Source organism: Pseudomonas sp. MF6396 (assembly GCF_002018915.1).
Classification (GTDB): domain Bacteria; phylum Pseudomonadota; class Gammaproteobacteria; order Pseudomonadales; family Pseudomonadaceae; genus Aquipseudomonas; species Aquipseudomonas palmensis.
Genome location: NZ_MVOK01000019.1, coordinates 55,304 through 110,768, shown reverse-complemented (window position 1 = coordinate 110,768; position 55,465 = coordinate 55,304). Strand labels below are relative to the sequence as shown.

General features: G+C 63.2%; 58 protein-coding genes (2 of these 58 cut by a window edge). 21 read left to right on the top strand and 37 right to left on the bottom strand.

All coding sequences use genetic code 11. The features are described from left to right. The 17 genes from atpD to rpmH form a co-directional block, all read right to left on the bottom strand. Positions 1-314: the 5' portion of a F0F1 ATP synthase subunit beta gene (atpD, locus tag MF6396_RS19230; RefSeq protein WP_043860663.1), read on the bottom strand. It extends 1,063 nt beyond the left edge of the window; only the first 314 of its 1,377 coding nucleotides appear in the window; it begins with the start codon at positions 312-314; its stop codon lies off the left edge, out of view. A gap of 27 nt (positions 315-341) precedes the next feature. Continuing rightward, complete coding sequence (gene atpG, locus MF6396_RS19225; protein WP_054916061.1) at positions 342-1,202, bottom strand: F0F1 ATP synthase subunit gamma; 861 nt, start codon at positions 1,200-1,202, stop codon at positions 342-344. A 50-nt stretch (positions 1,203-1,252) separates the two neighbouring features. Beyond that, a complete protein-coding gene (atpA, locus tag MF6396_RS19220) occupies positions 1,253-2,797 on the bottom strand; it encodes a F0F1 ATP synthase subunit alpha (RefSeq protein WP_043860665.1) in 1,545 nt (514 codons plus the stop codon). Between the two features lie 21 nt (positions 2,798-2,818). After that, positions 2,819-3,355, bottom strand: a complete 537-nt coding sequence (locus tag MF6396_RS19215; RefSeq protein WP_043860666.1) for a F0F1 ATP synthase subunit delta — start codon at positions 3,353-3,355, stop codon at positions 2,819-2,821. 12 nt (positions 3,356-3,367) lie between these two features. Further along, complete coding sequence (locus tag MF6396_RS19210) at positions 3,368-3,838, bottom strand: F0F1 ATP synthase subunit B (RefSeq protein ID WP_043860667.1); 471 nt, start codon at positions 3,836-3,838, stop codon at positions 3,368-3,370. 57 nt (positions 3,839-3,895) lie between these two features. Beyond that, the gene (atpE, locus tag MF6396_RS19205) at positions 3,896-4,153 is read right to left on the bottom strand and encodes a F0F1 ATP synthase subunit C (protein WP_003097235.1); all 258 of its coding nucleotides are present in this window, start codon (positions 4,151-4,153) and stop codon (positions 3,896-3,898) included. 145 nt (positions 4,154-4,298) lie between these two features. Then, complete coding sequence (gene atpB, locus MF6396_RS19200) at positions 4,299-5,168, bottom strand: F0F1 ATP synthase subunit A (RefSeq protein WP_043860668.1); 870 nt, start codon at positions 5,166-5,168, stop codon at positions 4,299-4,301. A gap of 16 nt (positions 5,169-5,184) precedes the next feature. Then, entirely contained in the window at positions 5,185-5,592 is a 408-nt protein-coding gene (locus tag MF6396_RS19195) for a F0F1 ATP synthase subunit I (RefSeq protein ID WP_043860669.1), read from the bottom strand. Between the two features lie 149 nt (positions 5,593-5,741). After that, positions 5,742-6,614, bottom strand: coding sequence for a ParB/RepB/Spo0J family partition protein (locus MF6396_RS19190; protein WP_043860670.1), 873 nt, complete (start codon positions 6,612-6,614; stop codon positions 5,742-5,744). A gap of 9 nt (positions 6,615-6,623) precedes the next feature. Beyond that, entirely contained in the window at positions 6,624-7,418 is a 795-nt protein-coding gene (locus MF6396_RS19185) for a ParA family protein (protein WP_043860671.1), read from the bottom strand. Between the two features lie 18 nt (positions 7,419-7,436). Beyond that, positions 7,437-8,087, bottom strand: coding sequence for a 16S rRNA (guanine(527)-N(7))-methyltransferase RsmG (gene rsmG, locus MF6396_RS19180; RefSeq protein ID WP_058541972.1), 651 nt, complete (start codon positions 8,085-8,087; stop codon positions 7,437-7,439). After that, positions 8,084-9,976: a tRNA uridine-5-carboxymethylaminomethyl(34) synthesis enzyme MnmG gene (mnmG, locus tag MF6396_RS19175; RefSeq protein ID WP_054916064.1), complete on the bottom strand. Its 1,893-nt coding sequence runs from the start codon at positions 9,974-9,976 to the stop codon at positions 8,084-8,086. Before mnmG ends, rsmG begins: the two co-directional genes overlap by 4 nt. Before the next feature lie 514 nt (positions 9,977-10,490). Next, complete coding sequence (gene mnmE / locus MF6396_RS19165) at positions 10,491-11,861, bottom strand: tRNA uridine-5-carboxymethylaminomethyl(34) synthesis GTPase MnmE (protein WP_078481307.1); 1,371 nt, start codon at positions 11,859-11,861, stop codon at positions 10,491-10,493. A gap of 83 nt (positions 11,862-11,944) precedes the next feature. Beyond that, positions 11,945-13,627: a membrane protein insertase YidC gene (gene yidC / locus MF6396_RS19160; RefSeq protein ID WP_043860674.1), complete on the bottom strand. Its 1,683-nt coding sequence runs from the start codon at positions 13,625-13,627 to the stop codon at positions 11,945-11,947. A gap of 2 nt (positions 13,628-13,629) precedes the next feature. Continuing rightward, a complete protein-coding gene (gene yidD / locus MF6396_RS19155) occupies positions 13,630-13,878 on the bottom strand; it encodes a membrane protein insertion efficiency factor YidD (RefSeq protein WP_078481305.1) in 249 nt (82 codons plus the stop codon). Next, entirely contained in the window at positions 13,871-14,275 is a 405-nt protein-coding gene (rnpA, locus tag MF6396_RS19150) for a ribonuclease P protein component (protein WP_196933215.1), read from the bottom strand. The genes yidD and rnpA overlap by 8 nt, the downstream gene beginning before the upstream one ends. A gap of 13 nt (positions 14,276-14,288) precedes the next feature. Further along, positions 14,289-14,423, bottom strand: coding sequence for a 50S ribosomal protein L34 (gene rpmH, locus MF6396_RS19145; RefSeq protein WP_002551315.1), 135 nt, complete (start codon positions 14,421-14,423; stop codon positions 14,289-14,291). Positions 14,424-15,026: 603 nt separating this feature from the next. Here rpmH and dnaA point away from each other — a divergent pair. Genes dnaA through gyrB form a run of 4 tightly spaced genes read left to right on the top strand, consistent with a single transcriptional unit; the run spans position 15,027 to position 21,235 of the window. Beyond that, positions 15,027-16,544, top strand: coding sequence for a chromosomal replication initiator protein DnaA (gene dnaA / locus MF6396_RS19140; protein ID WP_078481302.1), 1,518 nt, complete (start codon positions 15,027-15,029; stop codon positions 16,542-16,544). Positions 16,545-16,586: 42 nt separating this feature from the next. After that, positions 16,587-17,690 carry a DNA polymerase III subunit beta gene (gene dnaN / locus MF6396_RS19135; RefSeq protein ID WP_043860677.1) on the top strand — a complete coding sequence of 368 codons (1,104 nt, stop codon included), beginning with the start codon at positions 16,587-16,589 and terminating at the stop codon, positions 17,688-17,690. Between the two features lie 19 nt (positions 17,691-17,709). Beyond that, the gene (recF, locus tag MF6396_RS19130; RefSeq protein WP_078481301.1) at positions 17,710-18,813 is read left to right on the top strand and encodes a DNA replication/repair protein RecF; all 1,104 of its coding nucleotides are present in this window, start codon (positions 17,710-17,712) and stop codon (positions 18,811-18,813) included. 4 nt (positions 18,814-18,817) lie between these two features. Further along, positions 18,818-21,235 (top strand): DNA topoisomerase (ATP-hydrolyzing) subunit B, encoded by a 2,418-nt coding sequence (gene gyrB, locus MF6396_RS19125; RefSeq protein WP_054916057.1) that lies wholly within the window; start codon positions 18,818-18,820, stop codon positions 21,233-21,235. Positions 21,236-21,359: 124 nt separating this feature from the next. On the opposite strand, the gene MF6396_RS19120 is transcribed toward gyrB, so the two are convergent. Continuing rightward, complete coding sequence (locus MF6396_RS19120) at positions 21,360-22,670, bottom strand: sigma-54 interaction domain-containing protein (protein WP_078481299.1); 1,311 nt, start codon at positions 22,668-22,670, stop codon at positions 21,360-21,362. A 252-nt stretch (positions 22,671-22,922) separates the two neighbouring features. On the opposite strand from MF6396_RS19120, the gene MF6396_RS19115 reads away from it, so the two are divergent. The 3 genes from MF6396_RS19115 to MF6396_RS19105 are packed head-to-tail and all read left to right on the top strand — an operon-like array spanning position 22,923 to position 25,939. After that, complete coding sequence (locus MF6396_RS19115) at positions 22,923-23,807, top strand: MBL fold metallo-hydrolase (RefSeq protein ID WP_043862233.1); 885 nt, start codon at positions 22,923-22,925, stop codon at positions 23,805-23,807. Between the two features lie 39 nt (positions 23,808-23,846). Next, positions 23,847-25,124 (top strand): NAD(P)/FAD-dependent oxidoreductase, encoded by a 1,278-nt coding sequence (locus MF6396_RS19110; protein ID WP_078481297.1) that lies wholly within the window; start codon positions 23,847-23,849, stop codon positions 25,122-25,124. After that, positions 25,121-25,939 carry a sulfite exporter TauE/SafE family protein gene (locus tag MF6396_RS19105; RefSeq protein WP_043862235.1) on the top strand — a complete coding sequence of 273 codons (819 nt, stop codon included), beginning with the start codon at positions 25,121-25,123 and terminating at the stop codon, positions 25,937-25,939. The genes MF6396_RS19110 and MF6396_RS19105 overlap by 4 nt, the downstream gene beginning before the upstream one ends. Before the next feature lie 7 nt (positions 25,940-25,946). On the opposite strand, the gene MF6396_RS19100 is transcribed toward MF6396_RS19105, so the two are convergent. Continuing rightward, entirely contained in the window at positions 25,947-26,834 is an 888-nt protein-coding gene (locus tag MF6396_RS19100; RefSeq protein ID WP_054916053.1) for a LysR family transcriptional regulator, read from the bottom strand. Positions 26,835-26,970: 136 nt separating this feature from the next. Between MF6396_RS19100 and MF6396_RS19095 the strand changes: the two genes are divergently transcribed. Together MF6396_RS19095 and MF6396_RS19090 are read left to right on the top strand one after the other, a co-directional pair. Beyond that, a complete protein-coding gene (locus MF6396_RS19095) occupies positions 26,971-28,620 on the top strand; it encodes a GMC family oxidoreductase (RefSeq protein WP_078481296.1) in 1,650 nt (549 codons plus the stop codon). A 94-nt stretch (positions 28,621-28,714) separates the two neighbouring features. Beyond that, positions 28,715-30,337, top strand: coding sequence for an MFS transporter (locus tag MF6396_RS19090; protein ID WP_043862238.1), 1,623 nt, complete (start codon positions 28,715-28,717; stop codon positions 30,335-30,337). A gap of 179 nt (positions 30,338-30,516) precedes the next feature. On the opposite strand, the gene MF6396_RS19085 is transcribed toward MF6396_RS19090, so the two are convergent. From MF6396_RS19085 to glyQ, 4 genes are read right to left on the bottom strand one after another with little or no spacing between them, the layout of a single operon-like run. Then, positions 30,517-31,287 carry a lysophospholipid acyltransferase family protein gene (locus MF6396_RS19085; protein WP_043862239.1) on the bottom strand — a complete coding sequence of 257 codons (771 nt, stop codon included), beginning with the start codon at positions 31,285-31,287 and terminating at the stop codon, positions 30,517-30,519. Positions 31,288-31,308: 21 nt separating this feature from the next. Beyond that, positions 31,309-31,851, bottom strand: a complete 543-nt coding sequence (gene gmhB / locus MF6396_RS19080; RefSeq protein ID WP_043862240.1) for a D-glycero-beta-D-manno-heptose 1,7-bisphosphate 7-phosphatase — start codon at positions 31,849-31,851, stop codon at positions 31,309-31,311. A gap of 3 nt (positions 31,852-31,854) precedes the next feature. Beyond that, on the bottom strand, positions 31,855-33,909 hold the full coding sequence (gene glyS, locus MF6396_RS19075) for a glycine--tRNA ligase subunit beta (protein ID WP_043862241.1): 2,055 nt from the start codon (positions 33,907-33,909) through the stop codon (positions 31,855-31,857). After that, on the bottom strand, positions 33,906-34,859 hold the full coding sequence (glyQ, locus tag MF6396_RS19070; RefSeq protein ID WP_043862242.1) for a glycine--tRNA ligase subunit alpha: 954 nt from the start codon (positions 34,857-34,859) through the stop codon (positions 33,906-33,908). Before glyQ ends, glyS begins: the two co-directional genes overlap by 4 nt. Positions 34,860-34,940: 81 nt before the next feature. Between glyQ and MF6396_RS19065 the strand changes: the two genes are divergently transcribed. Together MF6396_RS19065 and MF6396_RS19060 are read left to right on the top strand one after the other, a co-directional pair. After that, on the top strand, positions 34,941-35,492 hold the full coding sequence (locus tag MF6396_RS19065) for a DNA-3-methyladenine glycosylase I (RefSeq protein WP_078481294.1): 552 nt from the start codon (positions 34,941-34,943) through the stop codon (positions 35,490-35,492). Between the two features lie 39 nt (positions 35,493-35,531). Beyond that, a complete protein-coding gene (locus MF6396_RS19060) occupies positions 35,532-36,419 on the top strand; it encodes a lysophospholipid acyltransferase (protein WP_054916050.1) in 888 nt (295 codons plus the stop codon). 107 nt (positions 36,420-36,526) lie between these two features. Here MF6396_RS19060 and MF6396_RS19055 read toward each other — a convergent pair whose 3' ends face one another. The 5 genes from MF6396_RS19055 to def are packed head-to-tail and all read right to left on the bottom strand — an operon-like array spanning position 36,527 to position 41,050. Continuing rightward, on the bottom strand, positions 36,527-36,838 hold the full coding sequence (locus MF6396_RS19055; protein WP_043862245.1) for a tetratricopeptide repeat protein: 312 nt from the start codon (positions 36,836-36,838) through the stop codon (positions 36,527-36,529). A gap of 12 nt (positions 36,839-36,850) precedes the next feature. Further along, positions 36,851-38,224 carry a Trk system potassium transporter TrkA gene (gene trkA, locus MF6396_RS19050; protein ID WP_043862246.1) on the bottom strand — a complete coding sequence of 458 codons (1,374 nt, stop codon included), beginning with the start codon at positions 38,222-38,224 and terminating at the stop codon, positions 36,851-36,853. 19 nt (positions 38,225-38,243) lie between these two features. Then, positions 38,244-39,557 carry a 16S rRNA (cytosine(967)-C(5))-methyltransferase RsmB gene (rsmB, locus tag MF6396_RS19045; protein WP_078481293.1) on the bottom strand — a complete coding sequence of 438 codons (1,314 nt, stop codon included), beginning with the start codon at positions 39,555-39,557 and terminating at the stop codon, positions 38,244-38,246. Then, complete coding sequence (fmt, locus tag MF6396_RS19040; protein ID WP_078481292.1) at positions 39,554-40,486, bottom strand: methionyl-tRNA formyltransferase; 933 nt, start codon at positions 40,484-40,486, stop codon at positions 39,554-39,556. The genes rsmB and fmt overlap by 4 nt, the downstream gene beginning before the upstream one ends. Positions 40,487-40,543: 57 nt before the next feature. Then, positions 40,544-41,050: a peptide deformylase gene (gene def / locus MF6396_RS19035; protein ID WP_043862249.1), complete on the bottom strand. Its 507-nt coding sequence runs from the start codon at positions 41,048-41,050 to the stop codon at positions 40,544-40,546. Between the two features lie 209 nt (positions 41,051-41,259). Between def and dprA the strand changes: the two genes are divergently transcribed. After that, positions 41,260-42,357 (top strand): DNA-processing protein DprA, encoded by a 1,098-nt coding sequence (gene dprA / locus MF6396_RS19030; protein ID WP_078481291.1) that lies wholly within the window; start codon positions 41,260-41,262, stop codon positions 42,355-42,357. 39 nt (positions 42,358-42,396) lie between these two features. Further along, positions 42,397-42,954 carry an L-threonylcarbamoyladenylate synthase gene (locus tag MF6396_RS19025; RefSeq protein WP_043862251.1) on the top strand — a complete coding sequence of 186 codons (558 nt, stop codon included), beginning with the start codon at positions 42,397-42,399 and terminating at the stop codon, positions 42,952-42,954. 99 nt (positions 42,955-43,053) lie between these two features. On the opposite strand, the gene MF6396_RS19020 is transcribed toward MF6396_RS19025, so the two are convergent. Next, positions 43,054-44,031 carry an NADPH:quinone reductase gene (locus tag MF6396_RS19020; protein ID WP_054916045.1) on the bottom strand — a complete coding sequence of 326 codons (978 nt, stop codon included), beginning with the start codon at positions 44,029-44,031 and terminating at the stop codon, positions 43,054-43,056. 155 nt (positions 44,032-44,186) lie between these two features. On the opposite strand from MF6396_RS19020, the gene hemF reads away from it, so the two are divergent. Together hemF and aroE are read left to right on the top strand one after the other, a co-directional pair. Further along, positions 44,187-45,113 carry an oxygen-dependent coproporphyrinogen oxidase gene (gene hemF / locus MF6396_RS19015; RefSeq protein ID WP_078481289.1) on the top strand — a complete coding sequence of 309 codons (927 nt, stop codon included), beginning with the start codon at positions 44,187-44,189 and terminating at the stop codon, positions 45,111-45,113. Positions 45,114-45,165: 52 nt separating this feature from the next. Continuing rightward, positions 45,166-45,993 carry a shikimate dehydrogenase gene (gene aroE / locus MF6396_RS19010; RefSeq protein WP_043862253.1) on the top strand — a complete coding sequence of 276 codons (828 nt, stop codon included), beginning with the start codon at positions 45,166-45,168 and terminating at the stop codon, positions 45,991-45,993. Positions 45,994-46,061: 68 nt separating this feature from the next. Here aroE and MF6396_RS19005 read toward each other — a convergent pair whose 3' ends face one another. Together MF6396_RS19005 and MF6396_RS19000 are read right to left on the bottom strand one after the other, a co-directional pair. Next, the gene (locus tag MF6396_RS19005) at positions 46,062-47,633 is read right to left on the bottom strand and encodes a SulP family inorganic anion transporter (RefSeq protein WP_078481288.1); all 1,572 of its coding nucleotides are present in this window, start codon (positions 47,631-47,633) and stop codon (positions 46,062-46,064) included. A gap of 60 nt (positions 47,634-47,693) precedes the next feature. Beyond that, positions 47,694-48,215 (bottom strand): NAD(P)H-binding protein, encoded by a 522-nt coding sequence (locus MF6396_RS19000; protein WP_058541986.1) that lies wholly within the window; start codon positions 48,213-48,215, stop codon positions 47,694-47,696. Positions 48,216-48,293: 78 nt separating this feature from the next. Between MF6396_RS19000 and MF6396_RS18995 the strand changes: the two genes are divergently transcribed. Next, positions 48,294-48,629: a DOPA 4,5-dioxygenase family protein gene (locus MF6396_RS18995; protein ID WP_043862256.1), complete on the top strand. Its 336-nt coding sequence runs from the start codon at positions 48,294-48,296 to the stop codon at positions 48,627-48,629. A 93-nt stretch (positions 48,630-48,722) separates the two neighbouring features. On the opposite strand, the gene trpA is transcribed toward MF6396_RS18995, so the two are convergent. Together trpA and trpB are read right to left on the bottom strand one after the other, a co-directional pair. Continuing rightward, positions 48,723-49,535, bottom strand: a complete 813-nt coding sequence (gene trpA / locus MF6396_RS18990) for a tryptophan synthase subunit alpha (RefSeq protein ID WP_078481287.1) — start codon at positions 49,533-49,535, stop codon at positions 48,723-48,725. Further along, positions 49,532-50,749: a tryptophan synthase subunit beta gene (gene trpB, locus MF6396_RS18985; protein WP_043862258.1), complete on the bottom strand. Its 1,218-nt coding sequence runs from the start codon at positions 50,747-50,749 to the stop codon at positions 49,532-49,534. Before trpB ends, trpA begins: the two co-directional genes overlap by 4 nt. Before the next feature lie 111 nt (positions 50,750-50,860). Here trpB and MF6396_RS18980 point away from each other — a divergent pair, with 111 nt between their 5' ends. Next, positions 50,861-51,757, top strand: coding sequence for a LysR family transcriptional regulator (locus MF6396_RS18980; RefSeq protein WP_078481285.1), 897 nt, complete (start codon positions 50,861-50,863; stop codon positions 51,755-51,757). On the opposite strand, the gene MF6396_RS18975 is transcribed toward MF6396_RS18980, so the two are convergent. Next, complete coding sequence (locus tag MF6396_RS18975) at positions 51,754-52,080, bottom strand: DUF883 family protein (RefSeq protein ID WP_078481284.1); 327 nt, start codon at positions 52,078-52,080, stop codon at positions 51,754-51,756. The genes MF6396_RS18980 and MF6396_RS18975 overlap by 4 nt on opposite strands. A 157-nt stretch (positions 52,081-52,237) precedes the next feature. Between MF6396_RS18975 and MF6396_RS18970 the strand changes: the two genes are divergently transcribed. Continuing rightward, the gene (locus MF6396_RS18970) at positions 52,238-52,453 is read left to right on the top strand and encodes a dodecin (RefSeq protein WP_043862261.1); all 216 of its coding nucleotides are present in this window, start codon (positions 52,238-52,240) and stop codon (positions 52,451-52,453) included. 52 nt (positions 52,454-52,505) lie between these two features. Next, complete coding sequence (locus tag MF6396_RS18965; protein ID WP_054916042.1) at positions 52,506-52,730, top strand: DUF1161 domain-containing protein; 225 nt, start codon at positions 52,506-52,508, stop codon at positions 52,728-52,730. Between the two features lie 66 nt (positions 52,731-52,796). Here MF6396_RS18965 and MF6396_RS18960 read toward each other — a convergent pair whose 3' ends face one another. Beyond that, entirely contained in the window at positions 52,797-53,801 is a 1,005-nt protein-coding gene (locus tag MF6396_RS18960; RefSeq protein WP_043862263.1) for an LLM class flavin-dependent oxidoreductase, read from the bottom strand. Positions 53,802-53,982: 181 nt separating this feature from the next. On the opposite strand from MF6396_RS18960, the gene MF6396_RS18955 reads away from it, so the two are divergent. Further along, the gene (locus tag MF6396_RS18955; RefSeq protein ID WP_088514205.1) at positions 53,983-54,417 is read left to right on the top strand and encodes an OsmC family protein; all 435 of its coding nucleotides are present in this window, start codon (positions 53,983-53,985) and stop codon (positions 54,415-54,417) included. An 85-nt stretch (positions 54,418-54,502) separates the two neighbouring features. Next, positions 54,503-54,736: a DUF1161 domain-containing protein gene (locus MF6396_RS18950; protein ID WP_043862264.1), complete on the top strand. Its 234-nt coding sequence runs from the start codon at positions 54,503-54,505 to the stop codon at positions 54,734-54,736. Between the two features lie 3 nt (positions 54,737-54,739). Here MF6396_RS18950 and MF6396_RS18945 read toward each other — a convergent pair whose 3' ends face one another. Together MF6396_RS18945 and MF6396_RS18940 are read right to left on the bottom strand one after the other, a co-directional pair. After that, positions 54,740-55,153 (bottom strand): PA0061/PA0062 family lipoprotein, encoded by a 414-nt coding sequence (locus MF6396_RS18945; RefSeq protein ID WP_043862265.1) that lies wholly within the window; start codon positions 55,151-55,153, stop codon positions 54,740-54,742. Between the two features lie 52 nt (positions 55,154-55,205). Continuing rightward, positions 55,206-55,465 carry the 3' portion of a PA0061/PA0062 family lipoprotein gene (locus MF6396_RS18940; RefSeq protein WP_054916040.1) on the bottom strand. 154 nt of this gene lie beyond the right edge of the window, so the window shows 260 of its 414 coding nt (coding positions 155-414); its start codon lies off the right edge, out of view; the stop codon is at positions 55,206-55,208.

Here is a 55,465-nt window from a genome sequence, read left to right as displayed (position 1 = left end):
CGCTCTTCTTCACCGATCGGACCAGCTTCGTCGATCGGGTTGCCCAGCACGTCCATGATCCGGCCCAGGGTCGCTTTACCGACCGGTACGGAGATGGCTGCGCCGCTGTCGACGACGTCCAGACCGCGCTTCAAGCCTTCGGTCGAGCCCATCGCAATGGTACGGACCACGCCGTCGCCCAGCTGCTGCTGAACTTCCAGGGTGGTTTCCGCGCCTTGTACTTTCAGTGCGTTGTACACGCTCGGCACGCTGTCACGTGGGAATTCCACGTCGATGACGGCGCCGATGATTTGAACGATACGTCCGCTACTCATAGCTGGATCCTCTGAATATTTGAACCGTTAAACCGCGGCAGCGCCGCCGACGATTTCCGAGATCTCTTGGGTGATCGCAGCCTGACGCGCCTTGTTGTAGATCAGCTGCAATTCGCTGATCAGGTCGCCGGCGTTGTCGGTGGCGTTCTTCATTGCGATCATCCGCGCAGCTTGTTCGGCCGCGTTGTTCTCGACCACCGCCTGGTAGACCTGCGACTCCACGTAACGCACCATCAGGCCGTCCAGCAGCTCCTTGGCGTCAGGTTCGTAGAGGTAGTCCCAGTGGTGCTTGAGTTCTTGATCCGGGGTTGCAACCAACGGAATCAACTGCTCGACCGTTGGGGCTTGCGTCATGGTATTGATGAACTTGTTCGATACCACGGACAGACGATCGATACGACCATCCAGGTAAGCGTCCAGCATGACCTTGACGCTGCCGATCAGATCATTGATCGACGGCTCTTCGCCCAGGTGGCTGATCGCTGCAACGACGTTACCGCCGTAGCTGCGGAAAAACGCCGCACCTTTGCTGCCCACCACGCACAGGTCGATTTCGACCCCTTGCTCGCGGTTGGCTGCCATGTCCTTGACCAGGGCCTTGAACAGGTTGGTGTTCAAGCCACCGCACAGACCACGGTCACTGCTCACAACCACATAACCGGCGCGCTTGACAGGGCGTTCGATCATGAAGGGGTGGCGGTATTCCGGGTTGGCGTTGGCCAGATGACCAATCACCTGGCGGATACGCTCCGCATAGGGACGGCTAGCAGCCATGCGCATTTGAGCCTTGCGCATCTTGCTGACCGCCACTTTTTCCATGGCGCTGGTAATTTTTTGCGTGCTTTTGATGCTCGCAATCTTACTGCGAATCTCTTTTGCGCCTGCCATGTAACACCTATCAGGTTAGCAAGCGGGGGCTGCAAAGCCCCCGCTGCGGCTTACCAGGTTTGGGTGGCCTTGAACTTCTCGATACCGGCTTTGATGCCAGCGTCGATTTCGTCGTTGAAGTCACCCTTCACGTTGATCTTCGCCATCAGTTCGGCGTGATCACGGTTGAAGAAAGCGATCAGCGCTTGTTCGAAGCTGCCGATCTTGGTGATTTCGACGTCGGTCAGGAACCCACGCTCAGCGGCATACAGCGACAGCGCCATGTCCGCGATGGACATTGGAGCGTATTGCTTCTGCTTCATCAGCTCGGTAACACGTTGACCGTGCTCGAGTTGCTTGCGGGTGGCTTCGTCCAGGTCAGAAGCGAACTGGGCGAATGCCGCCAGTTCACGGTACTGAGCCAGAGCGGTACGGATACCACCGGAGAGCTTCTTGATGATCTTGGTCTGAGCGGCACCACCTACACGGGATACCGAAACACCGGCGTTCACTGCAGGGCGGATGCCCGAGTTGAACATGGCCGATTCCAGGAAGATCTGACCGTCGGTGATCGAGATCACGTTGGTCGGAACGAACGCGGAAACGTCGCCAGCCTGGGTTTCGATGATCGGCAGTGCGGTCAGCGAACCGGTCTTGCCAGTTACGGCACCGTTGGTGAACTTCTCTACGTACTCTTCGGAAACGCGCGATGCACGCTCCAGCAGACGGGAGTGGAGATAGAACACGTCACCTGGGTATGCTTCGCGTCCTGGTGGACGGCGCAGCAGCAGGGAGATCTGACGGTAGGCAACAGCCTGCTTGGACAGGTCATCGTAGACGATCAGTGCGTCTTCGCCGCGGTCACGGAAGAACTCGCCCATGGTGCAACCGGCGTATGGCGCCAGGAATTGCAGTGCGGCGGATTCCGAAGCACTGGCAACCACCACGATGGTGTTGGCCAGGGCGCCGTTTTCTTCCAGCTTGCGAACGATGTTGGCAACGGTCGAACGCTTCTGGCCGACAGCAACATACACACAGAAAATACCGGAGTCTTTCTGGTTGATGATGGCGTCGATGGCCATGGCGGTCTTGCCGATCTGACGGTCACCGATGATCAGCTCACGCTGGCCACGGCCGACAGGGATCATGGCGTCAACCGATTTGTAGCCAGTCTGTACAGGCTGGTCTACCGATTTACGCCAGATAACGCCCGGTGCAACCTTTTCAACAGCGTCGGTCTCGGTGTTGTTCAGCGGACCTTTGCCATCGATTGGGTTACCCAGTGCGTCGACGACGCGACCCAGCAGTTCCTTACCAACCGGAACTTCGAGGATGCGGCCGGTGCACTTGGCGCTCATGCCTTCAGCGAGGGTGTCGTACGCGCCCAGTACTACCGCACCAACGGAGTCTTGCTCCAGGTTGAGGGCCATACCGAACACGCCGCCCGGAAACTCGATCATTTCGCCGTACATAGCGTCGGCCAGACCGTGAATCCGCACGATACCGTCAGAAACGCTGACGACAGTACCTTCGTTGCGGGCTTGGGAGGCTACATCGAGTTTCTCGATGCGGCCCTTGATGATTTCACTAATTTCGGAAGGATTGAGTTGCTGCATTGCTCTGCTGCCCCTTCAAACTCAAGATTTCAATGCTTCGGCCAGTTTCGCGATTTTGCCGCGTACTGAACCATCGATAACCAGGTCGCCGGCGCGGATTACGACACCACCGATCAGGCTGGCATCCTCCGTCGCGTGCAGGCGCACTTCCCGGCTGAGTCGTGCACTGAGAACCTTGGCGAGTTTGTCTTGCTGTTCTTGGTTCAACGCAAAAGCACTGGTGACTTCCACGTCCACGGATTTCTCTTGTTCGGCCTTGTACAGATCGAACAGAGCCGAAATCTCCGGCAACAGCAGGAGACGTTCGTTTTCCGCGGCAACATGAATGAAATTCTGTGCCTGTGCATCGAACTTGTCACCGCACACGTCAATAAACGCGGCGGCCTTTTCTGCGCTCGTCAGTCGCGGGGCCTTGAGCAGGCGCTGCATTGTGTCGTCTTGAGACACTGCAGCAGCCAGGCCGAGCATGGCTGACCAATTGGCCAGTTGCTGATGGGCCTGGGCGTGCTCAAAGGCCGCCTTAGCGTAAGGTCGGGCCAACGTGGTCAGTTCTGCCATGATCGCCCTCGCTTAAATTTCAGCGGCCAGTTTATTAACCAGCTCCGCATGCGCGTTTTGATCGATTGTGGCGCCAAGGATCTTTTCAGCACCGTTGACGGCCAGGCTACCCACTTGGGCGCGCAGCGCGTCTTTGACACCGTTCAGTTCCTGTTCGATCTCGGCTTGAGCCTGGGCCTTCACACGGTCAGCTTCGACGCGAGCCTGGTCACGGGCTTCCTCGACGATCTGGTTACCGCGTTTCTTGGCTTGCTCAATGATTTCGGCTGCCTGAGCTTTAGCTTCGCGCAGTTGCTGACCCGCTTTATCTTGGGCCAGCTCCAGGTCGCGAGCTGCTCGGTTGGCAGCGTCCAGTCCTTCCGCGATCTTCTTCTGACGTTCTTGCAAAGCCGCGATGACCGGAGGCCACACGAACTTCATGCAAAACAGTACAAAAATGAAGAACGCAACGGACTGGCCAATCAGGGTTGCATTAATGTTCACGCCAACACCTCGCTCGTTCTAAGTCCATCACACCAATCCACTCGAAAATTCGAGTGATTAGCCAGCGATTTGACCAACGAAGGGATTAGCGAAGGTGAAGAACAGAGCGATACCAACACCGATCATGGTCACGGCGTCGAGCAGACCGGCGACGATGAACATTTTGACTTGCAGCATCGGAACCATTTCTGGCTGGCGAGCAGCGCCTTCCAGGAACTTGCCGCCCAGCAGGCCGAAACCAATGGCGGTACCCAGGGCACCCAGGCCGATCAGCAGAGCAACAGCGATAGCGGTAAGACCAACTACAGTTTCCATCTTTCCTCCCGACTTTTACGTCGTATTGGTTAGGTTTTTTAGTTTGAAGCGGTAAAACAAAATCGTTTGGTACAGCTGCCCTTGCGGACTTTTTCGGCCTCCCCCCACCCCGGCGGAGAGGCCTCAGACACGCCAGGCGGTCTTATTAATGGTTATCTTCGTGAGCCATCGACAGGTAGACGATGGTAAGCATCATGAAGATGAACGCTTGCAGGGTGATGATCAGGATGTGGAACACAGCCCACGCCCATTGCAGCACCACGCCCAGGCCGCTCAGCCACAGCAGACCGGCACCGAACATCACGGCGATCAGGATGAACACCAGCTCGCCGGCATACATGTTGCCGAACAGACGCAGGGCCAGCGAGATCGGCTTGGCGATCAGGGTCACGAATTCCAGCAGGAAGTTGACCGGGATCAGCAGGATCTGGACGAAGATGTTCTTGCTGCCGAACGGGTGCAGGGTCAGCTCGCCGATGAAGCCGCCGATGCCCTTGACCTTGATGCTGTAGAAGATGATCAGCGCGAACACGCAGAAGGCCATCGCGATGGTGGCGTTCGGGTCGGTGGTGGATACGGCACGGAACGGGATGTGCGGATCACCGGAGATCAGCATCGCCAGTTGCGGGATCCAGTCGACCGGGATCAGGTCGACGGCGTTCATCAGGAACACCCACACGAAGATGGTCAGTGCCAGCGGTGCGATGACCGGGCTGCGGCCGTGGAACGAGTCCTTGACGCTGCCGTTGACGAATTCGACCATCACCTCGACGAAGTTCTGCAGGCCGCCGGGTTGACCGGAAGTCGCTTTTTTCGCCGCCATGCGGAACAGGAGGATGAAGATCAGACCCAGCGCAACGGACCAACCCAGGGTGTCCACGTGGAACGCCCAGAAGCCCATTGCCTTGGCTTCTGCTGCGGAATGGGCAAAGCCCCAACCGCCGTCTGGTAATTGCCCGAAGGTCAAGTTCTGCAAGTGGTGCTGGATATAGCCCGAAGCGGTTTCTGCTGCCATGTTTGCCTCAAACGCCCTAAGGTCTCGAAAGTCTCGTTTTTATCAGCAGGGGCGCGAACCAGCTGACCAACTGGGTCAGCAAGAAGACGCCGAATACTGCTAATGGCGCCAATGGCTTCACTCCTGCGAACGTCAATGCGAACAGCACTGCCGTCAAAATCAATTTGCCTGCCTCGCCAGCGTAGAACGACTTGACGATGGCCTGCGCTGCCCTGGCGCCGGTGTAACGGAACGCCTTGTAGGCAAAGTACAGATTCGGCAGCCAGGCGATCAGTCCTCCGCAGAGTGCCGAATAGCCGCTGACCACCCCATGCCACTGCCACACCCCCAACGATGCCAGCAGCAACACGACAAATTGAGCGAACAGTACCGGAAAAACCGCCCAGCGATGGAAAGGCAAGCGGTTTGGCGTGCGGGTCTCCATCACAACTGCTCCTCGAAAGTCGACCAACCAGTCAGTAATGACTTGGCATAATTTGTGCCGACAAAATGCGCGCAGAGTATAGGGGCGCTTGGACCCCTATTCAACTGCTGGGTAGTGATTTCCGACTGCGCGCTACAAAGCGAATTGTTTCAGCGGATGTGAGCAAGCACGCCCTGCAACTCGTCCAGGGAGTTGTAACGGATCACCAACTGGCCTTTGCCCTTGTTGCCGTGACGGATCTGTACCGCCGAGCCCAGCCGCTCTGCCAGACGCTGTTCAAGGCGGGTGATGTCCGGATCGGGCTTGGCCGGTTCCACCGGCTCGGGCTTGCCGCTGAGCCACTGGCGAACCAGGGCTTCGGTCTGGCGTACGGTCAGGCCTCGTGCGACAACGTGTCGCGCCCCGTCGACCTGCTGTTCTTCAGGCAAACCGAGCAGCGCTCGGGCATGCCCCATCTCCAGGTCGCCGTGGGACAGCATGGTCTTGATGACTTCCGGCAGCGAGATCAGGCGCAGCAGGTTGGCCACGGTCACCCGCGACTTGCCCACAGCATCCGCGACCTGTTGCTGGGTCAGCTGGAACTCCTGCTGCAGGCGCTGCAGCGCGATGGCCTCTTCCACCGGGTTGAGGTCTTCGCGCTGGATGTTCTCGATCAGCGCCATGGCGATGGCGGTTTCATCCGGCACATCGCGCACCATCGCCGGGATGGTCTCCATGCCGGCCTGCTGGCTGGCGCGCCAGCGGCGTTCGCCGGCGATGATCTCGAAGCGGTCGTCACCGATCGGGCGGACCACGATCGGCTGCATCACGCCCTGGCTCTTGATCGAATGCGCCAGTTCTTCAAGGGCCTGCGGGTCCATGTCCCGACGGGGCTGGTATTTACCGCGCTGGATCAGGTCCAGCGGCAGGTGTTGCAGTTCTTTCTGGTCGACCTTGACAGCCTGCTCTTCGAGCGCGCTGACGGTAGGACCACTGAGCAGTGCATCCAACCCACGTCCGAGACCTCGTTTCTTAACGGCCATGCGGATTCCTTAAGTTGCCTGTGCGGCAGTGCGGGTTTGACGGCGTTGACGGCGTACCAGTTCACCGGCCAGGGCCAGATAGGCCAGGGCGCCACGGGACTGCTTGTCGTAGGCCAGGGCCGGCATACCGAAGCTCGGGGCCTCGGCCAGGCGGATGTTGCGCGGGATCACCGTATCGTAGAGCTGCTCGCCGAAGTGTTCCTTGAGCTGCGCGGACACGTCGTTGATCAGGCTCAGGCGCGGGTCGTACATGGTGCGCAACAGGCCTTCGATCTTGAGCTGCGGATTGAGCTTGGCAGCGATGCGCTTGATGTTATCCACAAGGTCGCTCAAGCCTTCCAGGGCAAAGTATTCACATTGCATCGGAATGATCACGCCATCGGCGGCCACCAGGGCATTGAGCGTCAGCATCGACAGCGACGGCGGGCAGTCGATCAGGATGTAGTCGTAACTCTCGCGGATCGGCGCCAGCGCTGTGCGCAGCCGGCTCTCCTTCATCTGCATTTCGAGCAGAACCACTTCGGCCGCAGTGAGGTCGCGGTTGGCCGGCAGCAGTTGATAACCACCGTGTTCGGACACGTGCATGGCTTGAGCCAGGTCGCACTCGCCGATCAGCAGGTCATAGACCGAATGTTCAAGGACGTGTTTATCCACACCGCTACCCATGGTGGCGTTGCCCTGTGGATCGAGGTCAATCAGCAGCACGCGGCGCTTGGTAGCCACCAGCGATGCAGCGAGATTGATGCAGGTGGTGGTCTTGCCCACACCACCTTTCTGGTTCGCGATCGCGAATACCTTAGCCATTCTTGCTTGTGTTCCCAGTCATGCCGTGCGGCGCAGTATCAGCAGATGGCGCTGGCCTTGGCAACCCGGAACGGTCAAGGCCTGCTCGCTATCCACTTTGAAATCTGCCGGCAATGCTACCAGCTCATCAGCCGGATGCAGCCCTTTCATTGCCAGCCACTGCGTCTGGGCGTCGCCAAGGTGGCGCGTCCAATTGGTGAAGTTCTCCATGCTGCTGAAAGCACGAGAAACAATTCCGGAGAAAGGCTGTTCCGGCTGGAACGCCTCGACCCGGCTGTGGATAACTTGCAGGTTATCCAGCTTCAGCTCCAGTTTCACCTGGGTGAGGAAGCGGGTTTTCTTGCCGTTGCTGTCCAGCACCGTGACCTGCTTGTGCGGATGCAGGATAGCCAGGGGAATGCCCGGCATGCCGCCGCCGCTACCGACGTCGAGCCAGCGCTCGGTGTCGCTGTGGATAAACGGCATGACGCTCAGGCTGTCCAGCAGGTGGCGGGATACCATTTCGTCGGGATTGCGCACTGCAGTCAGATTGTAAGCCTTGTTCCACTTGATCAGCAGCGCCAGATAAGCCAGCAGTTGCGCGTGCTGGGCCTCGCTCAGCTCGACACCAAGCTGGCGGGCACCTGTGGACAACTCCTGGGCGTGTTGAGGGGTGACCATAGAACTCAAGCGCTTTGCTCCAACTCGCGGCCTGCGCCGCGTTTTTTCAGGTGAATCAGCAACAGGGAAATAGCCGCCGGGGTCACGCCGGGAACGCGCGAGGCCTGGCCGAGTGTCTCTGGGCGGGCCTGGCTGAGCTTACCCTGAATCTCCTTGGACAACCCGGAAATACCAGCGTAGTCGATATCCTCGGGCAGGCGGGTGTCTTCGCTTGCCCGCAGGCGAGCGATTTCTTCCTGTTGCCGGTCGATGTAACCGGCGTATTTGGTCTTGATCTCGACCTGCTCGGCCACCTGAGGGTCGATTTCTCCACCGCCGGTCACTTCCACCAACCCGGCATAGTCGATTTCCGGGCGGGTCAGCAGGTTGAGCAGGTTGTATTCATGGCTGAGCGGCGTGCCGAACTTATCCACAATCGCCTGGCCCATCGCGGTATTGGGCTGAACCCAGGTGGACTTCAGGCGTTGCTCCTCGCGCTCGATGCTTTCGCGCTTGGCGCTGAACGCGGCCCAGCGTGCATCGTCGACCAGGCCCAGTTCACGGCCTTTTTCGGTCAGACGCAGGTCGGCGTTGTCTTCACGCAGAATCAGGCGGTACTCGGCCCGCGAGGTGAACATGCGGTACGGCTCCTGGGTACCCAGGGTGATCAGGTCGTCGACCAGCACCCCGATGTACGCCTCGTCGCGGCGCGGGCACCAGCTTTCGCGGCCCTGTGCACGCAGCGCGGCGTTGGCACCGGCCAGCAGCCCCTGCGCACCGGCCTCTTCGTAACCGGTGGTGCCGTTGATCTGGCCGGCAAAGAACAACCCGCCGATGGCCTTGGTTTCCAGGCTGTACTTCAGGTCACGCGGGTCGAAGTAGTCGTATTCGATGGCATAGCCCGGGCGCACGATGTGCGCGTTTTCCATGCCGCGGATCGAACGCACCAACTGCAGCTGCACGTCGAACGGCAGGGATGTGGATATCCCGTTCGGGTAAAGCTCGTGGGTATTGAGCCCTTCTGGCTCGATGAATACCTGGTGGCTCTGCTTGTCGGCAAACCGGTGGATCTTGTCTTCGATCGACGGGCAGTAACGCGGGCCGATGCCCTCGATCACGCCGGAGTACATCGGCGAACGATCGAGGTTGGAAGCAATGATCTCGTGAGTGCGTTCGTTGGTGTGGGTAATCCAGCAACTGACCTGACGCGGGTGCATGGCCTTGTCGCCCATGAACGACATCACCGGTATCGGGGTGTCACCGGCCTGTTCGGTCATCACCGAGAAATCCACCGAACGCCCGTCGATACGCGGCGGCGTGCCGGTTTTCAGGCGACCCATGCGCAGCGACAGCTCACGCATGCGGTGCGCCAGAGCGATGGCCGGCGGATCGCCGGCACGCCCACCGGAATAATTCTGCAGACCGATGTGGATAAGTCCGCTGAGGAAGGTACCCGTGGTCAGCACCACAGAATCGGCATGGAAACGCAGACCCATCTGCGTGACGACGCCGCGTACCTGGTCCTGCTCGACGATCAGGTCGTCACAGGCCTGCTGGAATATCCACAGGTTGGGCTGGTTTTCGAGAATCTCGCGTACCACGGCCTTGTAGATGGCGCGGTCGGCCTGGGCGCGGGTTGCACGCACCGCCGGGCCTTTGCGGTTGTTCAAAACGCGGAATTGGATACCGCTCTTGTCGGTAGCCAGGGCCATGACACCGCCCAGCGCATCGATCTCCTTGACCAGATGGCTCTTGCCAATACCGCCAATGGCCGGGTTGCAGCTCATGTGCCCGAGGGTTTCCACGTTGTGGGTCAGCAGCAGGGTTTTCACACCCATGCGTGCAGACGCAAGCGCAGCCTCGGTTCCGGCATGGCCGCCGCCGATGACGATCACTTCAAAACGGGAAGGGAAATCCACCACGCACCTCGTGCCTGTTTCGGGAATAGATAGGAATAACGCACAAGTATAGGGACTTACCCCCCTTCTAGGAACCGCTTGAACAAAATTTAACCAGCCTGTGGATGAGTGGCTGACAATAGAAATAAAGAGAGAGAAATTTATTAAAGCTTTGTTTTTATGTTTATTCTTAGTGAGGCACCTTTCTGTGGATAAACCTCTACAGCCCTTATTCCACCTTATGTACAGAGGTTCAAAAGTCTGTGGTCTAGTGGCCATGAGGGGTCTGGATAAGCGCCTTAAGCCTGTGGATGAAACACCCACTTATCAACAGGGGGAGTTATCTCCAGCCTTGAGGCCGGGTTATCAACCGAGCTGAGGCGGGGTTTTCCACAGGGCTTATTCTGCGGTTTGTGAGTAAGACAGGCACGCGAAAGCCCCGGAGCGTTCCGGAATTCTCGACAGGGGATAAGAAATTGAGGGGGATGACAGCCGACAACGAGGCCCTGGATCGGCCCCGTTGTGGATAAACGGACTACTTGCCGATGCAGAAGCTGGAGAAGATACGCCCTAGCAGGTCATCGGAGCTGAAGGCGCCGGTAATTTCGCCCAGGGACTGCTGGGCCTGGCGCAGATCTTCGGCCAGCAGCTCTCCAGCGCCCGCCAGGGTCAATTGCGCATGACCGTGGTCCAGGTGCGAACTGGCCTGGCGCAGGGCGTCCAGGTGGCGCCGGCGGGCACTGAAGCCGCTTTCGGCGGTCTGTTCGTAGCCCATGCAGGCCTTGAGGTGATCGCGCAGCAGTTCCAGGCCCTGGTCGGCGCCCTTGGCACTGAGGGTGATGGTGACGTGGCCATCGTCGGACAACTGCAGGCCCACGGGGTCGCCACTGAGGTCGGCCTTGTTGCGAATCAGCGTGACCTTGGCCGGGTCGGGGCGCTGTTCAAGGAATTCAGGCCACAATGCGAACGGATCATCGGCTTCAGGTGCCGTGGCATCCACCACCAATAGCACCCGATCGGCCTCGCCAATGGCTTTGAGGGCACGTTCCACCCCAATCTTTTCCACATGGTCTTCGGTATCGCGCAGGCCGGCGGTGTCCACCACGTGCAACGGCATGCCGTCGATGTGGATATGTTCGCGCAGCACATCCCGGGTAGTACCGGCGATGTCCGTCACGATGGCCGCCTCGCGCCCGGCCAGTGCGTTGAGCAGGCTGGACTTGCCGGCATTCGGCCGCCCGGCGATCACCACCGTCATGCCGTCGCGCAACAGCGCACCCTGCCCCGCCTCGCGCTGCACTGTGGATAAACTTTCGCGCACCTCCTCGAGCATGCGCAGGACGTGGCCATCGGCAAGAAAATCGATTTCCTCTTCGGGAAAGTCGATTGCCGCCTCGACGTAGATACGCAGGCTGATCAGTTTTTCGGTGAGGTTATCCACACGGCGGGAGAATTCGCCCTGCAACGAGCGCAGCGCATTACGCGCCGCCTGTGCAGAACTGGCCTCGATCAGGTCGGCGATGGCTTCGGCCTGCGCCAGGTCGAGCTTGTCGTTGAGAAAGGCGCGCTCGCTGAATTCGCCCGGGCGCGCCAGGCGACAACCCAGTTCCACGCAGCGCTGCAGCAGCATGTCGAGCACAACCGGGCCGCCGTGGCCCTGCAGTTCCAGCACATCTTCACCGGTAAAGGAGTTGGGCCCGGGAAAATACAGGGCAATGCCTTCATCCAGCACCAGGCCATCGTCGCCCTTGAACGGACCGTAATGGGCATACCGCGGGGTGAGCGCACGGCCGGTGATGGCCAACCCGGCCTTGCTGGCCAGCGGCCCGGAAATACGCACGATTCCTACACCGCCACGACCCTGGGCAGTGGCAATTGCAGTGATGGTTTCACGACGAGCATTCATCAGCGAAGGCCTCAGACAAAAACGACAGATAGCAAAACGCCCCACGAGGGGGCGTTTTATCCACAGGTTAGCTGGCTAACCCGTCAAGCGGTGGCTTTGTTGCTCGCCGCTTCGATCTTGCGGGTGATGTACCACTGCTGTGCGATCGACAGGCAGTTGTTCACAACCCAGTACAGCACCAGACCTGCCGGGAACCACAGGAAGAAGAAGGTGAAGATGATCGGCATCAGCTTCATCACCTTGGCCTGCATCGGATCCGGCGGCGTCGGGTTCAGGCGCTGCTGGATGAACATGGTCGCGCCCATGATGATCGGCAGGATGAAGAACGGATCCTTGATCGACAGGTCGGTAATCCAGAACATCCACGGGGCCTGGCGCATTTCAACGCTTTCCAGCAATACCCAGTAGAGCGAAAGGAAGACTGGCATCTGCACCAGGATCGGCAGGCAGCCGCCCAGCGGGTTGATCTTCTCTTTCTTGTACAGCTCCATCATGGCCTGCGACATCTTCTGCCGGTCATCGCCATGTTGCTCTTTCAGCGCGGCCAGTTTAGGTGCCACGGCACGCATGCGCGCCATCGACTTGTAGCTGGCAGCGGACAGCGGGAAGAACAGCAGCTTGATCAGCATGGTCAGGACGATGATCGACCAGCCCCAGTTGCCGAGCAGCTCATGGATATGTTGCAGCAGCCAGAAGATCGGCTGGGCAATGAACCACAGGATGCCGTAGTCGACGGTCAGCTCCAGGCCCGGGGACAGCGCCTTGAGTTTTTCCTGGCTCTTGGGACCGGCGTACAGCAGCGTGCTGGTTTCGCCCTGGGCGCCGGCAGCCACGTTCAGCTCCGGACCGGTGAACCCGATGATGTAGTTGCCCTGGCTGTCCTTGCGTGTCTGAACAACGTTGTTGTCCGACTTGTTGGGAATCCAGGCGGTCACGAAGTAGTGCTGCAACCAGGCAACCCAGCCGCCGGTAACATTTTCTTTCAAACTACCTTTGTCGATGTCCTTCATCGACACTTTCTTGTACGGCTCGGCACTTGTCCACAGGGCGGCGCCCAGATAGGTGGCGGTACCGGTGGCGGTGCTCGACGACGGATCGGAGCTGGCATCGCGCTTGAGCTGTGCAAACAGGTTGCCTGTCCACGGCTTGCCGCTCTGGTTGTCGATCAGGTGAGTGACTTTCAGGTCATATTCACCACGGTTCAGGGTGAAACGCTTGATGTAGTTCACACCCGCGTCGCTGAACTTGAGGTCGACGACCAGTTGGTTCTGGCCATCGGCCAGTTGATAACTTTTCTGCTCGGCGGAATACAGCGGGCGACCAGCGGCACGTGCATCGGGGCCGTTGGCACCGGTCAGGCCGCTCTGAGCCAGGTAAACGCGCTCGCCGCCGTTATCGAACAGCTGGAACGGAATTTCCGGATGGTCCTGGCGACGTGGATATTTCGGCAGGGTCAGCTGCGCGATATCACCGCCGTTGGGGTTGATAGCCAGGTCGAGGACATCGGTCTTGACCCTAATCAGGTCTGTGCTGACGGCAACCGGTGCAATTTCTGCAGGGGTGGTTTCAGCAGTGGCGCTCGGAACATCGGCGCTGGCGCCGGATGTGCCAACGGTCGGGGTATCGGGCAAGCCCGGCGCGACGGTGCTGGCAGCAGTATTCTGAGTCGGCAGGGCAGCCTGGCCGTAGTCCTGGTTCCACTTGAGGACCATGACATAGGACACGATTGCCAGGGCGGCGATCAGGATCGTGCGTTTAATATCCATGATTACTCGGCTATCGAAGAAGAAGTACGGGAAGTGGGAGCAGGCGGAACCGGGTCATAACCGCCGGCATTCCACGGATGACAACGCCCGAGACGACGAGCGGTCAACCATCCACCGCGCAATGCGCCATGTGTTTCGATGGCTTCAATCGCATAGGTGGAACAGGTCGGATAGAAACGACAGTGGCTGGCCATCAGAGGGCTAATGGCGTAACGGTAAAACTGGATCGGAACGAGTACCAGTTTACGCATCTGGACGGTCTACCCCTGCAGATTCGCTGTTAACCACTGGAGCGGGCCGACTGCGTGCAAGGCGCTTCCAGAGCTTGCCAAAATGTTGGTGCAATTCTGGGTTTTCTACGTCGCCCAGGCCTTTGCGCGCGACGATCACGATGTCCCAACCGGCCAGCAAATGCTGGTGGAGACGAAACGAATCGCGCATCAAACGCTTCAAGCGGTTGCGTTGAACGGAGAGCTTGACGCTCTTTTTCCCGATCACGAGCCCCAGGCGGGGATGATCCAGGCCGTTCTCGCGGGCAAGGAGCAAGAGACTCTTGCCTGGCACCTTGCCGGATGGAGAGTCAAAGACCGCTTTGAAGTGTCGGGGTGTCAGAAGACGTTTTTCCCGACTGAAGTCCTGACTCACCACCTGTGCCGAAAAATCAAACTGCCAGACGCTTACGGCCTTTGGCACGACGGCGGGACAGTACGGCACGGCCGTTCTTGGTAGCCATACGGGCACGGAAACCGTGAGTGCGGGCGCGCTTGATGGTGCTTGGTTGGAAAGTACGTTTCATGGCGTGTTACCTGGTTCGTCGACAACGGGCCGGAATGGCCCCCGTTTTAAGAGACCGGCGATTCTAGAGAAAGCAGCGCCATAGGTCAATTTCCAACCAGCTTTTCCTTATGGATAAAAAACCGGGCGCCTTCGCGTGCTCGTCCACAGGCCTGTGCCCCGGATGACAGGGACACAGCCTTGCCGGACGCTTAAACATAGAAAAAAGAAGAGAAGGTATTTAAAGCTTTTTTGTAAATCTTATAGAACTTAGGCAGCTGTTTTCTGTGGATAGAACGCTACAGGCCTTGTTCTACGTACTGTACAGAGAAAAGAAACCCTGTCGGGAAGCGGTGCTCTGGCTGTGCTGTGCAGGCGCAAAAGCTGTGGATTAAAAGGCCTGTTATCCACAGTGCAGTTATCCACCGATTTCGACCCCCACTTGTGCAAAGTGCTCAGGCATGGTTATCCACAGGGCTTATTCACAGCGGTAAAGTGACGTTTTTGCCACTAACCTGCTGATTTATCGCCACCCTCGACACACCTGCATGTGGATAACTGCGCTGGTGGTCGGTACAATGGCCGCTTGTTTTTGCCTCACCGGCGTTCAACTCAGGGGATATCCGTGTCAGTGGAACTTTGGCAGCAGTGCGTGGACCTTCTGCGCGACGAACTGCCTGCCCAGCAATTCAACACCTGGATCCGTCCGCTACAGGTCGAAGCCGAAGGCGACGAGTTGCGCGTCTATGCGCCTAACCGGTTCGTACTCGATTGGGTCAATGAAAAGTACCTGGGTCGCTTGCTCGAACTGCTGGGCGAACACGGCAACGGCATCGCCCCTGCGCTTTCCTTATTAATAGGCAGCCGACGCAGTTCGGCACCCCGTGCTGCGCCCAACGCACCGCTCGCCGCCTCGGTCGCCGCTTCCCAGGCCCAGCAGGCTGCCCAGGTCGCTGCCGTGGCAGCCCCGGCAGCGCCAGCACCTGTGCCGGCAGCGGCCCAGGTCGAAGATGCACCTTCGCGCGACAGCTTCGACTCGATGGGCGAGAACACTGCCGTGGTGGCTCCACCCAGCAGCCGTACCGAACAACGTACTGTGCAGGTAGAGGGTGCGCTCAAACACACCAGCTACCTGAACCGCACCTTCACCTTCGAGAATTTCGTCGAGGGCAAGTCCAACCAGCTGGCCCGCGCGGCAGCCTGGCAGGTCGCCGACAACCCCAAGCATGGCTACAACCCGTTGTTCCTCTATGGCGGGGTGGGCCTGGGTAAGACTCACTTGATGCACGCTGTGGGTAACCACCTGCTCAAGAAGAATCCGAATGCCAAGGTGGTGTACCTGCACTCGGAGCGCTTCGTCGCCGACATGGTCAAGGCGTTGCAGCTCAATGCCATCAACGAGTTCAAGCGCTTCTACCGCTCGGTCGATGCGCTTCTGATCGACGACATTCAATTCTTTGCCCGCAAGGAGCGTTCGCAGGAGGAGTTTTTCCACACCTTCAACGCCCTGCTCGAAGGTGGCCAGCAGGTGATTCTCACCAGCGACCGCTACCCCAAGGAAATCGAAGGCCTCGAGGAGCGCCTCAAGTCCCGCTTTGGCTGGGGCCTGACCGTTGCCGTTGAGCCGCCGGAACTCGAGACCCGCGTTGCGATCCTGATGAAGAAGGCCGACCAGGCCAAGGTCGACCTGCCACATGACGCTGCGTTCTTCATTGCCCAGCGCATCCGCTCCAACGTGCGGGAACTGGAAGGCGCGCTGAAGCGGGTCATTGCCCACTCGCACTTCATGGGCCGCGATATCACCATCGAGTTGATTCGCGAGTCGCTCAAGGATCTGCTGGCACTGCAGGACAAGCTGGTGAGTGTGGATAACATTCAGCGCACAGTGGCCGAGTACTACAAGATCAAGATTTCCGATCTGCTGTCCAAGCGGCGTTCGCGTTCGGTGGCCAGGCCGCGTCAGGTGGCCATGGCCCTGTCCAAGGAACTGACCAACCACAGCCTGCCGGAAATCGGCGACGTCTTCGGCGGCCGCGATCACACCACGGTGTTGCACGCGTGCCGCAAGATCAACGAACTCAAGGAATCCGACGCGGATATCCGCGAGGACTACAAGAACCTGCTGCGGACCCTGACGACGTGATGAACGTCAGCGCGGCTTTTTTTTAAGGCAAGGGACTAGACCATGCATTTCACCATTCAACGCGAAGCCCTGTTGAAACCCCTGCAACTGGTCGCAGGCGTCGTCGAGCGCCGCCAGACCTTGCCGGTATTGTCCAACGTGCTGCTGGTGGTCCAGGGCCAGCAACTGTCGCTTACAGGTACTGACCTGGAAGTGGAACTGGTTGGCCGTGTGCAACTGGAACACCCTGCCGAGCCCGGCGAGATCACCGTACCTGCACGCAAGCTGATGGATATCTGCAAGAGCCTGCCGAGCGAAGCGGAGATCAGCATCAAGGTCGACGAGCAGAAGGTCATCATCAAGGCCGGCCGCAGCCGTTTCACCTTGTCGACCCTGCCAGCCAACGATTTCCCCACCGTCGAGGAAGGCCCGGGTTCGCTGACCTGCACCCTGGAGCAGAGCCGCCTGCGCCGCCTGATCGAGCGCACCAGCTTCGCAATGGCCGTGCAGGACGTGCGCTACTACCTGAACGGCATGCTGCTGGAAGTCTCCACCGGCACTCTGCGCGCGGTCGCCACCGATGGTCACCGTCTGGCCATGTGCTCGATGCAGGCCGATATCGGTCAGGCTGATCGCCACCAGGTGATCGTGCCTCGCAAGGGTATCCTTGAGCTGGCGCGCCTGCTCACTGATCCGGAAGGCACCGTTGCCATCGTGCTGGGCCAGCAACACATTCGCGCCACTACTGGCGAATTCACCTTCACCTCCAAGCTGGTGGATGGCAAGTTCCCGGACTACGAGCGCGTATTGCCAAAGGGCGGCGACAAACTGGTACTGGGTGATCGCCAGGCACTTCGCGAAGCGTTCAGCCGTACCGCGATTCTGTCCAACGAAAAGTACCGCGGCATTCGTCTGCAACTGGCGGCTGGCCAACTGAAGATTCAGGCCAACAACCCTGAGCAGGAAGAAGCCGAAGAAGAGATCGGCGTCGACTACAACGGCGGTTCGCTGGAAATCGGTTTCAACGTGAGCTACCTGCTCGACGTGCTGGGCGTGATGACCACCGAACAGGTTCGTCTGATCCTGTCCGATTCCAACAGCAGCGCCCTGCTGCAAGAGGCGGACAATGACGATTCTGCATACGTCGTCATGCCGATGCGCCTGTAATTTGTCCAGCACTCGCTAGATGTCCCTCAGTCGCGTTTCAGTCACCGCGGTGCGCAACCTGCACCCGGTGACCTTCTCCCCCTCCCCCCGCATCAACATCCTGTATGGCGCCAACGGCAGCGGCAAAACCAGCGTGCTGGAAGCCATCCATTTGCTCGGCCTGGCCCGTTCATTTCGCAGCACTCGCCTTACACCGGTCATCCAGTATGAAGAACTGGCGTGTACGGTATTCGGTCAGGTCGAACTGAATGAAGGTGGTTCCAGCAACCTGGGCATATCGCGGGAACGGCAAGGGGATTTCACCATTCGCATCGACGGGCAGAACGCTCGCAGTGCCGCCCAACTGGCAGAGATACTGCCGCTGCAACTGATCAACCCGGACAGTTTTCGTCTGCTCGAAGGTGCGCCCAAGATTCGCCGGCAATTCCTGGATTGGGGTGTGTTCCACGTGGAACCTTGCTTCATGTCCACCTGGCAGCGCCTGCAGAAGGCCCTGCGGCAGCGGAACTCATGGTTGCGGCATGGTACACTTGACGCTGTTTCGCAAGCAGCCTGGGACCGGGAGTTATGCCTGGCCAGTGCGGAAATCGACGAGTACCGCCGTAATTACATCAAAGCGCTGAAACCCGTCTTCGAACAAACCTTGAGCGAATTGCTGGAGCTCGGGGGGCTGACCCTGAGTTACTACCGAGGGTGGGACAAGGACAGAGACCTCAGTGAGGTCCTGGCTGGCTCGCTCCATCGGGATCAGCAGATGGGCCACACACAGGCAGGTCCGCAACGTGCGGATCTGCGACTCAGGTTAGGCGCCAACAACGCGGCCGATATCCTGTCTCGCGGCCAGCAGAAACTGGTGGTGTGCGCACTGCGTATCGCCCAGGGGCATCTGGTCAGCCAGGCACGCCGCGGCCAATGTATTTATCTGGTGGATGACCTGCCGTCCGAATTGGACGAGCAGCACCGTCGTGCACTTTGCCGCTTGCTGGAAGACTTACGCTGCCAGGTGTTCATCACCTGTGTAGACCACGAATTATTGAGGGAAGGCTGGCAGACGGATACGCCAGTTGCCTTGTTCCACGTGGAACAAGGCCGTATCACCCAGACCCACGACCATCGGGAGTGAAGGCATGAGCGAAAATCAAACGTACGACTCCTCCAGCATTAAAGTGCTCAAAGGGTTGGATGCCGTACGCAAGCGTCCCGGTATGTACATTGGCGACACCGATGATGGTAGCGGCCTGCACCACATGGTGTTCGAGGTGGTCGATAACTCGATCGACGAAGCCCTCGCCGGCCACTGTGACGACATTACCGTAATCATCCACCCGGATGAGTCCATCACCGTTCGCGACAACGGCCGCGGCATCCCGGTCGATGTACACAAGGAAGAAGGGGTTTCCGCCGCAGAGGTCATCATGACCGTACTGCACGCCGGCGGTAAGTTCGACGACAACTCCTACAAGGTATCCGGCGGCCTGCACGGTGTGGGCGTCTCGGTGGTGAACGCGCTTTCCGAAGAGTTGATCCTCACCGTTCGCCGCAGCGGCAAGATCTGGGAGCAGACCTACGTTCACGGTGTACCGCAGGCTCCGATGAAGATTGTCGGCGACAGCGAAACCACCGGCACCCAGATCCACTTCAAGCCATCGTCCGAAACCTTCAAGAACATCCACTTCAGCTGGGACATCCTGGCCAAGCGGATTCGTGAACTGTCGTTCCTCAACTCTGGCGTAGGCATCCTGTTGAAGGACGAACGCTCGGGTAAGGAAGAGGAATTCAAGTACGAAGGTGGCCTGCGCGCATTCGTCGAATACCTGAACACCAACAAGACTCCGGTGAACGAAGTGTTCCACTTCAGCGTTCAGCGCGAGGATGGTGTGGGTGTGGAAATCGCCCTGCAGTGGAACGACAGCTTCAACGAGAACCTGTTGTGCTTCACCAACAACATTCCGCAGCGCGACGGCGGTACTCACCTGGTGGGTTTCCGTTCGGCGCTGACGCGTAACCTGAACAACTACATCGAGCAGGAAGGTCTGGCCAAGAAGAACAAGGTCGCCACCACCGGTGATGATGCCCGTGAAGGCCTGACCGCAATCATCTCGGTGAAGGTGCCTGATCCCAAGTTCAGCTCGCAGACCAAGGACAAGCTGGTTTCGTCCGAAGTCAAAACTGCGGTGGAACAGGAGATGGGCAAGTACTTCTCCGACTTCCTGCTGGAAAACCCGAACGAAGCCAAGGCTGTGGTCGGCAAGATGATCGACGCTGCGCGCGCCCGTGAAGCGGCCCGTAAAGCGCGTGAAATGACCCGTCGCAAGGGCGCGCTGGACATTGCCGGGCTGCCGGGCAAGCTTGCCGACTGCCAGGAAAAAGACCCTGCCCTCTCCGAACTGTACCTGGTGGAGGGTGACTCCGCAGGCGGCTCGGCCAAGCAAGGTCGCAACCGCAAGACCCAGGCTATCCTGCCGCTCAAGGGCAAGATCCTCAACGTCGAGAAAGCACGTTTCGACAAGATGATTTCGTCCCAGGAAGTGGGCACGCTGATCACCGCACTGGGCTGTGGCATCGGCCGCGAAGAGTACAACATCGAGAAGCTGCGCTATCACAACATCATCATCATGACCGATGCTGACGTCGACGGTTCGCACATCCGTACCCTGCTGCTGACCTTCTTCTTCCGTCAGTTGCCGGAGCTGGTCGAGCGCGGCTACATCTACATCGCGCAGCCGCCGCTGTACAAGGTCAAGAAGGGCAAGCAGGAGCAGTACATTAAGGACGACGAGGCCATGGAAGAGTACATGACCCAGTCGGCTCTCGAAGATGCCAGCCTGCACCTGGACGAGTCCGCGCCACCGGTTTCCGGTGTCGAGCTGGAGCGTCTGGTCAACGAATTCCGTACCGTGATGAAGACCCTCAAGCGCCTGTCGCGCCTGTACCCGCAAGAGCTCACCGAGCACTTCGTGTACCTGCCGGCCATCTCGGTGGAGCAGCTGTCCGACCACGCGCACATGCAGAACTGGCTCGCCAGGTTCGATGAGCGCCTGCGCAATACCGAGAAGTCGGGCTTGCTGTACAAGGCCAGCCTGCGTGAAGACCGCGAGCGCAACGTGTGGCTGCCAGAAGTGGAAATCACTTCCCACGGCCTTGCCAGCTACGTGACCTTCAACCGCGACTTCTTCGGCAGCAACGACTACCGCACCGTGACCGCGCTGGGCGCCCAGCTTGCCACCCTGCTGGGTGAAGGTGCCTACGTGCAGCGTGGGGAACGCAAGAAAGCCATCACCGAGTTCAAGGAAGCCCTGGACTGGCTGATGGCCGAAAGCACCAAGCGTCACACCATCCAGCGCTACAAAGGGCTGGGCGAGATGAACCCGGACCAGCTGTGGGAAACCACCATGGACCCGACTGTGCGCCGCATGCTCAAGGTGACCATCGAAGACGCGATCGCTGCCGATCAGATCTTCAACACCCTGATGGGCGACGCCGTGGAACCGCGCCGCGAGTTCATCGAAAGCAACGCCCTGGCGGTATCCAATCTGGACTTCTGACCGGTTGCAGTACCTCTGAAAGCGGGCAGTTATCCACAGTGACAACGCCCTCGAAAGGCCAACCCTCAGGGGTTGGCCTTTTTGTTTTCCTGCCTAGGTGCTGCTGCGCCCTAGGCGTGAGCACTCAAGAAACACCCAGCTCGCGCAGGCGCCGATACAGGGTGCGCTCGCTCAGCCCCAGGTGGCGGGCAAGCTCGCTGCGCGATCCTTCGAAGCTGTCCAGCGCCTGGGCGATGTCGCGCAATCGGGTATTCGAGCGGTGTGGGGCACTGGCGGGCGAGTCGGCTCTCAGCTCCGTGGGCAGGTGCTCGGCGCGGATGATGCCGTCGTCGCTGAACAACCTCGCCCGCTCCAGAATGTTGCGCAGCTCGCGGATGTTGCCGGGGTAGCGGTACAGCCCCAGCAAGGTCATGGCCTCCTCGTCGACCCGCGGCGCAGCGGACCCGGCCAGGCGCTGCAGCAGGGTCTCGATCAGCAGGGGCAGGTCTTCGAAGCGCTCGCGCAGTGAAGGCAGGCGGATCGGGAAGCCGCTGATACGGTAGTAGAGGTCTTCGCGAAAGCTGCCGGCGGTGGCCATTTCCTTGAGGGGCTTGTGGGTGGCCGAGATCAGGCGGAAATCCGAATGCACCGTGCGCAGGCTGCCCACCGGGCGAAAGCTGCCCGACTCGATCAGACGCAGCAGCTTGACCTGCATCGCCAGCGGCACCTCACCGATCTCGTCGAGAAACAGGGTGCCGCCATGGGCGGCTTCGGCCAGGCCGATCTTGCGCTGGTTGGCACCGGTGAATGCGCCCTTCTCGTAGCCGAACAGCTCGCTCTCCAGCAACGTCTCGGTCAGCCCCGTGCAGTCCACCACCACCAACGGACCGCTGGCACGCGGGCTGCTGGCATGCAGGGCGCGGGCGAACAGCTCCTTGCCGGTGCCGGACTCCCCTTGCAGCAGCACCGGTATCTGCGCCGGCGCGGCCCGCTGGACACCGGCAAGGGCCTCCTGGAAGGCCGCCGAACGCCCTACCAGGCCGAACTGCTGCGGCTGTGCCGACGCCACGGCGATGCTGGTCAGGCGTTCGACAAAGGCGATCACTTCACCCTGCTCGTCCAGGATCGGGCGCAACTCCACGTCCACATGTTCCGGCCCTCGCGGGGTGTGATGCACATGCAGCACCCGCTCGGGGGTGCGGCTATGCCTGGCCTTGCGCATCGGGCAGTGCTCGCCCGCCTGGTCGCACGGCACCGCGTAGTGGTGCGAGACGTGGTGGCACTTCTGGCCGATCGGCGCGGCGCCCACCACCCCGAATTGATGCAGGTACGCGGTGTTGGCGGCAAGAATGTTGTACTGCAGGTCGAGCACGATGCTCGGCTGAGGTTCGTGTTCGAGGTAGGACACCAGCGCCTGCAGGGCGGGGCTGGCGGGTGTGTCGGGGTTCATGGGCATGACGGCACCAGGGGCAAGGCAGGCCCGCAGCTTAACCGAACGCCTCGCTCACTGCCAAAAACTGCCAGCCTCTGCCAACCAGCTGCCAGAACCGTGGCAGGCAGTTTCGGCCAGAGGGTCCAGACTCAGGTAAACCGGGCGTGCTGGCCGGGGGCAGGCGTGAATCTGCGCTGGCACATATCTTGATGACTGTTGGTCGAATGCCTGCACGGCTGGCCGGCAGGCATCAGCGGAATTCTCTGGAGAGCGGTAATGATCATCGGCGGTAACCTGTATGTAGAAGCGCTGTTCGACAGCGCGACCTCGACCATCAGCTACCTGGTCATGGACCAGGCCAGCGCGCACTGCGCCCTGATCGACAGCGTGCTGGACTATGACCCCAAGGCCGGGCGTACCGACACCGCCTCGGCCGACAAGCTGATCGCCCGGGTACGCGAGCTGGGTGGCCAGGTGCAGTGGATACTCGAGACCCATGTGCACGCCGACCACCTCTCTGCTGCCGCCTATCTCAAGCAGGCGCTGGGTGGCCAGGTGGCCATCGGCAGCCGCATCACCCAGGTGCAGAAGGTGTTCGGCACGCTGTTCAATGCCGAACCCGGCTTTGCCCGTGATGGCAGCCAGTTCGATGTGCTGCTGGATGACAACGGCGAGCTCGCCCTTGGCACGCTCAAGCTGCGCGCCTTGCACACCCCGGGGCATACCCCGGCCTGCATGACCTACCTGGTACAGGCCGGTGACGAGTGCGTCGCGTTCGTCGGCGACACCTTGTTCATGCCGGATTACGGCACGGCCCGCTGCGACTTCCCCGGGGCCGATGCGCGCACCCTGTACCGCTCGATCCAGCGCATCCTGGCCCTGCCGGATGCCACCCGCCTGTTCATGTGCCACGACTACCTGCCCGGAGGCCGTGCGTTGCGCTACATGACCACGGTGGGCGAACAGCGCGCCAGCAACATTCACATTCGCGACGGCATCAGCGAAGACTGCTTCGTGGCCATGCGCGAAGCCCGTGATGCCACCCTCGACATGCCGCAACTGATCCTGCCCTCGGTGCAGGTGAACATGCGCAGCGGCCAGTTGCCCGAGCCGGAAGACAACGGTGTGCGCTACCTGAAGATCCCGCTCAACAAGCTCTGAACCTGCTGCACCAGAATTATTATTAAAGGACGTACTGCCATGCCTGCCGCCTCCTCTGCCGCTGCCCGCGAGGTCAGCCACCACAAGGTGCTGATCGTCGGCGCCGGTGCCGCCGGAATCGCCACCGCCTCCAGCCTGCTGGCGCGTGATGCCTCCCTGGATATCGCGATCATCGACCCCGCCGACGTTCACTATTATCAACCTGGCTGGACCATGGTCGGCGCGGGCGTGTTCCGTGCAGCGTCCACCGCCCGCACCCTGGCCTCGACCGTGCCGGCGGCGGTCAGGTGGATCAAGGCCGCCGTGCAACAGTTCGACCCGCAGGCGCAGACCGTCAGCCTGGATGACGGGCGCCTGGTGAGTTACGAACAGCTGGTGGTATGCCCCGGGCTGCGGTTGGCCTGGGACGCCATCGACGGGCTACTCGAGACCCTCGGCCAGAACGGCGTGACCTCCAATTACCGCTACGACCTGGCACCCTACACCTGGCAGCTGGTGCAGGGCCTGAAGGAAGGCCGCGCCGTGTTCACCCAGCCACCGATGCCGATCAAGTGCGCCGGTGCCCCACAAAAAGCCCTGTACCTGTCGTGCGACCACTGGCTGCGCAGCGGGCGCCTGGGGGCGATCCAGGCGCAGTTCTTCAACGCCGGCAACGTGCTGTTCGGTGTCGCCGACTATGTGCCGGCGCTGATGGAATACATCGACCGTTACGGCGTGGACCTCAACTATTCACACCGGCTGGTGGCGGTGGACGGGCCGGGCAAGCGCGCGACCTTTCTGCGCACCCTGCCCGACGGCAGCAGCGAAACCGTGGTGCAGGCATTCGACATGCTGCATGTGGTACCGCCGCAGGTTTCGCCGGATTTCATCCGCAACAGCCCGCTGGCCGATGCGGCCGGTTGGCTCGAGGTCGACCCGGCCACCCTGCGCCATGCGCGCTACGGCAACATCCATGGCCTGGGCGATGTGATCAACACCAGCAATGCCAAGACGGCCGCCGCTGCCCGCAAGCAGGCGCCGGTGGTGGCCAACAACGTGCTGGTGGCACTGGGGCGCCTGTCGCGTCTGGCCGAATACGACGGCTACGGGTCGTGCCCGCTGACGGTGGAACGCGGCAAGATCGTGCTGGCCGAGTTCACCTACGGCGGCAAGCTGGCACCGAGCTTTCCGCGCTGGTTGCTCGACGGGCGCAGGCCCACGCGTCTGGCCTGGCTGCTCAAGGCGCGGATACTGCCGCCGCTGTACTGGCGCTGCATGCTCAAGGGGCGCGAATGGCTCGCCAAGCCGGTTGCGCGACTGCGTGAGGCGCGCCAGTGACAGAGCATGAACTGGTCGGCGCCGGTCTGGGCGCCCTCATTGGCATCATCCTGGCCCTGACGGGCGCCGGTGGCGGCATTCTTGCGGTGCCGTTGCTGGTGTTCGGCCTGGGCCTGAGCATGGTCGAGGCGGCCCCGGTCGGCCTGCTGGCGGTGGGCCTGGCGGCAGGTGTGGGTGCGGTGCTGGGGCTGCGTCAGGGGCTGGTGCGCTACCGGGCCGCGCTGTTCGTCGCGCTGATCGGCATGTGCGCCACCCCCTTCGGCCTGCTGCTGGCGCATCGCCTGCCCAATGCACCGCTGGCGCTGGGGTTCAGCGTGGTGCTGGTGTATGCCTGTGCACGCATGCTGCGCAAGGCCCGGCGCGAGCTGCGGGGCGAGCCGCCCTGTGCGGATCGTGCCCTGCAGCCCTGTGTGCTCAACCCGTTGCAGGGGCGCTTGCGCTGGACCCTGCCCTGCGCCCGCGCGCTGGCCTTCACCGGCTTGCTCAGCGGCCTGCTGTCCGGCCTGCTCGGGGTCGGTGGCGGGTTTGTGATCGTGCCTGCCCTGGGGCGCTACACCAACCTTGAGATGAAAAGCATCGTCGCCACGTCGCTGGCGGTGATCGCCCTGGTGTCGCTGGGCAGCGTGTTGAGCGCCAGCCTCAGCGGGGTGATGCACTGGGGTGTCGGCGTGCCGTTTGCCGGCGGTGCGGTGGCGGGCCTGGTGGTTGCGCGTCAGTTCGCCCACCGCCTGGCCGGGCCGCGCCTGCAACAGGGCTTTGCGCTGGTGGGGATAGCGGCTGCCCTGTTGCTGGCGGTCAACACCCTGGCACGCTGAACGCCGCTCACTCGGCGAGCAGTTCGCCCTGCTCGTCGGCGCACAGCGCCAGCAGGTAGTCCCACACTACGCGCAGGCGCACCGACTTGTGCAGTTCGCGCCGGGTGCTGATCCAGTAGCTGCGCTGGATGGTTTCGCTGGGCAGCACGCGCACCAGATGCGGGTCGTGGCGGGCCATGTAGTTGGGCAGTACCGCGATGCCCAGCCCGGCACGCGCCGCATGTTGCTGGGCGATCACGCTGGTGCTGCGAAACACCACGTTCGGTGCGCGGCAGAAGCTGTTGAGAAACAGCAACTGCTGGCTGAACAGCAGGTCGTCCACGTAGCCGATCCAGCTGTGCCGGGCCAGGTCTTCGCGGCTGTTGAGCGGCGCAGCCCTGGCCAGGTACTCGGGGCTGGCATACAGCGCCAGGCGGTAATCGGTGAGTTTTCGCGTGATCAACAGGTCGGCATGCGGGCGTTCCAGGTGAATGCTGATCTCTGCCTCGCGGTTGATGATGCTGACAAAGCGCGGCACTGCGACCAGCTCCACCTCCAGCCCGGGGTAGCGTTCGAACAGGCTGCCCATGCGCGGGGTGAAGAACATGATGCCGATGCCCTCGGTCACCCCCAGGCGAATCTTGCCCAGCGGCGTGATGGCCTGGGTGATCTCCTCCTGCGCCAGCAAGGCGACGTTCTCCATGGCTTCGGCGTGCTTGAGCAGGGCCTGCCCGGCCGGGGTCAGTTCATAGCCCTGGGCGTGCTGCACGAACAGTGCCGTGCCCAGGCTACTCTCGATGCTCTCGATATGCCGGGCCACGGTGCTATGGGTGGTGTTGAGGCGCTTGGCGGCGGTCAGCAGGCGGCCGCTACGCTGCAACTCGAGAAAAAACCGCAGGTCATTCCAGTCGAACATGCTTTTCCTTGTGAATCATAGGTTCACTTGCGTTGTTCTAAAACGCACAGCCGTTGCGTGAAATCTAACGTGTTCAACTCGAAAATAATCAATAACACTGGCCTGGACAAGAATAAAAATCAGGCGCGAGGTCTTCATGGCACCAGCCGATCATTCCTACGACTACGTGGTAGTCGGTGCCGGCCCTGCCGGCTGTCTACTGGCCAATCGGCTGTCTGCCGACCCTGGCTGCCGCGTGCTGCTGCTCGAAGCCGGCGGTCGCGACAACTACCCCTGGATCCACATTCCGGTGGGCTACCTCTATTGCATTGGCAACCCGCGTACCGACTGGTGCTTCAAGACCGAAGCGCAACCGGGGCTCGACGGTCGCAGCCTGGGCTACCCACGGGGCAAGGTGCTGGGCGGGTGTTCCTCGATCAACGGCATGATCTACATGCGCGGTCAGGCCCGCGACTACGATCACTGGGCCGAACAGGGCAATCCCGGGTGGGCCTGGAATGACGTGCTGCCACTGTTCAAGGCCAGCGAAAACCATTTTGGCGGCGCCAGCGAGCTGCACGGCAACGCTGGCGAATGGCGGGTCGAACGCCAGCGCTATTCGTGGGCGATCCTCGATGCGTTTCGCGAGGCGGCAGCCCAGAGCGGCATCGCCAGCATTGACGACTTCAACGGTGGGAATAACCAGGGCTGTGGATACTTTCAGGTCAACCAGCGCAGCGGCGTGCGCTGGAATGCGGCCAAGGCATTCCTGCGCCCCGTGCGCCACCGCCCCAACCTGACGGTGCTGACCGGCGTCGAGGTGGACAAGGTGCTGCTCGACAATGGTCGCGCTTCGGCCGTTCAGGCGCGCTGGCAGGGCAGCGAACAGCGTTACCAGGCCCGCCGCGAAATCATCCTGTGTGCCGGGGCGGTGGGTTCGCCGGGCATTCTTCAACGCTCCGGCATCGGCCCGCGGCCATTGCTGGAACGCCTAGGCATCCCGGTACTGCACGAATTGCCCGGCGTGGGCGGCAACCTGCAGGATCACCTGCAACTGCGCCTGATCTACAAGGTCAGCAACGTGCGCACCCTCAACCAGGTGGCCAACACCCACTGGGGCAAGCTGGGCATGGGCCTGCGCTATCTGTATGACCGCAGCGGCCCGTTGGCCATGGCGCCGAGCCAGCTGGGGGCGTTCGTGCGCTCGCACCCCGAGCAGCCCACGCCCAACCTGCAGTACCACGTGCAGCCCCTGTCGCTGGACCGCTTCGGCGAGCCGCTGCACCGCTTTGCCGCATTTACCGCCTCGGTGTGCAACCTGCGCCCGCTCAGCCGCGGGCGTGTGGATATCCGCTCGGCCAACCCGGGCGATGCACCGGTCATCGACCCCAACTACCTCAGCGAGCCTGAAGACCTGCGCGTCGCCGCCCAGGCCATCCGCCTTACCCGACAGATCGTGCAGGCCCCTGCCCTCGCCGCTTTTGCACCGGTCGAATACCTGCCAGGCGCAGCACTCGATACCGAGGAGCAGTTGCAGCAGGCTGCCGGGCAGATCGGCACCACCATTTTCCATCCGGTAGGTACCTGCCGCATGGGCAACGGCCCGCTGGATGTGGTGGACGCACAGTTGCGCGTGCATGGCGTGGCGGGGTTGCGCATCGCCGATGCCTCGATCATGCCGCAGATCACCTCTGGCAATACCTGTTCACCCACCCTGATGATCGGCGAGAAGGCCGCGCAACTGATTCTCCAGGCCGCACCCGCAGCCAGCAACAGCAGTGGCAAGACCGCGTTAGCGACGCCCTGAGGGCGGCGTGCAGTGACGTCGGCAGCAGTCGGCCGGCGACGACAGTGGAACAACAACAAGAATCACTGTGCCCGCAAGGGCCGAGGACAGCACGATGTCGGACACTCTTCAACAGCAGGGCGCTGCAGCAGCGGGCAACAGCCGCCGCGAAGAACGCAAGATCATTTTCGCGTCATCCCTCGGGACGGTTTTCGAGTGGTATGACTTTTTTCTCTATGGGGCGCTGGCGGTCGTCATCAGCAAGCAGTTCTTCGCCGGGGTCAACGACACCACGGCGTTCATCTTCGCGCTGATGGCGTTCTCTGCCGGGTTCCTGGTACGGCCCTTCGGCGCTCTGGTGTTCGGGCGCCTGGGCGACATGATCGGGCGCAAATACACCTTCCTGGTCACCATCGTGCTGATGGGCCTGTCGACCTTCGCGGTGGGCCTGCTGCCCAACTACGCCAGCATCGGCATTGCCGCGCCGATCATCCTGGTGGTGCTGCGCATGCTCCAGGGCCTGGCCCTGGGCGGCGAATACGGCGGCGCGGCCACCTATGTGGCCGAGCACGCGCCGCCCGGCAAGCGCGGCTTTCACACCGGGTTCATCCAGTCCACCGCTACCCTCGGCCTGCTGCTTTCGCTGCTGGTGGTGCTGGGCAGCCGTTACCTCACGGGCGACCAGTTCGAGGTATGGGGCTGGCGCCTGCCGTTTTTGCTGTCGATCGTGCTGCTGGGTATCTCCACCTGGATCCGCATGAGCATGCACGAGTCGCCGGCCTTCGTGAAAATGAAAGCCCAGGGCAAGACCAGCAAGTCGCCGATTCGTGAGTCGTTCGGCTCGTGGGCCAACCTCAAGATCGTGCTCACCGCGCTGTTCAGCATCAACGCCGGCCAGGCGGTGACCTTCTACACCGCGCAGTTCTATGTGCTGTTCTTCATGACCCAGATGCTCAAGATGGACCCGGCCCAGGCCAATACCCTGCTGATCATCAGCGTGGTGATCGGCGCGCCGTTCTTCGTGTTCTTCGGCTGGCTGTCGGACCGGATCGGGCGCAAGCCGATCCTGATGCTCGGCCTGCTGCTGGCCACCGTGCTGTACTTCCCGCTGTTCAAGGGCCTGAGCCACTACGCCAACCCGCAGATCGACGCGGCCAGCCGCCAGGCGCCGATCGTGGTGATGGCCGACCCGCAGGGCTGCACCTTCCAGTTCGACCCGGTGGGCAAGGCACGTTTCGACAGCACCTGCGACAAGGTCAAGACCTTCCTGGTCAAGCAGGGCCTGCCGTACAGCTCGCAATCGGTGCCTGCCGGTACCGAGGTGGTGGTGACCATCGGCGAGCAGCGTATCGACGGCTTCGACGAAGCGGCCATGCGTGCGGCCATCGAAAAGGCTGGCTACCCGGCCAAGGCAGACCCGGCCAACGTGAACCAGCCGATGGTGGTGCTGCTGATCGTGGTGATGATCCTGATCGCGACCATGACCTATGGTCCGCTGGCGGCGGTGATGGTGGAGCTGTTCCCCACGCGCATCCGCTACACCTCGATGTCGCTTCCGTATCACATCGGCAATGGCTGGTTCGGCGGCTTCCTGCCGACGGTATCGTTCGCGCTGGTGGTGTATACCGGGGATATCTTCTACGGGCTGTGGTACCCGGTGCTGATTACCGGGGTGAGCCTGGTGGTGGGGATCTTCTGCCTGAAGGAGACCAACAAGGTGGACCTGGACAAGGTGTGAAAGGGCCTTAAGTAATCCACAAAAAAACCGGCCTAAAAGCCGGTTTTTTTATCGCGCGAAAAAACTTATGCACGATTTTCGCAAAACAGTCATACAGAGAAATAAGCAGTTAAATCATAAGGTTAGCGAATTTTTCTGAAAGAAATCCAAATACTGTACACACGTTATCCACAGAACGGTCAGGTCACCGGCTGGGCGTCGTCGGGGGCGTGCGCCGGCAGCGAACCGAGGTCGCGCTGGGTCTGCTCGTTCCATGCCGCCGCACGGTCGTTGAGCGCTGCGATGGCGCGTGGCCCGGTGCCTTCGGCATACATAGGCTCGCCGATCACCACCTCGATGGTGCCGGCGCGCTTGCCCCAGCCTTCCTTGGGCCAGTACTTGCCGGCGTTGTGCGCGATCGGCAGCACCGGCAGGTTGGCATTAACCGCCAGCGCGGTACCGCCACGGGAGAACTTGCCGATCTTGCCGAACGGCACGCGGGTACCCTCCGGGAAGATCAGCACCCACACACCGTCCTTGAGCAGCTTGTCGCCTTCGGTGGCCACCTGCTTGAGCGCAGCCTTGGGGTTGTCGCGGTCGATGGCGATGGGCCGCAGCATGGCCATGGCCCACCCGAAGAACGGCACGTATAGCAGTTCGCGCTTGAGCACCTGGCTCAAGGGCTGGAAATAGGCGGAGAGGAAAAACGTCTCCCAGGTGCTCTGGTGATTGGAGAGGATCACGCAGGGTTGCGCCGGAATGTTCTCGGCCCCGGTGACGTTCACCCGAATGTTCAGGAAAACACGCACCAGCACCAGCGCAAAACGGCACCAGTACACATTGATGAAGCGGTAACGGGCGCGGAACGAAAGGAACGGCGCGATAAAGAAGCTCAGGGTGCACCACAGCAACGAGCTGGTACCCAGCAGCAGGTAAAAAAGAAAAATTCTGATCGCCTGCAGGATCGACATAGCGGAATGTACCGTTGCGGGCTAACCCGCCTGTGTGTGGATAAGTGCACTGGCGATCGACGCCAGGTCATCGAAAATCAGCGTTGCCTCGGGCACGCCCTTGCTCAGGGTCTGCTCGCCTTTGCCGGTCCTTACCAGAACCGGTTGTGCATCGACGGCGCGCGCGGCTTCCAGGTCACCCTTGCTGTCACCCACGAACCACACCCCGGCCAGGTCGACCGCGTAATGGTTGGCAATGGTGCGCAGCATGCCCGGCCTGGGCTTGCGGCAATCGCAGCCGTCGTCCGGGCCATGCGGGCAATAGACGATCAGGCCCACCTCGCCGCCCTGCGCCGCCACCAGCTCGCGCAGGCGCGCGTGCATGGCGTCGAGGGTGGCCAGGCTGTAATAGCCACGGGCGATGCCCGACTGGTTGGTGGCCACCGCCACCGTCCAGCCGGCCTTGCTCAGCTGCGCAATGGCCTCGATCGAACCCGGGATGGGAATCCATTCGTCCAGCGACTTGATGTAGGCGTCGGAGTCCTGGTTGATCACCCCGTCCCGATCGAGAATCAGCAGCTTCACGTCCTACCCCAGCAGCGAGATGTCGGCCACGCCCAGGAACAGACCGCGCAGGCGGCTGAGCAGGGCATAACGGTTGGCTCGCACGTTGGCGTCGTCGGCGTTGACCATCACCGCCTCGAAGAACGCATCCACCGGCTCGCGCAGCGCGGCCAGGCGCGCCAGCGACTCGCTGTACTGACGCGCAGCGGCCATCGGTTGTACCGCCTGATCGGCCTGTTGAATGGCCGAGTACAGCGAGAACTCGTTGGCGTTGTCGAAGTACTTGGGCTCTACCGAGGTAGCCACCGAACCTTCGGCCTTGCTCAGCAGGTTGGACACACGCTTGTTCACCGCAGCCAGGGCTGCGGCTTCCGGCAGCTTGCGGAACGCCTGCACGGCTTGCACGCGCTGGTCGAAGTCCAATGCCGAGCCTGGCTTGAGCGCACGTACCGACAGGTAGGTGGCCACGTCGATGCCTTCATCTTCGTAACGCGCACGCAGGCGGTCGAAGACGAATTCCAGCACCTGCTCGCTCAGGCCGGCAGCCTTGACCTTGGCACCGAACTGGGCGACGGCGACGTTCACCGCCTCGTTCAGGTCCAGGTCCAGCTGCTTCTCGATCAGGATACGCAGCACGCCCAGGGCGGCGCGGCGCAGGGCATAGGGGTCCTTGCTGCCGGTTGGCAGCATGCCGATGCCGAAGATGCCGACCAGGGTGTCGAGCTTGTCGGCGATTGCCACGGCCGCACCGGTCAGGGTCGAGGGCAGTTCGGCACCGGCACCGCGCGGCATGTACTGCTCGTTCAGGGCCAGGGCGACGTCTTCGGGCTCGCCGTCGTTGAGGGCGTAGTAGTAGCCGGCAACGCCCTGCATTTCAGGGAACTCGCCAACCATCTCGGTGGCCAGGTCGCACTTGGACAGCAGGCCGGCACGCGCCGCGCGCTGGGCGTCGCCGCCGATGCGCTGGGCAATGAACGCAGCCAGCTTGGCCACGCGCTCGGCCTTGTCGAACACGCTGCCCAGCTGTGCCTGGAACACCACGTTCTGCAGGCGCTCGTTGAAGCTTTCGAGCTTCTGCTTCTTGTCCTGCTTGAAGAAGAACTCGGCGTCGGTCAGGCGCGGGCGCACGACCTTCTCGTTGCCTTCGATGATCTGCTTCGGATCGCGGCTCTCGATGTTGGCCACGGTGATGAAGCGCGGCAGCAGCTTGCCGTCCACGTCCAGCAGGCAGAAGTACTTCTGGTTGTCCTGCATGGTGGTGATCAGGGCTTCCTGCGGCACCTCGAGGAAACGCTCCTCGAACGAGCACACCAGCGGCACCGGCCATTCGACCAGCGCGGTCACTTCGTCGAGCAGGGCCGGCGGCACGATCGCGGTGCCTTCCTGCAGGGTGGCCAGTTCGGCGGTGCGTTTGCTGATCAGCTCGCGGCGCTCGTTGGCGTCTGCCAGCACATAGGCGGCGCGCAGGTCGGCCAGGTAGTTGGCAGGCGAGGTGATGCGCACGGCTTCAGGGTGGTGGAAGCGGTGGCCACGCGAGTCGCGGCCGGCCTTCTGGGCGAGGATGGTGCAATCGATGACCTGGTCACCGAGCAGCATCACCAGCCACTGGGTCGGACGCACGAACTCTTCCTTGCGTGCACCCCAGCGCATGCGCTTGGGAATCGGCAGGTCGTTGAGCGAGTCTTCGACGATGGTCGGCAGCAGGCTGGCGGTCGGCTTGCCGACGATGTTCTGGCTGTAGCGCAGCTTCGGCCCGCTCTGGTCGATTTCACTGAGGTCCACGCCGCACTTCTTGGCAAAACCCAGGGCGGCCTGGGTCGGGTTGCCGTCGGCGTCGAACGCGGCCTGGCGTGGCGGTCCGTCGAGGTTGACGCTGCGGTCCGGCTGCTGGGTGGCCAGGGCGGTGATCAGCACCGCCAGGCGGCGTGGCGCGGCGTACACGGTCTTGCTCTCGAAGCTCAGGCCGGCCGCTTGCAGGCCCTTGTCGATGCCGGCCAGGAAGGCTTCGGCCAGGGTGTTCAGGGCCTTGGGTGGCAGCTCTTCGGTGCCCAGTTCTACCAGGAAATCTTGAGCACTCATTGTGCAGCCTCCAGCTTGGCCAATACTTCGTCACGCAGGTCCGGGGTCGCCATCGGGAAGCCCAGCTTGGCACGGGCCAGCAGGTAGGCCTGGGCCACGGCACGCGCCAGGGTGCGCACGCGCAGGATGTACTGCTGACGCGCGGTCACCGAGATGGCGCGGCGTGCATCCAGCAGGTTGAAGGTGTGCGAGGCCTTGAGCACCATTTCATAGCTTGGCAGCGGCAGCGGCTGGTCCAGTTCGATCAGGCGCTTGGCTTCGCTCTCGTAGAAGTCGAACAGTTCGAACAGCTTGTCGACGTTGGCGTGTTCGAAGTTGTAGGTGGACTGCTCCACCTCGTTCTGGTGGAACACGTCGCCGTAGGTCACCTTGCCGAACGGGCCGTCGGCCCATACCAGGTCGTAGACCGAGTCCACGCCCTGCAGGTACATGGCCAGGCGCTCCAGACCGTAGGTGATCTCGCCGGTGACCGGGTAGCACTCGATGCCGCCGGCCTGCTGGAAGTAGGTGAACTGGGTCACTTCCATGCCGTTGAGCCAGACTTCCCAGCCCAAGCCCCAGGCGCCCAGGGTCGGCGACTCCCAGTTGTCTTCGACGAAGCGGATGTCGTGCACCAGCGGGTCCAGGCCCACGTGCTTGAGCGAGCCCAGGTACAGTTCCTGGAAGTTGTCCGGGTTCGGCTTCAGGACCACCTGGAACTGATAGTAGTGCTGCAGGCGGTTGGGGTTTTCGCCGTAGCGGCCGTCAGTCGGGCGACGACTGGGCTGCACATAAGCGGCGTTCCAGGTTTCCGGGCCGATGGCGCGCAGGAAGGTGGCGGTATGAAAAGTGCCGGCGCCTACTTCCATATCGTAGGGCTGAAGTACCACACAACCTTGCTCGGCCCAGTACTGCTGCAGGGCGAGGATCAGGTCTTGGAAGGTACGCACGGCTGGCGTAGGCTGGCTCACGAAATTCACCTTTTCCAGGGCTGCGAATATAAAGAGCGGGAGTATAACCCGATTCGCCCCCGCCTCTACCCTTGGAGCCTTATGCCACGCTGCTTTTGGTGTACCGATGATCCGTTGTACCAGGCCTACCACGACAGCGAGTGGGGCACGCCCCAGCGCGAGCCCGGCGCGCTGTTCGAAATGCTGCTGCTCGAAGGCTTTCAGGCCGGGTTGTCGTGGATCACGGTGCTGAAGAAGCGCGAGCGCTACCGTGAGGTGCTGTTCGGCTTCGACCCGCAGCGCCTGGCGCAGATGACCGATGCCGAGATCGAGGAGCGCATGCTCGACCCCGGCATCATCCGCAACCGCCTCAAGCTCAACGCCGCGCGGCGCAACGCCAGGGCCTGGCTGGCGCTGGACGAGCCGGCGCAGTGGCTCTGGTCGTTCGTCGGCGGGGTGCCGAAAATCAATCATTTCAGCCAGCGCAACGAGGTGCCGGCGGTGACCGACGAGGCCACGGACATGAGCAAGGCCCTGAAGAAGGCCGGCTTCACCTTTGTCGGGCCGACCATCTGCTATGCCTTCATGCAGGCCACTGGCATGGTCATGGATCACACCACCGATTGCGATCGTTACGCCGCCCTGCGCCGCTGACGGTTACAATGCGCGGCTTGCAGAAGGAGGAACCTGCCTGTGGATAAGTTCAAGGGCGCCTTGATGGTCGGGGCGTTGCGATTGTTTGCCAAGTTGCCCTGGGGCGCGGTGCAGCGGGTTGGCGCGGCCATCGGCTGGATCATGTGGAAGGTGCCCAACAGCTCGCGCAACGTGGTGCGTATCAACCTGGCCAAGTGTTTCCCCGAGATGGACCCGGCCGAACGCGAGCGCCTTGTGGGCCGCACGCTGATGGACATCGGCAAGTCGTTCACCGAAAGCGCCTGTGCGTGGATCTGGCCGGCGCAGCGTTCCATCGACCTGGTGCGCGAGGTCGAGGGCCTGGAGGTGCTGCACGAGGCACTGGCGTCGGGCAAGGGCGTGGTGGGCATCACCAGCCACCTGGGCAACTGGGAAGTGCTCAACCACTTCTATTGCAGCCAGTGCAAGCCGATCATCTTCTACCGCCCGCCCAAGCTCAAGGCGGTGGATGACCTGCTGCGCGAACAGCGCGTGCAACTGGGCAACCGCGTGGCGGCGTCGACCAAGGAAGGCATCCTCAGCATCATCAAGGAAGTGCGCAAGGGCGGCCAGGTGGGCATTCCGGCCGACCCGGAGCCGGCGGAATCGGCGGGGGTGTTCGTGCCGTTCTTTGCCACCAAGGCACTGACCAGCAAGTTCGTGCCGAACATGCTGGCCGGTGGCAAGGCGGTGGGGGTGTTCCTGCATGCGTTGCGCCTGCCGGACGGTTCGGGCTTCAAGGTGATCCTGGAAGCGGCGCCGGATGCGATGTACAGCACCGACGTGGAGACCTCGGCGGCGGCCATGAGCAAGGTGGTGGAGCGTTATGTGCGGGCGTATCCAAGCCAGTACATGTGGAGCATGAAGCGCTTCAAGAAGCGCCCGCCGGGCGAGACGCGCTGGTACTGAGCGCCCCTTCGCGGGTCAAGCCCGCTCCCACAGGGATATCAGTGATCTCAGGATCTGCTCTGTACCTGTGGGAGCGGGCTTGACCCGCGATGGGCTGCACAGCAGCCCTAAACAGCCTTGTCGAGCTTCCTGAGAAACACCGTCATCTCCTTCTCCGCCTGCTTGTCCCCATGCGCCTGCGCTGCAGCCAGCCCTTCGGTCCAGGCCTGGCGCGCGCCGGCCACGTCGCCCTGCACCTGATACGCCTTGCCCAGCAGCTTCCACGCCGCCGAGTACTTGGGGTCGAACTCCACGCAGCGGCGCAGGTGCAGCGCGGCCTCTGCGCCGTTGCCCTCATCCAGCCAGGCCTTGCCCAGGCCGAAGCGCAGCAGCGAGTTATCCACACCCTTGGCCAGCATCTTTTCCAGTGATTCGCGCATTCCGGTTTCTCCCTAGAAGAAGCTCAGGCCCACGTGGAACAGCTTCTCCACGTCGCGGATGTACTTTTTATCCACAACGAACAGGATCACGTGGTCGCCGGACTCGATCACCGTGTCGTCGTGGGCGATCAGCACCTGCTCGTCGCGGATGATCGCACCGATGGTGGTGCCCGGCGGCAGCGCGATGTCCTCGATGGCCTTGCCGATCACCTTGCTCGACTTCGAATCGCCGTGGGCAATGGCCTCGATGGCTTCGGCCGCGCCACGGCGCAGCGAGTGCACGCTGACGATGTCGCCGCGGCGCACGTGGGCCAGCAAGGTGCCGATGGTGGCCTGCTGCGGGCTGATGGCGATGTCGATCTCGCCGCCCTGCACCAGGTCGACATAGGCCGGGTTGTTGATGATGGTCATCACCTTCTTCGCGCCCAGGCGCTTGGCCAGCAGCGAGGACATGATGTTGGCTTCGTCATCGTTGGTCAGGGCCAGGAAGATGTCGGCGTCGGCGATGTTCTCTTCCAGCATCAGGTCGCGGTCCGAGGCGCTGCCCTGCAGCACCACCGTGCTGTCGAGGGTGTCGGACAGATAGCGGCAACGCGCCGCGTTCATCTCGATGATCTTGACCTGGTAGCGGCTCTCGATGGCCTCGGCCAGGCGTTCGCCGATCTGCCCGCCGCCGGCGATCACCACGCGCTTGTTGGTTTCGTCGATGCGGCGCAGCTCGCCCATCACTGCGCGGATGTGGTTCTTGGCGGCGATGAAGAACACCTCGTCGTCGGCCTCGATCACCGTGTCGCCCTGTGGCTTGATCGGCCGGTCGCGACGGAAGATCGCCGCCACGCGGGTGTCCACGTTGGGCATGTGCTCGCGGATCTGGCGCAGCTGCTGGCCCACCAGCGGGCCGCCGTAGTAGGCCTTGACCGCCACCAGCTGGACCTTGCCCTCGGCGAAGTCGATCACCTGCAGGGCGCCGGGGTGCTCGATCAGGCGCTTGATGTAGTGGGTGACCACCTGTTCGGGGCTGATCAGCACGTCGACCGGGATCGCTTCGTTGTTGAACAGGCCGCTGCGGGTCAGATACGCCGACTCGCGAACCCGGGCAATCTTGGTCGGGGTGTGGAACAGGGTGTAGGCCACCTGGCAGGCGACCATGTTGGTCTCGTCGCTGTTGGTCACCGCCACCAGCATGTCGGCATCATCCGCACCGGCCTGGCGCAGCACCGTCGGCAGCGAGGCGCGGCCCTGCACGGTGCGGATGTCGAGGCGATCGCCCAGATCGCGCAGGCGGTCGCCATCGGTGTCGACCACGGTGATGTCGTTGGCTTCGCTGGCCAGGTGCTCGGCCAGCGTGCCGCCGACCTGCCCCGCGCCCAGGATGATGATCTTCATCCGCTCTCCCTTGTGCTGGTTAGTGTCCGCGAACGGCGGCGATCTTGATCAGCTTGGCATAGTAGAAGCCATCGTGGCCGCCTTCCTGCGCGAGCAACTGCCGGCCATGGGGCTGGCGGATGCCGGCCTCGGTGGCCAGGTCCAGCTCGCGCGCGCCCGGCGTGCGGGCCAGGAACGCCTCGATCACTTCGGTGTTCTCGGTCGGCAGGGTCGAGCAGGTGGCGTAGAGCAGGATGCCGCCCACTTCGAGGGTAGGCCACAGCGCGTCGAGCAGCTCGCCCTGCAGGCTGGCCAGGGCAGCGATGTCATCGGCCTGGCGGGTCAGCTTGATGTCCGGGTGGCGACGGATCACACCGGTGGCCGAGCAGGGAGCGTCCAGCAGGATGCGCTGGAAGGTCTTGCCGTCCCACCAGCTGGCGGTGTCGCGGGCATCGCAGGCGATCAACTGGGCATCCAGGCCCAGGCGGTCGAGGTTTTCACGCACGCGGGTCAGGCGCTTGGCTTCCAGGTCGATGGCCACCACCGCCTCCAGCCCGGCATGCGCCTCGAGCAGGTGGCAGGTCTTGCCGCCGGGGGCGCAGCAGGCGTCGAGCACGCGCTGGCCGGGCGCCAGGTCGAGCAGGTCGGCGGCCAGCTGCGCGGCTTCGTCCTGCACGCTGATCCAGCCCTGTTCGAAGCCCGGCAAACCGCGCACGTCGCAGGCCTCGGCGAGCAGGATACCGTCACGGCTGTACGTGCACGGCGCGGCATCGATGCCGGCTTCGCGCAGCAGGCCCAGGTAGGCATCGCGGCTGTGGTGGCGGCGGTTGACCCGCAGGATCATCGGCGGGTGGGCATTGTTGGCGGCGCAGATGGCTTCCCACTGCTCGGGCCAGAACGCCTTGAGCGACTTCTGCAGCCAGCGCGGGTGCGCGGTGCGCACCACCGGGTCGCGTTCAAGTTCGGCAAGCATCTCGCTGCTCTCGCGCTGGGCGCGGCGCAGCACGGCATTGAGCAGGGCCTTGGCCCAGGGCTTTTTCAGCTTGTCGGCGCACCCGACCGTTTCGCCGATGGCGGCGTGGGCCGGCACGCGGGTGTACAGCAGCTGGTAGAGGCCCACCAGCAGCAACGCCTCGACATCCGCGTCGGCGGCCTTGAACGGCTTTTGCAGCAGGCGCTCGGCCAGTGCCGACAGGCGTGGCTGCCAGCGTGCGGTACCGAAGGCCAGGTCCTGGGTGAGGCCGCGATCGCGGGCCTCGACCTTGTCCAGCTGGGCGGGCAGCGAACTGTTGAGCGAGGCCTTGCCGCTGAGCACGGCGGCCAGGGCGCGGGCGGCGGCCAGACGCGGGTTCATTGGCCCAGCACCGTGCCGCTGGCGAATTTTTCGCGGCGGCTGTTGTACAGGTCGCTGAAGTTCAGCGCCTTGCCGCCGGGCAGTTGCAGGCGGGTCAGGCACAGCGCCTGCTCGCCGCAGGCCACGATCAGGCCGTCCTTGCTGGCAGACAGGATCTCGCCCGGCGTGCCCTTGCCATCGGCCAGGCGCGCACCCAGCACCTTGAGGGTTTCGCCGCCCAGGGTGCTGTGGCAGATCGGCCACGGGTTGAAGGCGCGGATCAGGCGCTCCAGTTCCTCGGCGGGGCGCGACCAGTCCAGACGCGCCTCGTCCTTGTTCAGCTTGTGGGCATACGTGGCCAGCGCGTCGTCCTGCACTTCGCCGTGCAGGGTGCCCGCGCCCAGGCCGTCGATGGCCTGCAGCACCGCAGGCGGGCCCAGTTCGGCCAGGCGATCGTGCAGGCTGCCGCCGGTGTCGCTGGCGCTGATCGGGGTGCAGACCTTGAGCAGCATCGGCCCGGTGTCCAGGCCGGCCTCCATGCGCATGACCGTCACGCCGCTTTCGGCGTCGCCGGCCTGCACCGCGCGCTGGATCGGCGCGGCGCCGCGCCAGCGTGGCAGCAACGAGGCGTGGCTGTTGATGCAGCCCAGGCGCGGAATATCCAGCACCGCCTGGGGCAGGATCAGGCCGTAGGCCACCACCACCATCAGGTCGGGCTTGAGTGCGGCCAGCTCGGCCTGCGCCTCGGTGCTGCGCAGCGTCGGCGGTTGCAGCACCGGGATGGCGTTATCCACAGCCAGCTGCTTGACCGGGCTGGGCATCAGCTTCTGGCCACGGCCGGCCGGGCGGTCTGGCTGGGTGTAGACCGCGACGATTTCATGGGGGCTGGCCAGCAGGGCCTTGAGGTGTTCGGCGGCAAACTCGGGGGTGCCCGCGAAGACGATGCGCATGCAGTTCTCGCTTAAAAAGAAAAAGGCTTGCCGGAGCAAGCCTTCTGGAATGAGGGATCAAGCGTTCTGGCGGTGCTGCTTTTCCAGTTTCTTCTTGATGCGGTCGCGCTTGAGGTTCGACAGGTAGTCGACGAACAGCTTGCCGTTGAGGTGGTCGCATTCGTGCTGGATGCACACGGCCAGCAGGCCTTCGGCGATCAGTTCGAAGGGCTTGCCGTCGCGATCCAGGGCCTTGACCCTGACCTTCACCGGGCGGTCGACGTTCTCGTAGAAGCCGGGTACCGACAGGCAGCCTTCCTGATACTGGTCCATGTCGTCGGTGAGCATTTCCAGCTCGGGGTTGATGAAGACCCGCGGTTCGCTGCGGTCTTCGCTCAGGTCCATGACCACCACGCGCTTGTGCACGTTGATCTGGGTGGCGGCCAGGCCGATGCCAGGGGCTTCGTACATGGTTTCAAACATGTCATCGATCAACTGACGGATGCTGTCGTCCACTTCCGTCACCGGTTTGGCGATGGTGCGCAGGCGCGGGTCCGGGAATTCGAGGATGTTCAAGATGGCCATAAGCGTATGAGCTGCACTGTGCGATGGGTTGCAAACATGAATGCACATAATAAAGGTATTCGGCGCGTTCGGCACCCTTCTCAAGGTCGGCTAGGGTTTTGAAGGCGACTGGCGGCCCGCACCGGGCGGCGAGTTGTCAAACTATTATCAACAGAGTTATCCACAGGTTTTCACGCGTGGCTGACCCGCCTTCGATCAAGGATGATCCGATGCCCCTCCCGCCTGTTGCGGCGTGCTCGCCGGTTGAACTCGAGGCACGTCTGCGCCTGCACCGCCTTCCCGATATCGGGCCAAAGGGCTTTGGCCTGCTGCTGGAAGCCTTTGGCAGCGCGGCCGCCGCGCTTGATGCGCCCGCCACACAATGGCGGGCGCTGGGCCGCAGCCCGGCCAGCATAACGGCCCGCCACAGTGCCGAGGCTTACGCCGGCGCAGCGGCTGCAATGGCCTGGCTAGAGCGGCCCGGGCAGCATTTGCTGATGTGGGACGCCCCCACCTACCCTGGCTTGCTGGCCGAGCTTTGCGATGCCCCGCCCCTTCTGTTCATTGCCGGCGACCCGATGATTCTGGAGCAGCCGCAGCTGGCCATCGTCGGCAGCCGGCGTGCTTCACGCCCGGCCCTGGACACCGCGGCCGCGTTTTCCAGGCAACTGGCCCAGGCCGGTTTCGTGATTACCAGCGGCCTGGCACTGGGGGTCGACGGTGCCGCTCACCAGGCTGCAATGGATGCTGGCGGACGCACTATCGGCGTGCTCGGCACCGGCCTGCAAAAATTTTATCCACAGCGACATCATGCCCTCGCGCAGGCCATGGCCGAGCGCGGTAGCGCAGTGGTCTCGGAGTTCCCGCTGGATGCCGGACCGGTGGCGGCCAACTTCCCGCGGCGCAATCGCATCATCAGCGGGCTGTCGCTCGGCGTGCTGGTGGTGGAGGCCAGCCTGGCCAGCGGTTCGCTGATCACCGCGCGCCTGGCGGCCGAACAGGGGCGCGAGGTGTACGCGATTCCTGGCTCCATCTACCATCCGGGGGCCAGGGGCTGCCATCAATTGATACGTGATGGCGCGATGCTGGTGGAGAGCATAGAGCAGATTCTGGAAAGTTTGCGTGGCTGGCAGAACCTTCCGTCGGCCGCCCCCGAGCCGGTGGTGCACCCGCTGCTGGGGTTGCTGCTGGCGGCGCCGCACACCACCGAGGCGTTGGCGCTGGCCAGCGGTCAGGCCCTGCCCCAGGTGCTGGCCACGCTCACCCAACTGGAGCTGGACGGGCGTGTGTGCAGTGACGCGGGGCGTTGGTTTGCCCGGCCGGGCTAAGTACACTGCGTACCAGCCTTTGAACGCGGAGTGACAACGATGGTGAACAGTTGGCGTGTGCAACAAGCCGCGCGGGAAATTCGGGCGGGTGCGGTACTGGCCTATCCGACCGAGGCGGTCTGGGGCCTGGGCTGTGACCCGTGGAACGAGGAGGCGGTGGACCGCCTGCTGGCGCTCAAGTCCCGCTCGGTGAACAAGGGGCTGATCCTGATTGCGGACAACATCCGCCAGTTCGACTTCTTGTTCGAGGACTTCCCCGAGCTGTGGCTGGATCGCATGGCCAGCACCTGGCCGGGGCCCAATACCTGGCTGGTGCCGCACCAGGGCATGTTGCCGGAATGGATCACCGGCGTGCATGACACCGTGGCGCTGCGGGTCAGCGACCACCCGGTGGTGCGCGACCTGTGTTCGCTGGTGGGCCCGCTGGTGTCGACCTCGGCCAACCCGCAGGGCCGGCCGGCAGCGCGCTCGCGCCTGCGCGTGGAACAGTACTTCCACGGGCAGCTGGATGTGATCCTGGGCGGCAGCCTGGGCGGGCGGCGCAACCCGAGCGTGATTCGCGACCTGGCCACGGGGCAGGTCGTCAGAGCGGGTTGAAGGCCCTTCGGGCCTTTTTCGCGGGTCAAGCCCGCTCCCACAGGCGTTGTGGATAACCTTGTGGGAGCGGGCTTGACCCGCGATGGCGTCACTGCTGAATCAAGGCAACAACACCGTAGACCCCACCGTCCGCCGCGCCGACAGCTCTGCCTGAGCCTTGGCCGCCTCGGCCAGCGGATAGCGCTGCTGGATATCCACAGCCAGCTTGCCGCTGGCGATCATTTCGAACAGCTCGTCGGCCATCGCCTGGGTGTTCTCGGCATTGTTGGCATAGCTGGCCAGCGTCGGCCGGGTCACATACAGCGAGCCCTTCTGCGCCAGGATCCCCAGGTTGACTCCGCTCACCGCGCCCGACGCATTGCCGAAGCTCACCATCAGCCCGCGCGGCGCCAGGCAGTCCAGCGAGGTCAGCCAGGTGTCCTGGCCCACGCCGTCGTACACCACCGGGCACTTCTTGCCGCCGGTCAGCTCCAGCACGCGCTGCGCCACGTCTTCACGGCTGTAGTCGATGGTTTCCCATGCACCCAGGGCCTTGGCCCGCGCCGCCTTCTCCGGCGAGCTCACGGTACCGATCAGCTTCACGCCCAGGGCCTTGGCCCACTGGCAGGCCAGCGAACCCACCCCACCGGCGGCGGCATGGAACAGCACCGTCTGGCCGGCCTGCAGCGCGTAGGTCTGGCGCAGCAGGTACTGCACGGTCAGGCCCTTGAGCATCACCGCGGCGGCCTGCTCGAAGCTGATGCTCTCGGGCAGCTTCACCAGGTTGGCCTCAGGCAGCGTGTGCACCTCGCTGTAGGCACCCAGCGGACCGCCAGCGTAGGCCACCCGATCGCCCACCTTGATCCGCGTCACGCCCTCGCCCACCGCCTCGACCACGCCGGCAGCTTCGGTGCCCAGGCCCGAGGGCAGTGCCGGCGGCGCGTACAGCCCGCTGCGGAAATAGGTGTCGATGAAGTTCAGACCAATGGCGTGGTTGCGCACGCGGACCTGTTGCGGGCCGGGCGCGGCGGGTTCGAAGTCGACCAGGGTCAATACCTCGGGGCCGCCATGCTGGCTGAACTGGATACGCTTGGCCATCTGCACTCTCCTGCTGGATCCGGGAAAACCCCTATCGGACGCCTTTGCTTGATCGCCGTCAACTGCGGGTGGCCTGCCGCCGGTGGTATGCTACGCGCCGAATTCAGCGCCGGCCCCCGCCTGGCCCGGCCCTAGCCCGTTTCCAAGGTGACCTGATGACTACCCGCACCGAGGCCGTGAAGGCCTACCTGCTCGACCTGCAAGACCGGATTTGCGCCGCCCTGGAAAGCGAAGACGGCGGCGCCCGCTTCGTCGAGGACGCCTGGGTACGCGAAGCCGGTGGCGGTGGGCGCACGCGGGTGATCGGCGAAGGCAACGTCATCGAAAAAGGCGGGGTCAACTTCTCGCACGTGTTCGGCAGCGGCCTGCCGCCGTCTGCCAGCGCGCACCGCCCCGAACTTGCTGGCCGTGGTTTCGAGGCGCTGGGGGTGTCGCTGGTGATCCATCCGCACAACCCCCATGTACCGACCTCCCACGCCAACGTGCGCTTCTTCATTGCCGAGAAGGAAGGTGAAGAGGCGGTATGGTGGTTCGGCGGCGGCTTCGACCTCACGCCCTACTACGCCCACGAAGAAGACTGCATCCACTGGCACCGCGTGGCCGAGCAGGCCTGCGCACCGTTCGGCGCCGATGTGTACCCGCGCTACAAGGCCTGGTGCGACCGCTACTTCCACCTCAAGCACCGGGGCGAGCCGCGGGGCATCGGCGGCTTGTTCTTCGACGACCTGAACGAGTGGGACTTCGACACCTGCTTCGCCTTCATCCGCGCCATCGGCGATGCCTACGTCGAGGCCTACCTGCCCATCGTGCAGCGGCGCAAGGCGCAGCCGTACACCACCCAGCAGCGTGAATTCCAGGAGTTCCGCCGCGGGCGCTACGTGGAATTCAACCTGGTGTACGACCGTGGCACCCTGTTCGGCCTGCAATCGGGCGGCCGTACCGAGTCGATCCTGATGTCGCTGCCGCCGCAGGTGCGCTGGGGTTATGACTGGAAGGCTGCACCGGGCAGCGAAGAAGCACGCCTGACCGAGTACTTCCTGCAGGACCGCGACTGGCTGGGCCTGGACAAGGCCGCTCACTGAACCCATTGTGGATAACGTGCCCGATTCGCCGGGCGGACTCAGGAAACGCGTCATGGACCAGTACGTTGTATTCGGCAACCCGATCGGCCACAGCAAGTCGCCGCTGATTCACCGGCTGTTCGCCGACCAGACCGGCCAGCAGCTGGAGTACAACACCCTGCTGGCGCCGCTGGACGACTTCAGCATGTGCGCGCTGGGCTTCTTCAAGCAGGGCAGTGGCGCCAACGTCACCGTGCCCTTCAAGGAGGAAGCCTACCGCCTGGTGGGTGACGGCCTGACCGCACGCGCCTGGCGAGCCGGGGCGGTGAACACGCTGACCCGGCTGCCCGACGGCAGCCTGCAGGGCGACAACACCGACGGTGCCGGCCTGGTGCGCGACCTCACGGTGAATGCCGGGGTCGAGCTCAAGGGCAAGCGCATCCTGCTGCTGGGGGCCGGTGGCGCGGTGCGCGGGGTGCTCGAGCCGTTGCTGGCGCATGAGCCTGCGTCGCTGGTGATTGCCAACCGTACGGTAGAAAAGGCCGAGCAGCTGGCCCGCGAGTTCGACGACCTGGGGCCGGTGGCCGCCAGCGGCTTCAGCTGGCTGGAAGAGCCGGTGGACCTGATCATCAATGCCACCTCGGCGAGCCTGGCCGGCGAGATGCCGCCGATTGCCGCGAGCCTGATCGAACCGGGCGTGACCGTGTGCTACGACATGATGTACGCCAAGGAGCCCACGCCGTTCTGTCGCTGGGCCACCGAGCACGGGGCGGCCAAGGTGCTGGACGGGCTGGGAATGCTGGCTGAGCAGGCGGCGGAGGCGTTCTTCATCTGGCGCGGGGTGCGCCCGGACACCGGGCCGGTGCTCGATGAGCTGCGCCGGCAGCTGGCGCGGGGCTAGAACGCGCGCTGCCTTCGCCGGCAAGGCCGGCCCCTGTAGGCGCCGGCCTTGCCGGCGAAGGGCGCAACTCAATCCTCGAACTGGACCGGGCAATCAGCCGCCCCTTCCAGCTTCTGCAACTCCTCCACCACCTGCCCCCTCGCCCGCCGCAGCACCAGCTGACGCCCCTGCCGGCGCAGCCGCCGCGCCTCCTGGTGCAGCATCTCCACCCCCGAGTAATCGATGAAGTTGATCTGCCGCGCATCGATCACCACCACCGGGGCCTGGCACCGCTGCAGGCGCACCTGCAGATAATGGCTGGCGCCGAAGAAGATCGAGCCGAACACCCGCAGCACATCCGCCTCGCCTTCGCGCGACTGCTGTACCCGTGGCTGCGAAGTGCGCTTGAGGTAGAAGAACAGCGACGCCAGCACCCCGGCATAAATCGCCGTCTGCAGTTCCAGCAGCAAGGTGGCGACGCAGGTCAGCAGCATCACCAGAAACTCCGGCCGGCTGACCCGGTACAGCGCCCGAATCGCACGGTAATCCACCAGCCCCCAGCAGATCAGCAGGATGCTGCCGGCCATCGCCGGGATCGGTATGTGCGCGATCAGGCTGGCGCCCGCCACGGCGAACAGCGCCACCCACAGGGCCGAGAACACCCCCGCCAGCGGTGACTGCGCCCCGGCCTCATAGCTGAGCCCGGAACGGGTGAACGAGCCCGACGACAGGTAGCCGGAGAACCACGCACCGCCCAGGTTGGACAGGCCCTGGGCGCGGATCTCCTGGTTGGCGTCGATCAGCTGTTCGGAGCGGATCGACAGCGAGCGCGCAATCGACAGGCTGGTGACCAGCCCCAGCATGCCCACCGCCACGGCACTGGGCAGCAGGCGCAGGATCAGCTCCAGGTCCAGCAGCGGCAGCGGGCTCAGCGGTGGCAGCCGGCCAATGAACGCCGGCACCAGCGCCACATGGCCGAACAGTGCCGGCCACAGCCACACCAGCAGGCTGGCGCCGGCAAGGCTGATCAACAGCGCCGGCCAGCGCGGCCGTGCGAGCTTGATCGACAGCCCCAGCAGCAAGGTGCCCAGCCCCAGCAGCAGCGATGGCCAGTCGATGTCGCCGGCATGCTGCAGCAGGCCTTGCAGGGTTCTGAGGGCGGTGGCCTGGCTGGCGAGGTCGAGCCCCAGCAGGTTCGGCACCTGGCCCAGGGCGATCACCACTGCAGCGCCGAGGGTGAAGCCGAGCACCACCGAGTGCGAGACGAAATTCACCAGCGCGCCGAAGCGCAGCATGCCCAGCAGCCACTGGAACACCCCGGCCAGGAAGGTCAGCAGCAGGATCAGGCGGATGTAGTCGTCGCTGCCGGGCACCGCCACGGGGCTGATGCTGGCGTAGAGCACGATGGAGATGGCAGCGGTGGGCCCGCAGATCAGGTGCCACGACGAGCCCCACAGGCACGCGATCAGCACCGGCACGATGGCCGCGTACAGCCCGTACTCGGCGGGCAGGCCGGCGATCAGCGCATAGGCGATCGACTGCGGCAGGGCCAGGATCGCCCCGCTGAGCCCCACCAGCAGGTCGCGCCGCACGCTGGCACGGGTTTGCCGAGGCAACCAGGCGAGAAAGGGAAACAGACGGTGGCGCTCTAGCCAGGCCATGAAGCTCTCTATGCAGTGCGGTGAAGGCTCAGGGTGCAGGCTATGGAGGCCCGGTGCAAGTCAGGGGGCCTCGATGAAATTCACCTGTTCGCCAACATGCAGGTTCAGGTCCAGCAGGTCGGCAATGCCCGCAGCGATGCCTGCCAGGCTGTCCGGGTGCTCGCTCAGTGGCGTGTTGACCAACGTCCAGCGCAGGCCGCCGGCCTGCAACAACTCCGCCAGCGGCGCCGCGCCGCCGCCAAACTGGCCCACCAGCACGATGCGACGCAGGGGCGTGCGGGCCATGCCCGCGAGCAGGGCCTGGGTCATCAGCCCCTGCCGCGAGAAGTCGCCGGGCGCCAGGCCGTCGAGCAGGCACACCACGGCCGAGCCGCCGGCGATGCTCTGTTCGGCCTGGTCTGCGCTGGCCAGGCCGCCGTTCTTGACGTGCAGGCCGGGGCGCGCCTGGGGCTGGTTGAGGTCGTCGAGGATCAGGGTCACCTCGTGCTGGCGCTGCAGCAGTTCGCTTACCAGCGCATCACCCAGGGTGCACTGGCCGCCGAGCAGGATCAGTTTGAAGACAGGTGTTTCGGCGTTTTTCACGATAGCGCTCCGGGGGTATCCTGATGGCCTTTGGACCTGCGGGAGCACCTGGGGGTTCGGTCGAATTCAGGAGGCAGCGTGCAACGGATAAAGGGGTATCACGCCCATGTGTATTACGACGCCGGTACGATGGAGCAGGCGCGGGCGCTGTGCGAGGAAGCCGCCACGCTGTTTGGCGTGAGCATGGGGCGCATGCATCAGAAACCGGTGGGGCCGCACCCGGACTGGAGCTGCCAGCTGGCATTCGGGCCGGAGATGGTGGGCGTGGTGCTGCCGTGGCTGGCGTTGTACCGCAAGGGGCTGGTGGTGTTTCTGCATCCGCTGACCGGCGATGAGCTGGCCGATCATCGGGACCATGCGATCTGGATGGGGGCCGTGCGGCCGCTGGATCTTTCGATGTTCGAAGGGGCCTGAAGCGGCGGTGAGGCTTTCGCCGGCAAGGCCGGCTCCTACAGGACTGCGGTGTCTGTAGGAGCCGGCCTTGCCGGCGAAAGAGGCGACGCGGTATCAGCCTTTGCGCGCGCCGCGCACACCTTCGGCCAGCGCCGAACACAGCGCCAGCACATCGCTTACCGCCTGCTCGCCCGTGCTGGCGTTGGCCACCTTGTCCACCAGCGCCGAACCCACGACCACACCATCGGCCAGCCGCGCAATGGCTGCCGCCTGTTCAGGCGTGCGAATGCCGAAGCCTACGCTGATCGGCAGGTCGGTGTGGCGGCGCAGGCGCTCGATGGCGCCGCTTACCGGATCGCTGGTCGCCGAGCCTGCGCCGGTCACGCCGGCTACCGACACGTAGTACACAAAGCCCGAACTGCGCTCCAGCACGCGCGGCAGGCGCGCGTCATCGGTGGTCGGGGTGGTCAGGCGGATAAAGTCGATGCCCGCGGCCTGGGCCGGGGTGGCCAGCTCGGCGTCGTGCTCCGGCGGCAGGTCGACGATGATCAGGCCGTCCACGCCCGCATCCCTGGCCTCGGCCACGAACTTCTCCACGCCGAAGCGGTGGATCGGGTTGTAGTAACCCATCAGCACGATCGGCGTGGTGGCATTGCCGGTGCGGAACTCGCGCACCATCTGCAGGGTTTTGGCTAGGGTCTGCCCGGCCTCCAGCGCACGCAGGGTGGCCAGCTGGATGGCCACGCCGTCGGCCATCGGGTCGGTGAACGGCATGCCCAGCTCGATCACGTCGGCACCCGCAGCCGGCAGGCCCTTGAGGATCGCCAGCGAAGCGTCGTAGCCCGGGTCACCGGCGGTCACGAAGGTCACCAGGGCAGCGCGGCCCTCGCGCTTGAGGTCGGCAAAACGTTGTTCAAGACGGCTCATGCCTGCTTCTCCTGCGCGGCCATATGGCTCATTACGGTTTGCATGTCCTTGTCGCCACGCCCCGAAAGGCACACCACCATCAGGTGGTCCCTGGGCAGGGTGGGCGCACGCTTGATGGCTTCGGCCAGCGCGTGGGAGGTTTCCAGCGCCGGGATGATGCCTTCAAGGCGGCAGGTAGCGTGGAACGCATCCAGCGCCTCGTCGTCGGTGATGCTCACGTACTCGACGCGCTTCACTTCGTGCAGGTAGGCGTGCTCCGGGCCGATGCCGGGGTAGTCCAGGCCGGCGGAAATCGAGTGGGCGTCGGTGATCTGGCCATCGGCGTCCTGCAGCAGGTAGGTGCGGTTGCCGTGCAGCACGCCGGGCACGCCGCCGTTGAGGCTCGCTGCGTGCTTGTCGGTGTCGACCCCGTGGCCGCCGGCCTCGACGCCGATGATCTGCACACTGGCGTCATCGAGGAAGTCATGGAACAGGCCCATGGCGTTGGAGCCACCACCCACGCAGGCGATCAGGCTGTCGGGCAGGCGTCCTTCCTTGGCCTGCAGCTGCTCGCGGGTTTCCTTGCCGATGATCGACTGGAAGTCGCGCACCATCGCCGGGTACGGGTGCGGGCCGGCCACGGTGCCGATCAGGTAGAAGGTGTCGTCGACGTTGGTCACCCAGTCGCGCAGCGCTTCGTTCATGGCGTCCTTGAGGGTGCCGGTGCCGGCGGTGACCGGCACGATCTCGGCGCCCAGCAGCTTCATGCGGAACACGTTGGCCTGCTGGCGCTCGATGTCGGTGGCGCCCATGTAGATCACGCAGGGCAGGCCGAAACGTGCGGCCACGGTGGCGGTGGCCACACCGTGCATGCCGGCGCCGGTTTCGGCGATCAGGCGCTTCTTGCCCATGCGCTTGGCCAGCAGCACCTGGCCGATGCAGTTGTTCACCTTGTGCGCGCCGGTGTGGTTGAGCTCTTCGCGCTTGAAGAAGATCTTCGCCCCGCCGCAGTGTTCGGTGAGGCGCTCGGCGAAGTACAGCGGGTTAGGACGGCCGATGTAGTCGCGCTGGAAGTACGCCAGTTGCTCGTTGAACTCGGGGTCGGCCTTGGCCGCTTCGTATTCGCGGGCCAGGTCGAGCACCAGCGGCATCAGGGTTTCGGCCACGTAGCGGCCACCGAATGCGCCAAACAGGCCGTTGGCATCGGGGCCGCTGCGGAAGTTGGTCTGGGTCATGGGTCGCTCCAGGGCGTGGGTATGAGGTCGCAATGGGCCTACTCTACCCACGACACGCGCCGCTGAAAACCGATAAGATCGCCACAACCTGTCAGGAAAACTCACACGTCAATGGCCAGAGAACTGCCCCCGCTCAATGCCCTTCGGGCCTTTGAAGCCACCGCCCGGCTCAACAGCGTCAGCCAGGCTGCCGAGCAACTGCACGTGACCCACGGTGCGGTGAGCCGGCAGTTGAAGGTGCTCGAAGAGCACCTGGGCGTGAGCCTGTTCGTCAAGGAAGGGCGCGGCATTAAACTCACAGATGCAGGTGTGCGCCTGCGCGACGCCAGCAGCGACGCCTTCGAGCGCCTGCGCAGCGTGTGCGCCGAGCTGGGCCAGGACCGCGCCGACGCACCGTTCGTGCTGGGTTGTTCAGGCAGCCTGCTGGCGCGCTGGTTCATTCCGCGCCTTGGGCGCCTGCAGGCCGACCTGCCGGAGCTGCGTCTGCACCTGTCGGCGGGCGAAGGCGACCTGGACCCGCGCCGGCCGGGGCTGGATGCGCTGCTGGTATTCGCCGAGCCGCCGTGGCCGGCCGACATGCAGGTGCACGTGCTGGCACAGGAATGCATCGGGCCGGTGCTCAGCCCGCACTTTCCAGGGTTCGACCGCCTGCGTCAGGCGCCAGCCAGCGCCTTGCTGGGGGAAACCCTGCTACACACCACCTCGCGGCCCCCGGCCTGGCCCGACTGGGCCCGCCAACAGCACATCGACCCGCAGGCAATGCGCTACGGGCAAGGGTTCGAGCATCTGTATTACTTGCTGGAGGCAGCTGTGGCCGGCCTGGGGGTGGCGATCGCCCCGCAGCCGCTGGTGGCCGATGACCTGCGTGCCGGCAGGCTGGCGGCACCGTGGGGCTTTGGTCCTACGCGGGCGTCATTGGCCCTGTGGGTGCCCCGGCGCGCCGCGGACGGGCGCGCCGAGCAGCTGGCGCACTGGTTGCGCGCCGAACTGGGGCGGCAGGCGCTTTAGTCGCCGCGCTTGCACAGCAGGTAGGCGGCCAGCAGGCCCAGTGCGCCCACGGCCACGCCGGCGGTGGTCCAGGGGTGTTGCTGGGCATAGTCACGGGTGGCGATGCCGGTGTCGCGGGTCTTGGTCTTGACCTCTTCATAGGCATCGGTGAGCAGGCTGCGCGAGTGACGCAGGGCATTTTCGGCATTGCCCTTGAGGCTCTTCAGGGTCTTGCGCGACTCGTCCGAAGCATCGTCTTTGAGGTTTTCCAGGGATTTGAGGAGACTTTCGATTTCCGCTTCCATGCTTTGCAACGAGGCTTTACGTAGCGAGCTATTGGCCATGGTGGCTCTCCTTCAGGGTTTGAGTGGCATGTGAAGAATGGGACTGCGCAGTGCCGCGAAAGTGCAGAGCAATCGAACTTTTGCCAGGTTTTTACCCACACAGGTAAACCTGCCTGGCGCTGCTAGGCTCAATGCACACCATTGATGGAGAGTAGTCATGTCTGATCACCACACGTACAAGAAGGTCGAACTGGTCGGCTCCTCGCCCAGCAGCATCGAGGACGCGATCAACAATGCCCTGGCCGAAGCGGCCAAGAGCATCAAGCACCTGGAGTGGTTCGAAGTGACCGAGACCCGGGGCCATATCAAGGATGGCAAGGCGGCGCATTTTCAGGTAACCATCAAGGTGGGCTTCCGTATCGCCAACAGCTGATGGCGGCCGGCTGGCCCTGAACCCTTTTTGATCTGAACAAGGAATGCGATCGATGAAGAAGTTGGTATTGGCGTTTGGCTTGATGACCCTGGCCGGGACTGCGCTGGCGGCGGGCAAGCCGTGTGAAGAATTGAAGAGCGAGATTGCCGCGAAGATCGACGCCAATGGCGTACCGCACTATTCGCTGGAGATCGTCGACAAGGGCGCTGCGACCGATGGCAAGGTGGTGGGGTCGTGTGAAGGCGGTACCAAGGAAATCGTGTACAAGCGCGGTTGATCGGTGAGTCTTTCGCCAGCAAGGCTGGCTCCTACGTAGGAGCCAGCCTTGCTGGCGAAAGGGCCTTCAGTTGCCCTTGATGACCTGAGACAGAATCTCGTAGGACCGGATCCGGTCCGCATGCTCGTACAGGTCGCAGGTAAAGATCAGCTCATCAGCACCGGTCTGCTCCAGCAGCACGTCCAGTTTGGCGCGGATCTTCTCTGGCCCGCCCACCATCGCCAGGCCCAGGAAACTTCCCACTGCCTCCCGCTCATGGGGCTGCCACAGGCCGTCCATGCTATCGACGGGCGGGCGCTGCACCAGGCTCTGCCCACGCATCAACGCCAGAATTCGCTGATACACCGAGGTGGCCAGGTACTCGGCCTGCTCGTCGGTATCGGCCGCCACCAGCGGTACACCCAACATCACGTAGGGCTTGTCGAGCACTGTCGAGGGCTTGAAGTGGTTGCGGTACACGCGGATCGCTTCATGCATCATGCGCGGCGCAAAGTGCGAGGCAAACGCATACGGCAAGCCGCGCATCCCCGCCAGCTGTGCACTGAACAGGCTCGAGCCCAACAGCCAGATCGGCACCTCGGTGCCATACCCCGGCACGGCAATCACTTTCTGGTCGGGCGTGCGCGGGCCCAGGTAGCGCACCAGTTCCTCTACATCGTCCGGGAAGTCGTCGGCGCTGCCCGAGCGCTCGCGGCGCAGGGCGCGGGCGGTCATCTGGTCGGAGCCCGGCGCACGTCCCAGGCCCAGGTCGATACGGCCCGGGTACAGGCTGGCCAGGGTGCCGAACTGCTCGGCAATCACCAGCGGCGCGTGGTTGGGCAGCATCACCCCGCCTGCACCCACGCGGATCGTCGAGGTACCACCGGCCAGGTACCCCAGCAGCACCGAGGTGGCGGAGCTGGCAATGCCGTCCATGTTGTGGTGCTCGGCCACCCAGAAGCGGTTGTAGCCGAATTTCTCCACGTGTTGCGCCAGGTCCAGCGAGTTGCGCAGCGACTGGGCCGGGCCGCTGTCCTGGCGTACCGGTACCAGGTCGAGGGTGGAGTATTTGATGTCCGCGAGTCGCGTCATGGCGTGTACGCCTCCTGAATGGTTAGGCCGACAGCATGCCGCGACCTTTCTGACTCTGTATGGGCAGATCACAGGTATTCAATGCCTGCCCCTGCAATCGGGCTGAACTTGCCCGTGGTGACGCCCTCTGAATTGAACGCCAGGCGCGATCCCCCGCGCTCTCAGGCACTCAGGAGGCTTTATGAGTTCGATAAAAAAGACAGCATCGGCAATCTGGCAAGGCGACCTGAAAACCGGCAAGGGCCAGCTCTCCACCGAGAGTGGCGCCTTGAAGGCCAACCCCTATGGCTTCAACACCCGGTTCGAAGGCCAGCCTGGTACCAACCCTGAAGAACTGATCGGCGCTGCCCATGCAGGCTGCTTCTCCATGGCCTTTTCGATGATCCTCGGCGAAGCCGGCCTGACCGCCGAGCGTATCGACACCATCGCCGAAGTGACCCTGGACAAGCAGCCCGATGGTTTTGCCATCACCGCCGTGCACCTGATCCTCAAGGCCAAGGTGCCCGGTGCCGACAAGGCGAAATTCGAGGAGCTGGCCAACAAGGCCAAGGCGGGATGTCCGGTATCCAAGGTGCTCAAGGCCCAGATCAGCCTGGACGCCACCCTGGTGGACTGACGCCGGCGCAGATCAGAACGACGCACGGCTTCTTGTGGTCAAATGGCTGTCGGCAGATGGTCTGCCGACACAAGGAGCTGTTCTGATGACTCGTATTGCATTCGCTGTGCTGACCTCGTTGCTGGCCACCAGTGCGCTGGCCGCGCCCAAGGACTGCGCCGAGCTCAAGGCCGAGATCGAAGCCAAGATCCAGGCCAACAATGTCTCTTCCTACACCCTGGAAATCGTGACCAACGATGAAGTCCATGACCAGAACATGGTGGTGGGCAGCTGTGAGAACGGCACCAAGAAGATCATCTACCAGAAAAACGATCGCTAGCCGTCACGGGATGCAGAAGATGTCGTTCTGTTCTTCGGCGACCAGCTTGCGCTGCGCGTCGTACAGATAGGCACTGGGCTGCATGGCCGGGGCGCGGGCTTCGATGCGGTAGCGCTGGCCGGCCTGGAAATCGTCGTAGCGAATCTTCAGGTAGCAGGTGCGTTCGGTAGGGTCGGTGCTGAAACCGCCTGAATACACCTCGAAATCAAAGCGCACCACCAGTTCATGTTTGCCCGGCGTGACCTGGAAGAAACGGCCGTCGTTCAGGCGCTGACCATCCAGGCGGTCGGCCATGAGCACCTTGCCCGGCGTGACGGTATACAGGTCGATCCAGGCCTGCTTGCTGTCGACCGGTGGCAGGGGACTGGCACAGGCCCCCAAGGTACTGATGGCAAGCAGCATCATGGGCTGGCGCATGGCAATCTCCGCTGGCGGGCTACAAGCTACAAGCATAGCGCCATTAGTCTGTTCAGGTACGCTGGCATCCGGCAGGCAAACCGGTGCCGACCAGTTTGCGCTGCTCGTCGTAGAGCTTGGCCCAGGGCCTGAAGCCGATACTGCCGGCCTGCAACTGATAGCGCTGGCCGGCATTGAAATCCTTGAATTTCACGTTCAGCTGGCAATCGCGCCACAGCGGTTCGTCCACCGGCCCGATATTGCCGGGCGCTACCGCGAACTGATAGCGCACCGTCAACTCGTGACTGCCCGGCGTGACTTCGAAGTAGCGGG

Bases quoted from the DNA above. Each gene is read 5' to 3' on its own strand.
- MF6396_RS19025 (WP_043862251.1), top strand. From the start codon at position 42,397: ATGGTGAACAGTTGGCGTGTGCAACAAGCCGCGCGGGAAATTCGGGCG.
- MF6396_RS19215 (WP_043860666.1), bottom strand. From the start codon at position 3,355: ATGGCAGAACTGACCACGTTGGCCCGACCTTACGCTAAGGCGGCCTTT.
- MF6396_RS19020 (WP_054916045.1), bottom strand. From the start codon at position 44,031: ATGGCCAAGCGTATCCAGTTCAGCCAGCATGGCGGCCCCGAGGTATTG.
- trpB (WP_043862258.1), bottom strand. From the start codon at position 50,749: ATGACCCAGACCAACTTCCGCAGCGGCCCCGATGCCAACGGCCTGTTT.
- MF6396_RS18960 (WP_043862263.1), bottom strand. From the start codon at position 53,801: ATGACGCGACTCGCGGACATCAAATACTCCACCCTCGACCTGGTACCG.
- MF6396_RS18975 (WP_078481284.1), bottom strand. From the start codon at position 52,080: ATGGCCAATAGCTCGCTACGTAAAGCCTCGTTGCAAAGCATGGAAGCG.
- atpB (WP_043860668.1), bottom strand. From the start codon at position 5,168: ATGGCAGCAGAAACCGCTTCGGGCTATATCCAGCACCACTTGCAGAAC.
- MF6396_RS19090 (WP_043862238.1), top strand. From the start codon at position 28,715: ATGTCGGACACTCTTCAACAGCAGGGCGCTGCAGCAGCGGGCAACAGC.
- yidD (WP_078481305.1), bottom strand. From the start codon at position 13,878: ATGCGTAAACTGGTACTCGTTCCGATCCAGTTTTACCGTTACGCCATT.
- MF6396_RS18955 (WP_088514205.1), top strand. From the start codon at position 53,983: ATGAGTTCGATAAAAAAGACAGCATCGGCAATCTGGCAAGGCGACCTG.
- fmt (WP_078481292.1), bottom strand. From the start codon at position 40,486: ATGCGCATCGTCTTCGCGGGCACCCCCGAGTTTGCCGCCGAACACCTC.
- MF6396_RS18970 (WP_043862261.1), top strand. From the start codon at position 52,238: ATGTCTGATCACCACACGTACAAGAAGGTCGAACTGGTCGGCTCCTCG.
- MF6396_RS19115 (WP_043862233.1), top strand. From the start codon at position 22,923: ATGATCATCGGCGGTAACCTGTATGTAGAAGCGCTGTTCGACAGCGCG.
- hemF (WP_078481289.1), top strand. From the start codon at position 44,187: ATGACTACCCGCACCGAGGCCGTGAAGGCCTACCTGCTCGACCTGCAA.
- MF6396_RS19100 (WP_054916053.1), bottom strand. From the start codon at position 26,834: ATGTTCGACTGGAATGACCTGCGGTTTTTTCTCGAGTTGCAGCGTAGC.
- rsmB (WP_078481293.1), bottom strand. From the start codon at position 39,557: ATGAACCCGCGTCTGGCCGCCGCCCGCGCCCTGGCCGCCGTGCTCAGC.
- rpmH (WP_002551315.1), bottom strand. From the start codon at position 14,423: ATGAAACGTACTTTCCAACCAAGCACCATCAAGCGCGCCCGCACTCAC.
- MF6396_RS18965 (WP_054916042.1), top strand. From the start codon at position 52,506: ATGAAGAAGTTGGTATTGGCGTTTGGCTTGATGACCCTGGCCGGGACT.
- atpG (WP_054916061.1), bottom strand. From the start codon at position 1,202: ATGGCAGGCGCAAAAGAGATTCGCAGTAAGATTGCGAGCATCAAAAGC.
- dprA (WP_078481291.1), top strand. From the start codon at position 41,260: ATGCCCCTCCCGCCTGTTGCGGCGTGCTCGCCGGTTGAACTCGAGGCA.
- MF6396_RS19185 (WP_043860671.1), bottom strand. From the start codon at position 7,418: ATGGCTAAGGTATTCGCGATCGCGAACCAGAAAGGTGGTGTGGGCAAG.
- glyS (WP_043862241.1), bottom strand. From the start codon at position 33,909: ATGAGTGCTCAAGATTTCCTGGTAGAACTGGGCACCGAAGAGCTGCCA.
- aroE (WP_043862253.1), top strand. From the start codon at position 45,166: ATGGACCAGTACGTTGTATTCGGCAACCCGATCGGCCACAGCAAGTCG.
- MF6396_RS18950 (WP_043862264.1), top strand. From the start codon at position 54,503: ATGACTCGTATTGCATTCGCTGTGCTGACCTCGTTGCTGGCCACCAGT.
- def (WP_043862249.1), bottom strand. From the start codon at position 41,050: ATGGCCATCTTGAACATCCTCGAATTCCCGGACCCGCGCCTGCGCACC.
- MF6396_RS18945 (WP_043862265.1), bottom strand. From the start codon at position 55,153: ATGCGCCAGCCCATGATGCTGCTTGCCATCAGTACCTTGGGGGCCTGT.
- trpA (WP_078481287.1), bottom strand. From the start codon at position 49,535: ATGAGCCGTCTTGAACAACGTTTTGCCGACCTCAAGCGCGAGGGCCGC.
- atpE (WP_003097235.1), bottom strand. From the start codon at position 4,153: ATGGAAACTGTAGTTGGTCTTACCGCTATCGCTGTTGCTCTGCTGATC.
- MF6396_RS19190 (WP_043860670.1), bottom strand. From the start codon at position 6,614: ATGGCCGTTAAGAAACGAGGTCTCGGACGTGGGTTGGATGCACTGCTC.
- MF6396_RS19110 (WP_078481297.1), top strand. From the start codon at position 23,847: ATGCCTGCCGCCTCCTCTGCCGCTGCCCGCGAGGTCAGCCACCACAAG.
- MF6396_RS19195 (WP_043860669.1), bottom strand. From the start codon at position 5,592: ATGGAGACCCGCACGCCAAACCGCTTGCCTTTCCATCGCTGGGCGGTT.
- MF6396_RS19055 (WP_043862245.1), bottom strand. From the start codon at position 36,838: ATGCGCGAATCACTGGAAAAGATGCTGGCCAAGGGTGTGGATAACTCG.
- dnaN (WP_043860677.1), top strand. From the start codon at position 16,587: ATGCATTTCACCATTCAACGCGAAGCCCTGTTGAAACCCCTGCAACTG.
- MF6396_RS19005 (WP_078481288.1), bottom strand. From the start codon at position 47,633: ATGGCCTGGCTAGAGCGCCACCGTCTGTTTCCCTTTCTCGCCTGGTTG.
- MF6396_RS19095 (WP_078481296.1), top strand. From the start codon at position 26,971: ATGGCACCAGCCGATCATTCCTACGACTACGTGGTAGTCGGTGCCGGC.
- trkA (WP_043862246.1), bottom strand. From the start codon at position 38,224: ATGAAGATCATCATCCTGGGCGCGGGGCAGGTCGGCGGCACGCTGGCC.
- recF (WP_078481301.1), top strand. From the start codon at position 17,710: ATGTCCCTCAGTCGCGTTTCAGTCACCGCGGTGCGCAACCTGCACCCG.
- yidC (WP_043860674.1), bottom strand. From the start codon at position 13,627: ATGGATATTAAACGCACGATCCTGATCGCCGCCCTGGCAATCGTGTCC.
- MF6396_RS19065 (WP_078481294.1), top strand. From the start codon at position 34,941: ATGCCACGCTGCTTTTGGTGTACCGATGATCCGTTGTACCAGGCCTAC.
- mnmE (WP_078481307.1), bottom strand. From the start codon at position 11,861: ATGAATGCTCGTCGTGAAACCATCACTGCAATTGCCACTGCCCAGGGT.
- MF6396_RS19085 (WP_043862239.1), bottom strand. From the start codon at position 31,287: ATGTCGATCCTGCAGGCGATCAGAATTTTTCTTTTTTACCTGCTGCTG.
- gyrB (WP_054916057.1), top strand. From the start codon at position 18,818: ATGAGCGAAAATCAAACGTACGACTCCTCCAGCATTAAAGTGCTCAAA.
- MF6396_RS18980 (WP_078481285.1), top strand. From the start codon at position 50,861: ATGGCCAGAGAACTGCCCCCGCTCAATGCCCTTCGGGCCTTTGAAGCC.
- atpA (WP_043860665.1), bottom strand. From the start codon at position 2,797: ATGCAGCAACTCAATCCTTCCGAAATTAGTGAAATCATCAAGGGCCGC.
- MF6396_RS19120 (WP_078481299.1), bottom strand. From the start codon at position 22,670: ATGCCCATGAACCCCGACACACCCGCCAGCCCCGCCCTGCAGGCGCTG.